Annotated in this window: 48 protein-coding genes, 1 other RNA gene and 3 pseudogenes (1 of these 52 only partly in view); 27 read left to right on the top strand and 25 right to left on the bottom strand. The window is 63.1% G+C overall.

Features of this window, described 5'->3' with window-relative positions; genetic code table 11:
* From ACQ4WN_RS00260 to ACQ4WN_RS00235, 6 genes and pseudogenes are all read left to right on the top strand, one after another.
* Nucleotides 1-765 carry the 3' portion of an amidohydrolase family protein gene (locus ACQ4WN_RS00260; RefSeq protein ID WP_436549744.1) on the top strand. It extends 510 nt beyond the left edge of the window, so 765 of the gene's 1,275 nt are visible here — the last part of the coding sequence; its start codon lies off the left edge, out of view; its stop codon occupies nucleotides 763-765.
* Between the two features lie 36 nt (nucleotides 766-801).
* Entirely contained in the window at nucleotides 802-1,320 is a 519-nt protein-coding gene (locus ACQ4WN_RS00255; RefSeq protein ID WP_436549743.1) for a GNAT family N-acetyltransferase, read from the top strand.
* Between the two features lie 8 nt (nucleotides 1,321-1,328).
* Complete coding sequence (locus ACQ4WN_RS00250) at nucleotides 1,329-1,862, top strand: GNAT family N-acetyltransferase (protein ID WP_436549742.1); 534 nt, start codon at nucleotides 1,329-1,331, stop codon at nucleotides 1,860-1,862.
* A gap of 73 nt (nucleotides 1,863-1,935) precedes the next feature.
* Nucleotides 1,936-2,139: pseudogene (locus ACQ4WN_RS00245) on the top strand (FGGY family carbohydrate kinase); the annotation flags it as partial.
* A gap of 332 nt (nucleotides 2,140-2,471) precedes the next feature.
* On the top strand, nucleotides 2,472-4,085 hold the full coding sequence (locus ACQ4WN_RS00240) for a methyl-accepting chemotaxis protein (RefSeq protein ID WP_436549741.1): 1,614 nt from the start codon (nucleotides 2,472-2,474) through the stop codon (nucleotides 4,083-4,085).
* Nucleotides 4,086-4,258: 173 nt separating this feature from the next.
* On the top strand, nucleotides 4,259-6,073 hold the full coding sequence (locus tag ACQ4WN_RS00235; protein WP_436549740.1) for a putative bifunctional diguanylate cyclase/phosphodiesterase: 1,815 nt from the start codon (nucleotides 4,259-4,261) through the stop codon (nucleotides 6,071-6,073).
* On the opposite strand, the gene ACQ4WN_RS00230 is transcribed toward ACQ4WN_RS00235, so the two are convergent.
* The 10 genes from ACQ4WN_RS00230 to ACQ4WN_RS00185 form a co-directional block, all read right to left on the bottom strand.
* Nucleotides 6,064-8,511, bottom strand: coding sequence for a TonB-dependent siderophore receptor (locus tag ACQ4WN_RS00230; RefSeq protein ID WP_436549739.1), 2,448 nt, complete (start codon nucleotides 8,509-8,511; stop codon nucleotides 6,064-6,066). The two genes, ACQ4WN_RS00235 and ACQ4WN_RS00230, sit on opposite strands and share 10 nt — an antisense overlap.
* 84 nt (nucleotides 8,512-8,595) lie before the next feature.
* Nucleotides 8,596-9,555: a FecR domain-containing protein gene (locus ACQ4WN_RS00225; RefSeq protein WP_436549738.1), complete on the bottom strand. Its 960-nt coding sequence runs from the start codon at nucleotides 9,553-9,555 to the stop codon at nucleotides 8,596-8,598.
* Nucleotides 9,552-10,094, bottom strand: a complete 543-nt coding sequence (locus ACQ4WN_RS00220) for a sigma-70 family RNA polymerase sigma factor (RefSeq protein ID WP_436549737.1) — start codon at nucleotides 10,092-10,094, stop codon at nucleotides 9,552-9,554. Before ACQ4WN_RS00220 ends, ACQ4WN_RS00225 begins: the two co-directional genes overlap by 4 nt.
* An 11-nt stretch (nucleotides 10,095-10,105) precedes the next feature.
* Nucleotides 10,106-10,459 carry a DUF3325 domain-containing protein gene (locus ACQ4WN_RS00215; RefSeq protein ID WP_436550082.1) on the bottom strand — a complete coding sequence of 118 codons (354 nt, stop codon included), beginning with the start codon at nucleotides 10,457-10,459 and terminating at the stop codon, nucleotides 10,106-10,108.
* Nucleotides 10,459-12,081, bottom strand: coding sequence for a PepSY-associated TM helix domain-containing protein (locus tag ACQ4WN_RS00210; RefSeq protein WP_436549736.1), 1,623 nt, complete (start codon nucleotides 12,079-12,081; stop codon nucleotides 10,459-10,461). The genes ACQ4WN_RS00215 and ACQ4WN_RS00210 overlap by 1 nt, the downstream gene beginning before the upstream one ends.
* Nucleotides 12,078-12,425 carry a DUF3649 domain-containing protein gene (locus tag ACQ4WN_RS00205; RefSeq protein ID WP_436549735.1) on the bottom strand — a complete coding sequence of 116 codons (348 nt, stop codon included), beginning with the start codon at nucleotides 12,423-12,425 and terminating at the stop codon, nucleotides 12,078-12,080. The genes ACQ4WN_RS00210 and ACQ4WN_RS00205 overlap by 4 nt, the downstream gene beginning before the upstream one ends.
* A gap of 2 nt (nucleotides 12,426-12,427) precedes the next feature.
* Entirely contained in the window at nucleotides 12,428-12,634 is a 207-nt protein-coding gene (locus ACQ4WN_RS00200) for a hypothetical protein (protein ID WP_436549734.1), read from the bottom strand.
* Between the two features lie 378 nt (nucleotides 12,635-13,012).
* Nucleotides 13,013-15,409, bottom strand: coding sequence for a TonB-dependent siderophore receptor (locus ACQ4WN_RS00195; protein WP_436549733.1), 2,397 nt, complete (start codon nucleotides 15,407-15,409; stop codon nucleotides 13,013-13,015).
* Between the two features lie 91 nt (nucleotides 15,410-15,500).
* A complete protein-coding gene (locus tag ACQ4WN_RS00190) occupies nucleotides 15,501-16,607 on the bottom strand; it encodes a FecR family protein (RefSeq protein WP_436549732.1) in 1,107 nt (368 codons plus the stop codon).
* Nucleotides 16,607-17,092: a sigma-70 family RNA polymerase sigma factor gene (locus ACQ4WN_RS00185; protein WP_436549731.1), complete on the bottom strand. Its 486-nt coding sequence runs from the start codon at nucleotides 17,090-17,092 to the stop codon at nucleotides 16,607-16,609. The genes ACQ4WN_RS00190 and ACQ4WN_RS00185 overlap by 1 nt, the downstream gene beginning before the upstream one ends.
* Before the next feature lie 168 nt (nucleotides 17,093-17,260).
* On the opposite strand from ACQ4WN_RS00185, the gene ACQ4WN_RS00180 reads away from it, so the two are divergent.
* On the top strand, nucleotides 17,261-18,892 hold the full coding sequence (locus ACQ4WN_RS00180; RefSeq protein WP_436549730.1) for an alpha-D-glucose phosphate-specific phosphoglucomutase: 1,632 nt from the start codon (nucleotides 17,261-17,263) through the stop codon (nucleotides 18,890-18,892).
* 50 nt (nucleotides 18,893-18,942) lie between these two features.
* On the opposite strand, the gene ACQ4WN_RS00175 is transcribed toward ACQ4WN_RS00180, so the two are convergent.
* Nucleotides 18,943-20,517: a POT-type proton-dependent oligopeptide transporter gene (locus tag ACQ4WN_RS00175; protein WP_436549729.1), complete on the bottom strand. Its 1,575-nt coding sequence runs from the start codon at nucleotides 20,515-20,517 to the stop codon at nucleotides 18,943-18,945.
* An 81-nt stretch (nucleotides 20,518-20,598) separates the two neighbouring features.
* Nucleotides 20,599-21,180 carry a GNAT family N-acetyltransferase gene (locus ACQ4WN_RS00170; RefSeq protein WP_436549728.1) on the bottom strand — a complete coding sequence of 194 codons (582 nt, stop codon included), beginning with the start codon at nucleotides 21,178-21,180 and terminating at the stop codon, nucleotides 20,599-20,601.
* Between the two features lie 99 nt (nucleotides 21,181-21,279).
* Here ACQ4WN_RS00170 and ACQ4WN_RS00165 point away from each other — a divergent pair, with 99 nt between their 5' ends.
* Nucleotides 21,280-21,834, top strand: a complete 555-nt coding sequence (locus ACQ4WN_RS00165; RefSeq protein ID WP_436549727.1) for a PadR family transcriptional regulator — start codon at nucleotides 21,280-21,282, stop codon at nucleotides 21,832-21,834.
* Entirely contained in the window at nucleotides 21,831-23,081 is a 1,251-nt protein-coding gene (locus ACQ4WN_RS00160) for an MFS transporter (protein ID WP_436549726.1), read from the top strand. The genes ACQ4WN_RS00165 and ACQ4WN_RS00160 overlap by 4 nt, the downstream gene beginning before the upstream one ends.
* 5 nt (nucleotides 23,082-23,086) lie before the next feature.
* Here ACQ4WN_RS00160 and ACQ4WN_RS00155 read toward each other — a convergent pair whose 3' ends face one another.
* The 3 genes from ACQ4WN_RS00155 to groES form a co-directional block, all read right to left on the bottom strand.
* Entirely contained in the window at nucleotides 23,087-23,599 is a 513-nt protein-coding gene (locus ACQ4WN_RS00155) for a hypothetical protein (RefSeq protein ID WP_436549725.1), read from the bottom strand.
* Between the two features lie 214 nt (nucleotides 23,600-23,813).
* Nucleotides 23,814-25,463, bottom strand: a complete 1,650-nt coding sequence (gene groL, locus ACQ4WN_RS00150; RefSeq protein WP_010400981.1) for a chaperonin GroEL — start codon at nucleotides 25,461-25,463, stop codon at nucleotides 23,814-23,816.
* A 50-nt stretch (nucleotides 25,464-25,513) separates the two neighbouring features.
* Nucleotides 25,514-25,804: a co-chaperone GroES gene (groES, locus tag ACQ4WN_RS00145; RefSeq protein ID WP_010400979.1), complete on the bottom strand. Its 291-nt coding sequence runs from the start codon at nucleotides 25,802-25,804 to the stop codon at nucleotides 25,514-25,516.
* 534 nt (nucleotides 25,805-26,338) lie between these two features.
* Here groES and ACQ4WN_RS00140 point away from each other — a divergent pair.
* The 5 genes from ACQ4WN_RS00140 to ACQ4WN_RS00120 all read left to right on the top strand — a co-directional run bounded on the left by ACQ4WN_RS00140 (nucleotide 26,339) and on the right by ACQ4WN_RS00120 (nucleotide 28,592).
* Nucleotides 26,339-27,085: a hypothetical protein gene (locus ACQ4WN_RS00140; RefSeq protein WP_436549724.1), complete on the top strand. Its 747-nt coding sequence runs from the start codon at nucleotides 26,339-26,341 to the stop codon at nucleotides 27,083-27,085.
* 129 nt (nucleotides 27,086-27,214) lie between these two features.
* Nucleotides 27,215-27,505 (top strand): DUF904 domain-containing protein, encoded by a 291-nt coding sequence (locus ACQ4WN_RS00135; protein WP_436549723.1) that lies wholly within the window; start codon nucleotides 27,215-27,217, stop codon nucleotides 27,503-27,505.
* Nucleotides 27,505-27,816, top strand: a complete 312-nt coding sequence (locus tag ACQ4WN_RS00130; protein WP_034747344.1) for a cell division protein ZapA — start codon at nucleotides 27,505-27,507, stop codon at nucleotides 27,814-27,816. The genes ACQ4WN_RS00135 and ACQ4WN_RS00130 overlap by 1 nt, the downstream gene beginning before the upstream one ends.
* A gap of 55 nt (nucleotides 27,817-27,871) precedes the next feature.
* Nucleotides 27,872-28,049: non-coding RNA, 6S RNA (gene ssrS, locus ACQ4WN_RS00125), on the top strand.
* A 78-nt stretch (nucleotides 28,050-28,127) separates the two neighbouring features.
* Complete coding sequence (locus ACQ4WN_RS00120) at nucleotides 28,128-28,592, top strand: EVE domain-containing protein (RefSeq protein WP_436549722.1); 465 nt, start codon at nucleotides 28,128-28,130, stop codon at nucleotides 28,590-28,592.
* A gap of 9 nt (nucleotides 28,593-28,601) precedes the next feature.
* Here the strand turns inward: ACQ4WN_RS00120 and lgt are convergent, their stop codons facing one another.
* Nucleotides 28,602-29,432: a prolipoprotein diacylglyceryl transferase gene (gene lgt / locus ACQ4WN_RS00115; protein ID WP_436549721.1), complete on the bottom strand. Its 831-nt coding sequence runs from the start codon at nucleotides 29,430-29,432 to the stop codon at nucleotides 28,602-28,604.
* 79 nt (nucleotides 29,433-29,511) lie between these two features.
* Nucleotides 29,512-30,423 (bottom strand): LysR family transcriptional regulator, encoded by a 912-nt coding sequence (locus tag ACQ4WN_RS00110; protein WP_436549720.1) that lies wholly within the window; start codon nucleotides 30,421-30,423, stop codon nucleotides 29,512-29,514.
* Nucleotides 30,424-30,597: 174 nt separating this feature from the next.
* Here ACQ4WN_RS00110 and ilvD point away from each other — a divergent pair, with 174 nt between their 5' ends.
* The 3 genes and pseudogenes from ilvD to ACQ4WN_RS00095 form a co-directional block, all read left to right on the top strand.
* Nucleotides 30,598-32,463 (top strand): dihydroxy-acid dehydratase, encoded by a 1,866-nt coding sequence (gene ilvD / locus ACQ4WN_RS00105; protein WP_436549719.1) that lies wholly within the window; start codon nucleotides 30,598-30,600, stop codon nucleotides 32,461-32,463.
* 220 nt (nucleotides 32,464-32,683) lie between these two features.
* A complete protein-coding gene (locus tag ACQ4WN_RS00100) occupies nucleotides 32,684-32,995 on the top strand; it encodes a c-type cytochrome (protein ID WP_071075742.1) in 312 nt (103 codons plus the stop codon).
* Between the two features lie 149 nt (nucleotides 32,996-33,144).
* Nucleotides 33,145-33,312 (top strand): annotated as a pseudogene (locus ACQ4WN_RS00095) (LysR family transcriptional regulator); the annotation flags it as partial.
* Here the strand turns inward: ACQ4WN_RS00095 and ACQ4WN_RS00090 are convergent.
* Entirely contained in the window at nucleotides 33,305-34,447 is a 1,143-nt protein-coding gene (locus ACQ4WN_RS00090; protein WP_436549718.1) for a branched-chain amino acid ABC transporter substrate-binding protein, read from the bottom strand. The pseudogene ACQ4WN_RS00095 and the gene ACQ4WN_RS00090 overlap by 8 nt on opposite strands.
* A 12-nt stretch (nucleotides 34,448-34,459) precedes the next feature.
* On the opposite strand from ACQ4WN_RS00090, the gene ACQ4WN_RS00085 reads away from it, so the two are divergent.
* Nucleotides 34,460-34,663 carry a hypothetical protein gene (locus ACQ4WN_RS00085; RefSeq protein WP_436549717.1) on the top strand — a complete coding sequence of 68 codons (204 nt, stop codon included), beginning with the start codon at nucleotides 34,460-34,462 and terminating at the stop codon, nucleotides 34,661-34,663.
* Between the two features lie 97 nt (nucleotides 34,664-34,760).
* Here ACQ4WN_RS00085 and ACQ4WN_RS00080 read toward each other — a convergent pair whose 3' ends face one another.
* From ACQ4WN_RS00080 to folD, 4 genes are all read right to left on the bottom strand, one after another.
* Complete coding sequence (locus ACQ4WN_RS00080; protein ID WP_436549716.1) at nucleotides 34,761-35,111, bottom strand: DUF2486 family protein; 351 nt, start codon at nucleotides 35,109-35,111, stop codon at nucleotides 34,761-34,763.
* Complete coding sequence (locus ACQ4WN_RS00075) at nucleotides 35,108-35,533, bottom strand: DNA polymerase III subunit chi (protein ID WP_436550081.1); 426 nt, start codon at nucleotides 35,531-35,533, stop codon at nucleotides 35,108-35,110. The genes ACQ4WN_RS00080 and ACQ4WN_RS00075 overlap by 4 nt, the downstream gene beginning before the upstream one ends.
* A 20-nt stretch (nucleotides 35,534-35,553) precedes the next feature.
* The gene (locus ACQ4WN_RS00070) at nucleotides 35,554-37,623 is read right to left on the bottom strand and encodes a M3 family metallopeptidase (RefSeq protein WP_436549715.1); all 2,070 of its coding nucleotides are present in this window, start codon (nucleotides 37,621-37,623) and stop codon (nucleotides 35,554-35,556) included.
* A gap of 127 nt (nucleotides 37,624-37,750) precedes the next feature.
* The gene (gene folD / locus ACQ4WN_RS00065; protein WP_436549714.1) at nucleotides 37,751-38,596 is read right to left on the bottom strand and encodes a bifunctional methylenetetrahydrofolate dehydrogenase/methenyltetrahydrofolate cyclohydrolase FolD; all 846 of its coding nucleotides are present in this window, start codon (nucleotides 38,594-38,596) and stop codon (nucleotides 37,751-37,753) included.
* A gap of 661 nt (nucleotides 38,597-39,257) precedes the next feature.
* Here folD and aceE point away from each other — a divergent pair.
* The 4 genes from aceE (at nucleotide 39,258) to ACQ4WN_RS00045 (ending at nucleotide 47,103) form a co-directional block, all read left to right on the top strand.
* Entirely contained in the window at nucleotides 39,258-41,954 is a 2,697-nt protein-coding gene (aceE, locus tag ACQ4WN_RS00060; RefSeq protein ID WP_436549713.1) for a pyruvate dehydrogenase (acetyl-transferring), homodimeric type, read from the top strand.
* A 94-nt stretch (nucleotides 41,955-42,048) separates the two neighbouring features.
* On the top strand, nucleotides 42,049-43,701 hold the full coding sequence (aceF, locus tag ACQ4WN_RS00055; RefSeq protein ID WP_436549712.1) for a dihydrolipoyllysine-residue acetyltransferase: 1,653 nt from the start codon (nucleotides 42,049-42,051) through the stop codon (nucleotides 43,699-43,701).
* A 10-nt stretch (nucleotides 43,702-43,711) separates the two neighbouring features.
* Nucleotides 43,712-45,505, top strand: coding sequence for a dihydrolipoyl dehydrogenase (lpdA, locus tag ACQ4WN_RS00050; RefSeq protein ID WP_436549711.1), 1,794 nt, complete (start codon nucleotides 43,712-43,714; stop codon nucleotides 45,503-45,505).
* Nucleotides 45,506-45,972: 467 nt separating this feature from the next.
* Nucleotides 45,973-47,103 carry a hypothetical protein gene (locus tag ACQ4WN_RS00045; protein ID WP_436549710.1) on the top strand — a complete coding sequence of 377 codons (1,131 nt, stop codon included), beginning with the start codon at nucleotides 45,973-45,975 and terminating at the stop codon, nucleotides 47,101-47,103.
* Between the two features lie 8 nt (nucleotides 47,104-47,111).
* On the opposite strand, the gene ACQ4WN_RS00040 is transcribed toward ACQ4WN_RS00045, so the two are convergent.
* The gene (locus ACQ4WN_RS00040) at nucleotides 47,112-47,831 is read right to left on the bottom strand and encodes a TetR/AcrR family transcriptional regulator (RefSeq protein WP_436549709.1); all 720 of its coding nucleotides are present in this window, start codon (nucleotides 47,829-47,831) and stop codon (nucleotides 47,112-47,114) included.
* A 144-nt stretch (nucleotides 47,832-47,975) separates the two neighbouring features.
* Here ACQ4WN_RS00040 and ACQ4WN_RS00035 point away from each other — a divergent pair, with 144 nt between their 5' ends.
* The 3 genes from ACQ4WN_RS00035 to ACQ4WN_RS00025 are packed head-to-tail and all read left to right on the top strand — an operon-like array spanning nucleotide 47,976 to nucleotide 52,293.
* The gene (locus tag ACQ4WN_RS00035; protein WP_436549708.1) at nucleotides 47,976-49,184 is read left to right on the top strand and encodes an HlyD family secretion protein; all 1,209 of its coding nucleotides are present in this window, start codon (nucleotides 47,976-47,978) and stop codon (nucleotides 49,182-49,184) included.
* 6 nt (nucleotides 49,185-49,190) lie between these two features.
* A complete protein-coding gene (locus tag ACQ4WN_RS00030) occupies nucleotides 49,191-50,789 on the top strand; it encodes a DHA2 family efflux MFS transporter permease subunit (protein ID WP_436549707.1) in 1,599 nt (532 codons plus the stop codon).
* A 40-nt stretch (nucleotides 50,790-50,829) separates the two neighbouring features.
* Entirely contained in the window at nucleotides 50,830-52,293 is a 1,464-nt protein-coding gene (locus tag ACQ4WN_RS00025) for an efflux transporter outer membrane subunit (RefSeq protein ID WP_436549706.1), read from the top strand.
* 25 nt (nucleotides 52,294-52,318) lie between these two features.
* Here the strand turns inward: ACQ4WN_RS00025 and ACQ4WN_RS00020 are convergent, their stop codons facing one another.
* On the bottom strand, nucleotides 52,319-53,236 hold the full coding sequence (locus ACQ4WN_RS00020) for a LysR substrate-binding domain-containing protein (RefSeq protein ID WP_436549705.1): 918 nt from the start codon (nucleotides 53,234-53,236) through the stop codon (nucleotides 52,319-52,321).
* A 114-nt stretch (nucleotides 53,237-53,350) separates the two neighbouring features.
* Here ACQ4WN_RS00020 and ACQ4WN_RS00015 point away from each other — a divergent pair, with 114 nt between their 5' ends.
* Both ACQ4WN_RS00015 and ACQ4WN_RS00010 read left to right on the top strand, forming a co-directional pair.
* Complete coding sequence (locus ACQ4WN_RS00015; protein ID WP_436549704.1) at nucleotides 53,351-53,950, top strand: short chain dehydrogenase; 600 nt, start codon at nucleotides 53,351-53,353, stop codon at nucleotides 53,948-53,950.
* Nucleotides 53,951-54,058: 108 nt separating this feature from the next.
* A complete protein-coding gene (locus tag ACQ4WN_RS00010) occupies nucleotides 54,059-55,786 on the top strand; it encodes a dipeptidyl-peptidase 3 family protein (RefSeq protein WP_436549703.1) in 1,728 nt (575 codons plus the stop codon).
* A gap of 59 nt (nucleotides 55,787-55,845) precedes the next feature.
* Here ACQ4WN_RS00010 and ACQ4WN_RS00005 read toward each other — a convergent pair.
* Nucleotides 55,846-55,989: pseudogene (locus ACQ4WN_RS00005) on the bottom strand (IS1595 family transposase); the annotation flags it as partial.

Genomic DNA, 55,989 nt, shown 5'->3' with positions numbered 1-55,989 from the left:
GGCGTGGACGTGGTGGGCGGCATCCCGCATTTCGAGCGCACCATGGCCGACGGTGCCGAATCCGTGCGCCTGCTGTGTGAATTCGCCTGCGAGCGTGGCCTGATGGTGGATATGCATTGCGACGAGTCGGACGACCCGCTGTCGCGCCACATCGAAACGCTGGCCTTCCACAGCCAGCGCCTTGGCATGCAGGGCAGGGTGACGGGCTCGCACCTGACGTCCATGCATTCGATGGACAATTATTATGTGAGCAAGCTCCTGCCACTGATCCGCGAGGCGGGCGTGGCGGCCATCGCCAACCCCCTCATCAACATCACCTTGCAGGCGCGCCACGATACGTATCCGAAGCGGCGCGGCATGACGCGCGTGCCCGAGATGCTGGCCGCCGGCATTCCCGTCGCCTTTGGCCACGATTGCGTGATGGACCCGTGGTACAGCCTCGGTTCGGGCGACATGCTGGAAGTGGCGCACATGGGACTGCACGTGGCGCAGATGACGGGGCAGCAAGCGATGCACGAGTGCTTTTTGGCCGTCACGGAAACGCCGGCAGCCATCCTGGGCCTCGATGGCTATGGCATCGCGCCCGGCTGCCATGCGGACTTGCTGATCCTCGATTGCAGCTCGACGGTGGAAGCGCTGCGCCTGCGCGCCGCGCGGCGCCTGGTGCTGCCGCGCGGGAAAATCATCAGCGAGGCGCCGCGCGCCAGTGCGCGCCTGCACCTGCCGGGCCGGCCCGAGACGGTCAATTTCCGCCTGGGGCGCTGATACAATCTGCCATCACTTGTTATCGGGAGCACCGCCTTGAAAGAAATTGATATTCGCCCGGCCGATGAAGCCGATTTCGACGCCATGTGGGCCATCTTTCAGGTCCTGGTGGCCGCTGGCGACACCTATACCTTCCCCGCCGATACCTCGCGCGAAGACTGCCACGCCTACTGGTTCGGCCCTGGCGTGCAAAGCTATGTCGCCGTGATGGGCACGGAGCGCCTGCTGGGCATGTACAAGCTGGTGGCGAACCAGCCGGGCCATGGATCGCACGTGGCCAATGCATCGTTCATGGTCGATCCCGCCGCGCAGGGCGTGGGCGTGGGGCGCCTGCTGGGCGTGCACTGCATGGAAGAAGCGCGCCGCGCCGGCTATCTGGCGATGCAGTTCAACTTCGTCGTCAGCACCAACCTGGCCGCCGTCACCCTGTGGAAAAAGCTGGGCTTTAGCGTCGTCGCTACCCTGCCGCTGGCCTACCGCCACGCGCAGCTCGGCTATGTCGACGCTTACGTGATGTACCAGCTGCTGAGCGACCCGATGCAGTGGCCGGCATGAGCGGCGCCGTGACAGAATCGATGATCGTCATCGAGACGCCCCGCCTGCGCCTGCGCACCTTCACGCCCGAGGACGCGCCGTTCTACCTGGCGCTGATCAATGAGCCATCGTGGATCGCCAATATCGGCGACCGCAGCATCCATACCGTGGATGCGGCGCGCGCGGCGCTGGAAGCCGGTCCGATAGCGCAGTTCCGCGAGCATGGCTATTGCTTTTACATTACGGAGCGCCGCAGCGACGGCGTGGCCATGGGCATGGGCGGCATGATACGCCGCGACAGCCTGCCCGGCCCCGACATCGGCTACGCCATGCTGCCCGCCTACTGGGGCCAGGGTTATGCTTACGAGGCTGCCGCCGCCGTGGTGCGGCATGCCCGGCACACGCTGCGCATCCCCACCCTGTACGGCATCACCTCGCCGCAGAACCAGGCGTCGATCAATTTGCTCAATAAACTGGGCTTGCGCTTCGAGCGCTTCTCGCGCCTGCCGCCGACGGGCAAGGATACCAATATTTATCGCCAGGATTTTCGCCAGCATGGTTGAACGCGCTGGCCGGCGCGTATCGGCAAGGTGTGAAAAAGCAGGCGGAAAGGCGTGCTGCTGGCGGCGCCGGGCGACGGAACAGCATCCCGAAGACTGGTGGCACGCCACGCTGGACGTCATCGCGGCCATCCGCGCCGCGCAGCCGGTGGCGTTTTCCGGCTTGCGCGGCATCGCGCTGTCGGGCCAGATGCATGGCGCCACCCTGCTCGACAAGCAGCCGCACGTGCTGCGCGCGACCATCCTGTGGAACGACACGCGCGCGTTTGCAGAATGCCTCGCGCAGCCGTTTCTGGGCGCAGTTGTGCGCAAATGCCTCCGGCTTGAACGTGCTGCGGCACGACCATGGCGTGGCTGGCGGTACCCTGGGTGCCTGGCGCGCTAGCGCTGCCGACAAGATTGCCGGCCCGACCATGCTGCGAGCCCGGCAATATGGCCAGACAGTCAACCTTACCGTGTAATTTGTTGTTTCTATGTTGAAAGCGTTTCTCTAGCGAAAGCGTCACTTGGTTTTTCAGGGAGCACGCTGCATGATTTCCCCATTTGGTGAGAATTGGATAGTTTTTGGCAGCGCCGTTGTTGCCTTCCTGTTCTTGTCGTTGGGAGAAACACATGCAACTTGCAAATTTGAAAATATCCGTACGCCTGGGTCTGTTGGGCGCCTTCTTCTTTCTTGCGCTGGTATTCGTTGGCGCGCGCGGCTGGAGCGCGCTCGACGCCGCCAGCGCGCGCGGTGCGGATGCCATGCAGCGCTCCGTGGCCCTCACGGAAGCGGTCGACGCGGCGCGCAGCGCGCAGGTGGAATTCAAGATCCAGGTGCAGGAATGGAAAAACATCCTGCTGCGCGGTGGCGATGCTGCCGCCTTCCAGCGCTACCGCGAAGCGTTTGTCGCCAGCGGCGCGAAGACGCGCAAGGAACTGGCCGGCCTGCAAACGATGATGGCAGCGTTGAAACTCGATACGGCGCCCGTGGCACAAGCCATGCAGGCGCACGATGCGCTGGGGGTGAGCTACCTGGCGGCGCTGCAAAAATATGACGGCGCGCGCGCTGACAGCGCGCAGGCCGTCGATGCGCTGGTCAAGGGCATCGACCGCGAACCGACGCGCCAGATCGACGCCATCGTCGCCACTATCGGCAAGCAGTCGCATAGCCTGATGGCGCAGATGAAGGAACAGGACGCCGCCGCGCACCGCAGCGCCAGCATCGCCATGCTGGCCACCGTGCTGCTGACCCTGGTCGTCGGCAGCGTCACCGTGTGGTGGCTGATCCGCAGCATCACGGTGCCGCTGGGCGCGGCCGTGGGCATCGCCCAGCAAGTGGCGGCCGGCGACTTGCGCGCCGTGGTGGCCGACAGCGGCCGCGATGAAATCGGCGACCTGCTGCGTGCCTTGAAGGCGATGAGCGGCAACCTGGCCGACATCGTCGGACGGGTACGGGCCGGCACGGACTCCATCGCCACGGCGTCGGGCGAAATTGCCAGCGGTAACATGGACCTGTCTTCGCGCACGGAGGAGCAGGCCAGCTCGCTGGAAGAAACGGCCGCCTCGATGATCGAGCTGACCTCCACCGTGCGGCAGAATAACGACAATGCGGACCAGGCGCGCCAGCTGGCAGGCGGCGCGTCCGACGTGGCGCAGCGGGGCGGCGAGGCCGTGGCGCAGGTGGTGCAGACCATGAGCCATATCAATGCTTCGTCGAAGCGCATCGTCGACATCATCGCCGTCATCGACGGCATCGCCTTCCAGACGAATATCCTGGCCCTGAATGCGGCCGTGGAAGCGGCGCGCGCGGGCGAGCAGGGACGCGGCTTTGCCGTCGTGGCCACCGAAGTGCGCAGCCTGGCGCACAGGTCGGCTGCGGCGGCCATGGAAATCAAGCAGTTGATCGGCGAATCCGTGCGCACGGTGGAAGAGGGCAGCGTGCTGGCCGGCCAGGCGGGGCGCACGATGGATGACGTGGTCAGCAGTGTGCAGCGCGTGAACGCCATCATCGGCGAGATCGCCGTGGCCAGCGTGGAACAGCGCGATGGCATCGAGCAGATCAGCATCGCTATCAGCCAGATGGATGGCGTGACGCAGCAGAATGCGGCCCTGGTGGAGCAGGCTGCTGCCGCCGCGGACGCGCTGCAGCAGCAGGCAGCCAGCCTGGCCGACGCCGTCAGCATCTTCAAGCTGCATGCCGTGCCCGGCGTGGCCGCGCCGGCCCGGAGGCTGTCGCTGACCTGACGCAGGCTCGCCCCGCCCCGCGCCGCTTGATGCCAGTCAAGCGGCGCCCGATCAGGCAAAAAGTACGGCGAAATTCTTATACTATTTCCTTTCCGCATGGATCTGCGCCCGGCCGCATGGCGCGCGTTGCAAAGGAAAACCATGTTCTTCACTTTCCGCCTGCCGGGTGACGCATGATGGCGCTGCTGCTGGCGCTGAGCCTTGGCCTGGCCGTGATGCTGAGCGTTTTGCTGGCCTGCCAGTGGCATGCGGCGCGCATGTGGCGCATGCGCCATGCGACGGGCGTGGTGCTGACGGCGGCGCAGGCGCAGTGCATGGCAGATGCGTTGGCGCTGCTGCACGCATTGCCGGCGGCCGTCGTCGGCACCGATCACGATGGCGTGGTGCAGTACCTGAATCCCCGCGCCAGCGCCATGGGTGGGCTGCGGGGTGACGATGGTCTGGGCCTGCCCGTGACGCAGCTGTTGCCGCTGTTCCATGACGGCACGCCCATCGATGCGGCGCGCCAGGTGCGCGACTGCGTGGCGCGGCAGGAAGTGCTGGAGGTGGCGCGCGGCGCCGTGCTGCTGCGCCATCTCGACGGCAAGCGCATCGACGTGCAGTACAGCTGCGCTCCGCTGGCGCAGGGCGGTGCGGTGCTGCTGCTGCACGATGTATCGGCCCGCCGGCGCGCCGAGCAGCAGCTGGAATTCATCGCCCACCACGATGGCCTGACGGGGCTGCCGAACCGGCTGCATTTCCAGATCCGCTTCGAGCACGGCATCGCCTACGCGCGCCGCCACCAGGGCTTGCTGGCCGTGCTGTTCGTCGACATCGACCGCTTCAAATCCATCAACGACAGCCTGGGGCACGACGTGGGCGACCAGGTGCTGACGGAGTTCGCGCGCCGGTTGCAGCAGTGCGTGCGCAAGGTCGATACGGTGGCGCGCCAGGGCGGCGATGAATTCATCATCCTGCTGACGGAACTGCGCACGGCGCACGATGCCGAGCGGGTGGCCGAAAAAATCGTCGGCGCCATCGCAGCCCCCTTCGTCATCGGCGAATACAGCCTGTCGGTGGCGGCCAGCGTGGGCGTGGCCCTGTACCCGGACGATGACGACGACGTCAATGCGCTGATCGAAAAGGCCGACCTGGCCATGTACGCGGCCAAGCGCCACGCGCCGGGCACTTGTTTGCGCTACGCCGCGCGCATGCAGACGCAGTCGTATTCGCGCACCATCCTCGAGACGGCCCTGCGCCATGCGCTCGAACGCAAGGAATTCGCCCTGTTCTATCAGCCGCGCATGAACCTGACGACGCGCACGATCACGGGCGTAAAGGCGCTGCTGCGCTGGAAGCACCCGGAACTGGGACTGATGATGCCGCTCGATTTTTTGCCGGTGCTGGAAGAAAGCGCGCTGATCCTGCCGGTGGGCGCCTGGGTGCTGGCCACGGCGGTGGAACAGGCGCGCAGCTGGATCGCGCAGGGGCAGATGCTGACGGTGTCCGTCAGCCTGTCGGCGCGCCAGTTCTACCAGCGCGATATCGCGCGCAATTTCGCCGCCGCGCTGGAGGCGGCCGGCGTGCCGGGCCACTGCATCGAGCTGGAAATCGCCGCCGGCATCCTGATCGACCGCAGCCAGAACTGCGAACTGATACTGCGCCAGTTCCGCCAGCTGGGCATGGCGATTGCCATCAGCGATTTCGGCACGGGCGATGCTTCGCTCAATTACCTGAAACGCTTTCCAACGGATGCCGTGAAGATCGAAAAGTGCTTCGTCGACGACCTGGGCAAGCCGGATGGCGACAGCGCCATGGTGCGCGCCATCGTGGCGATGGCACGCACGCTCGGACTGCGCACCATCGCCGGCGGCGTGGAAAGCGGCGAGCAGCTGGAACTGCTGGCCGAGATGGGTTGCGACGAGGCGTTTGGTTACTACCTGGGTCGCGCCATGGCGCCCGAGGGCATCGAGGTGCTGCTCAAAAGTAGTGAGGCCATTCAGAACTGATAGCGCAGCGACAGCATGGCGTTGCGCGGATCGCCGTAGTAGCCGCCCAGGCCCGTCGAGTAATACTTTTTGTCGAAGACGTTATTCACGTTCAGGGTCGCCAGCAGCTGCGCACTGACCTGGTACTGCGCCATCAGTCCCGCCACCGCATACGCCTTTTGCGTGAAGCGTTCGCCATTCGGCCCGCGGTCATCCATGTAGATATTGCTCTGCCAGTTCACGCCGCCGCCCAGCACCAGGCCAGGCACTCCCTGCGCCAGGCGCCAGGTACTCCACAGCTTGGCCATGCCCTGCGGCTGGCTGGTCTGGATGCGCGCGCCAGCCGCGTTGCGGATGCGGCTATAGGCATAGCTGGCCGTCAGTTGCCAGTCGTGGCGCAGCTGGCCCGAGACTTCCGCTTCGACGCCGCGCGTGGTGGCGCCCTTGACCGTGTGGTAGGCGTAGGAACCGCCGCCCGTGCCGATGATCCAGACATTGCCCGGGTCGGCTTCAGCCAGGTTTTCCTGCTTCAGCTGAAAGATGGCGGCGCTGGTGGTGAGCTTGCCGCCGAAGAATTCGCCCTTCGCACCCACTTCGTAGTTCTTGCCTTCCAGCGGCGCCAGGAAGCGGCTGTTGACGTCGCGCTGGCTTTGCGGCGTGAAGATGCTGGTGTAGCTGGCGTAGGCCGACCAGTGCCGGCCCAGGTCGTAGACGAGGCCCGCATACGGCGTGATCTTGCCGTTTTCGCGCATCGCGTCGTACAGGTCCGTGTCGTTGACATAATCGCTGCGGATGTCGCGCTTCCAGTACGACAGGCGCGCACCAAAAATCACCGACAGCGCGTCCGTCGGGCGCAGGCGCAGCGTCGAATACAGGCCGCTTTCCCGTTCCTTGTCGTACGAGCTGCCCAGGCGCGTGCCACTGTAGTCGGGCACCGGCATATCGCCATTCCAGGCGTGGATATCCGGCACCGTATAGTCATAGCCATCGAGGCGCCAGCCTGGATAAATGGGGCTGTTCGTCTTGAGTTCAGAGGCGCTCACTCCCAGTACCAGTTCGTGCTTGCGGCCGAAGGCCTGGAACGGGCCGCTGACATAGGCGTCGAGCGAAGTCTGTTGCGGCTTGCTGTGCCAGTTGGCCAGCCACAGCTGCATGCCGCCACCCGTCACGCGGTCAGGGTAGCCGTTGCCGGAAAAGCCCTGCAAGGCGTCGTACTGGTTGCTGCTGCGGCTGACGGCCACCTTGGCGATCCAGTCGTTGTCGAAGTAGTGGTCGAGCGTGGCGAACAGCATGCTCTGTTCGCGCTCGTACGTGCTCCATGCGGCCGTGCCGTTCATCGAGCGGGGGAAGCGCGTCTGCGCGCCGTCGGCATAGAACATGGGGAAGTCGCGGCCCGCGCCTTTCAGCTTTTCCTTCTGGTAGTTAATGCCGGCGCTGAGCACTGTCGATGGCGTCAGGTCCGCTTCGACGATGGTGTACAGCACGTCTTTTTTTTGCTGGTAGCGGTCGATGAACGAGCGCTGGTCTTCATGCGCGGCGACGATGCGCGCGCGCACTTTGCCGTCCGCCGTCAAGGGCGTCGAGACATCGCCTTCGATGCGGTAGCGGTCCCATGATCCCATCTGCGCGCCGGCCGTGGCGGCAAAGCTGTGCCCCGGGCGCTTGCGCACCAGGTTGACGGCGGCCGACGGGCTGCCCGTGCCGCTGATCAGGCCCGTCGCGCCGCGGATGATCTCGACGCGGTCGTAGATGGCCATGTCGTAGGTGCGCGCTTCCAGGTTCTTGCTGGTCGGGATGCCATCGAACATGTAGGACGTTACTTCAAATCCCCGTGAAAACACCTGGTCGTATTCGCGCGTGCTTGACGAATGGTCAACCGTGATGCCGGGTGCCTGCAGCAGCACGTCTTGCAATGTGCGCAAACCTTGGTCGTCGATCTGCTGGCGCGTGATGACGCTGACGGCTTGCGGCGTTTCGCGCAGCGACAGGTTCAAACGCGTGGCGCTGGTCAGGCCCGCGTAGCCGCGCTTGCCTTCCGTGGTGCCGTCGCGCAGCGCGCTGGAGCTGACGGCCACTTCGTCCAGTGTGGCGGCAATCGGCGCGGCAGGTGAGGCTGCGCCGGCCTTGCGCAGCACGTAGCTGCGTTCCCCGCTGGGCAGTGCATCGAGGCCCGTGCCTGCCAGCAAACGGGCCAGTGCCTGCGGCACCGTGTAGCTGCCGTTCAGCCCCGGCGTGCGCACGCCCTGCAGCAATTCTGCCGCCGCGCCCACGCTCACTTTGGCTTCGATGGCAAAGCTGGCAATGGCGGCGGACAGCTCGCCGGCCGGCACGTTAAAGACTGTTTGCGCGGCGGCCGGCGCGGTGGCATCGGTTGCCATGGCCGGCGCCTGCGCCAGCGACAGCAGGAACACAGCGCTGCCGATGGCGCGCGCGAGGGGAGTCAAACGGGGTCGGTGCATGGTCTGGCCTTTCTGGTGGAGTGTCATTGCAAAATGTCGTTGCAATACACAGGACAGGCCGTGGTGAAAAAAAGGGCCAGCTTTTCACGCATATTTTTTACGGGCCGCGATGGTGACCCAGTATTGGGTGCGGTACTGCACATCGACGGGCAGCATGCGCGCCAGGCTTTCCAGCACGGCGTCCGTGTCGTCGAGCTGGAAGGCGCCCGACAGGCGCAAGCCCGCCACTTGCGGCTCCACGCGCAGCAGGCCGGCGCGGTAGCGTGACAATTCGGCAGCGAAGGCATCGAGGCGCATGTCCTGCGCCGCCAGCATACCGTGCGCCCACGCATCGGCTTGCAGTGGCGCTGGCATGGGCAGGCCGGCGTGGCTGGCGTCGAAGCGGCTTTGCTGGTCCTTTGCAACCGTGCGGACGGTGGCTGAAGGCGCGCGCGGCGTGATTTCCACCGCGTGTTCGAGCACCGTCACGCGGCTGCTGTCGTCGTCGACGCGCACGGTGAAGCGCGTGCCCAGCGCGCGGATGCGGCCATGGCAGGTGGCGACGATGAAGGGGCGGCTGGCGGCGTGGTCGGGGCGCGTCTGTATCAGTACTTCGCCGCGGCGCAGCGTCAGCAAACGTTCATCGGCGCCATACGCCAGGTCGACGGCGCTGTCCGTGTTGAGCACCAGCGTGCCGCCATCGGGCAGGGATACCTCGCGCCGTTCACCCACGCCGCTGCGGTAGTCGGCCAGCATCTCGTGGCGCACCAGCAGCCAGGCGGCGGGCGCCGCCATCAGCGCCAGCAGCACTTGCATGGCCACGCGGCGCTGCGGCCGGTGCAGTACGGGCACGGCCAGCGAGGGCGGCAGCAGGCCGGCCGTCTGGCTCACTTGCTGTACCCTGTGCCAGGCACGCGTGTGTTCCGGGTCGAGCGCGCGCCAGTGGGCCGACGCCGCCAGGTCATCCGCTGTGGCCTGGCCCGACTGCTCCAGCAAATACCATTCGACCGCCTGGCGCGCCACCTTGCGCGATAGCGGAGGATATAGCGGAGCAGCGGCGCTCATGCCGGCAGGTCCGGCGCCAGCAGCACGCATTCGGTCAGCGCTTCGGCCATGTAGCGCTTCACGGAGCGCTCGCCGATGCCCAGTTGCGCGGCGATGTCCGCATACGCATGGCCTTCGATCTGCGCCATGATGAAGACGGCGCGTACCTTTGGTTTCAGGCCGTCGAGCATGGCATCGACCGCTTGCAGCGCCTGCAGGATTTGCGCGCGCTGCTCGGTCGATGGTACATGCTGTTCGGGCAGGGCTGCCAGGGCGTCCAGCCATGCGCGTTCCAGCGACTGGCGGCGCAAGTGGTTGATCAGCAGATGTCTGGCGATTGTTGCCAGATAGGCCTTCGGTGCGCGCAGGGCCGGCGTTTGCGGCTGCAATGGCGCGCCGGCCAGCAGGCGCGCGAAGGTATCCTGCATCAAATCGGCCGCCTCGGCAGCATTGCCCAGGCGCCGCTGCAGCCAGTGCACCAGCCAGCCGTGATGCGCGCGGTAATGCTTTTCCAGCTGCGTGGGCAGCAGGGGGGAGGGCGCAAACGGACGGTCCGGCATGGCCACGATGGTTACAGCACTGCCAGCGCGATGGTAGCCAGCACGGCCGCGCCGCCGATGACGCGCGCCAGGCGCATGGCCTGGTGGGGCGCGTAGGGCAGCAGCCAGATCAGCAGCAAGCCGCAGCCCGTCAGGCTGCCGACCCAGTAGACCAGGCCATAGCCGCCGCCGGCGATGTGCATGGCCCAGGCCAGTGCGGCTGCCAGCGCCAGCCAGCCCGCCCACTGCAAACGACGGCGCAGCGGTGCCGGTGGTTCGGCGCCGCGTCCGTGCAGGTCCGCGTAGTGGCGGTCCATGGCCAGGCACAGCGACGACAGGCCCGCATAGCACAGGGCAAAGACGAGGAAATTGGCCAGCAGCTCCATCACGCGGCCTCCATCGTCGTTGCCGGCCTGGCGGCGGGTGTGGTTTTGGCCGCCTTCACGGGCAGCGGTTTCAATTTGAACGCCGCATACGCGAGGCCCAGGCCCAGCACTAGCACCACCAGGTCGAAGGCTGCCACCGCCACGGGGCCGCGGCCCAGGAACAGGGTCACGCCCAGGTGCGACCCGGTGGTGAAGACGTTCAGCAAGGGCAGCGATGCCAACAGGAAGGCAGCGGCGGCCAGCTGCATGCGCCACATGGCGCGCGATGGGCGTAGCTGGGCGATGAGCGCGGCCAGGGCCCAGGCGCCGAAGAAGCAGGCGATTTCCTCTTTCGGCCGGTCTTCCATCGTCACCGACAGCAGGCGATTGGCCCAGAAGTAGGCGCCAAAGGCGATCGGGATGCCGGCGATGGCGCCGATGTTGAGCGCCTCGACCAGGCGCAGGCCGACGCTGGCGCGCTTGCCGGCGGCCAGCGCCTTGGCTTGTTTCTGGCGCGTCTTGACGGCCCACAGCAGGGCGCCCGTGGCGACCATGGCGCAGCCGGCCAGGCCGGACAGGAAGAACAGGGCGCGCAGCAGCGGTCCGCCGAAATGCGCGATGTGCAGGCCGACCATGACGCCGTGCGTGGCGGCCGCGCCGGGCAGCGCGTCGCCATCCGTGGACAGCAGCTTGCCGGAAACGCCATCGAATTGCATCGACGGCTGCTTCGACGACAGGTCTCGTCCGCCAGCACGCGTCAGCGAAATGGTGGCGTTGGCGTCGCCCGGATGATTGACGGAGATGCGCTCGACCTTGCCGCCCCAGTGCTGTTCCGCCTGGCGCACGAGGGGCGCCAGCGGCGTCAGTGGCGCAGCCACGCCGGCCGGCTTGCTGTCGCCCGAGCGGCCGGGAAACGCTTCGGCAAAGAAGGCGTCCTGGTCGCCCTTGTAGGCGGCCGTGGCGCCGGACGGCATGTACAGGAACATCAGGGTGACCAGGCCCGTGTAGGTGATCATGATGTGGTAGGGCAGGGCCAGCACGGCCGTCACGTTGTGCGCGTCGAGCCACGAGCGCTGGCCTTTTTTCGGCCGGAAGGTAAACAGGTCCTTGAAGATGCGCTTGTGCGTGACGATGCCGCTGATGATGGAGACGAACATGAACATGGCGCAGAAACCCACGATCCAGCGGCCCCAGATGGCCGACATGTAGTGCAGGTCGAAATGCAGGCGGTAGAGGAATTCGCCGCCCCGCGTGTCGCGTGGCTTCGACAGCACCTCGCCCGTGGCCGGGTCGGCTTTTTCGCTATGAAAATTGCCGCGCCGCCCGCGTTTCTTTTCACCGGGTTGCGACGGTTTGCTCCAGCCCAGCTGCGTGGCGGGGCTGCGCTCGCCGGGAAGGCCGATGAACCAGCGCGTGGCGCCCGTGGCCCGCTCCTGCATGGCTTTTTGCGCGACAGTGGCCGCTTCCTCGGTGCTCACCCGGCTGGCGGCGGCGCCATGCAGCTCGGGTTGCATCCACAGTGTGATTTCATTGCGGTAGTAGCTGGCCGTGCCGGCGCAAAACACCAGCAGCAAGATCCAGCAGACGAGCAGGCCGGACCAGGTGTGCAGCCATGCCATCGACTGGCGGAAACCTTCTTTCATGCGAGACTCCAGGATAGTGCGTCCATCGACTGCAGGATGGCGGCGATGACGGCGGCGGGAATCAACAGGCCCAGCCAGGCGCGCAGGGCGCTGCGCGTGGCGAACACCCACATCACGGCGCAGGTGTAGATGGCAAACGACAGCAGGGTGGCTGTCATGACGGCTTCGGAACGGTCCATGGGCAGGCTCACCGACAGCAGCATGGTGACCAGCGCGGCCAGCACGTAGCCGCCAGCGATGGCCGCCACGCTGCGCGAAGCCACGCCTAGGCGGTACACCGCGCCGGCGGAGAGCCGCAGGCGCGGCATTTTTTCAGTGATGTCAGTATTGGCAGGCGCTTGCATGGTCAGTCGTGATCCTTGCTTGGTGGCAGGGCCGTCTTGTCCGTGTGCTGCACTTCCAGTACATAGCTGCCCTTCAGGATGAACGCGCTGGCCGCCTTGCCGTCCTGCTGCAGCCAGATCTGGTGCGCGCTGGCGCTGCCGCAGGCGATGGCTGCGCCCAGCAGGGCGGTGGCGAGGGCGCCGAGGCGCGCGATGGAAGCGATGTGCATGGTGTATGCCTTAGTTTGTGGTGAGAAACGTAGTTATCGCAGCGGTGCAAAGTACTGGACAGCGGCGGCGGCAGCGCCGGCCAGCGAAAGTGCTCGCGCCATGAAACTACTTTTTTCCTGATTCATATGGGAAGGCTTGCTTGGCGGGGATGCCTGGCTGGCGCAGCGTGTCATCCAGCTGCGCATCAGCCATGCCGTTCTGGCCGGTCGATGGCAGGCGGCACATGCGGGATGCAGACTCCCAACGGAATCCAAATGTGAATGAGAACTATTCTTATTATAGTGCGGGGTTGCGAGACATGCAAGAGTACGATGTTGTAAACGAAGACGGCCGCCCCATTGCTGGCGGCGGCCGTGCGTGCGCAGGAACGCGGGCGTTTACAACTGTCCGCGCAGGGTCAGCATGGCGTTGCGCGGTTCGCCATAGAAGTTGGAACCATAAGCGGCCCACACGCGCGTGTAGTATTTCTTGTCGAACAGATTGTTTACCGTCAGCGACAGCTCCAGCTTGGGACTGAGGCGGTAGCCAGCCTGCAAGCCCACCGTGGTGACAGGGCCCTGCTCGAATTTCACGGGCCCGTTCAAGCGGTACATGCTGCTGACGCTACGCAAGCCGCCGCCCACGCTGATCTTATCGAGCGCGCCGGCCAGCCGGTAATTGGTCCACACGTTGACATTGTGGCGCGGCGCGATGAAGGTGTACAGCTGGGCCTTCTGGTCGTCGCTGCCTTCGAGGGTGCGCGTGCTGGTGTAGGAATAGCCGCTCGTGATGTTCCAGCCAGGCAGGGGGCTGCCGCTCAGTTCGGCTTCCATGCCCTGGCTGCGCATCTTGCCCGCGCCGATGGAAAACAGCGGGTTGGCCGGATCGGGCATCACGCGATTTTCATCTTCCATGCGGAACAGGGCCGCATGCGCGTTGACATTCTTGTCGAACAGTTCCGCCTTCAGGCCCAGCTCGAACTGCTGGCCCGTGCGTGGCTTCAGGGTTTGGCCGGCAGCGTCCGTGGTGGACTGGGGCGTGAAGATGCGCGTGTAGCTGCCGTAGGCCGACACTTGCTTGTCGAGCTCGTAGACCAGGCCCGCGTACGGCGTGAACTTGGCCTTGATGGTGTTGCTGACATCGGTGAACTGATTGAAATAGGCATTGTGATTGACGGTGTGGTTGTCCCAATGCGTCAGGCGCCCGCCTAGGTTGACGGCCAGGCGGTCCGTCGCTTGCAGGCGGGTGCGTGCATACAGGCCGAACTGCTTGGTGCGGTTGTCGTTGCCGTTGGAAAAAGTGTAGCTGGGCTGCGCGATATTATTGTCAGGATGAACAATATTGATCGGCGCATTGTCTCCGCCGCCATACTGGAAAATCTTGTGCACCTGGCGGTAGTCGGCGCCCACGATCAGGTCGTGGCTGCGGCCAAACGCCTGGAAGGGCGTGGCCAGCCAGGCATCGAGCCCCTGCGTCTTCCAGTGGCTGCGGTAGTTCCAGCTGACCAGGCAACTGTCTCCCGTGACAGGATCGGCCGAACAGTCGGACCAGCCGAAATGGCGCGACGGTTCATCCTGCTCACGAAACAGGGCGCTTACCTTGAACTGGCCACCGTTGTCCAGTTTATGCTCGAGTTCGGCAAAGTACTCGGTGACCTTTTCCGTGATGTGGTTCCAGGCCGGATCGAGATAGGTGGAGCGGGGCACGTCGAGCAGGCGCCCGTCTTCATACGCGGGCAGGCCGAAGGCGGGACGGCCCTTGTATTCCTGGTATGTGACGCCGCCCGTCAGCACGGTGCCCGGCGCCAGGTCGACGGCAACGGTGCCGTACAACAGCGGTTTTTCTGCATACACGTGGTCGACGAAGGAGCGCCGGTGCTCATAGGCGGCCACCAGGCGGCCGCGCACTGTGCCGTCGGCGCTCAGGGGGCCCGTGACGTCCGCTTCCGCGTAGTAGCGGTCCCAGGAACCGGCGCTGAGCACGCCGCTGGCAGCGAAGGTGTCGCGCGCGCGCTTGCGCACCAGGTTGATGGTGCCGCCCGGGTCGCCCGCTCCCTGGAACAGGCCGGCAGGGCCGCGCAACACTTCCACACGGTCATAGATGGCCAGGCCGAAGCCGGCCGACAGGTCGTTGCCCGTGCTGGCCGGCGTCATCACGCCATCGACTTGCACCGCGTCGAGCGCATAGCCGCGCGAATAAAAGTTGCCGTGGTTGCCGCCCGTGCTGCTCGCTTCGACGGTGATACCCGTCACGCCGCGCATGGCGTCGTCCAGGCTCAGCAAATTCTGGTCGTTCAGTTGCTGGCGCGTCAGCACGGAGACGGACTGGGGAATCTCGCGCAGGCTTTGCCGGCCCTTGCCGATGCTCACCGCTTGCGCCGCGTACGACTTGGTCAGCTCGGTATCGATCGTCGCCTCCTGGCGCGCACTGACGGTAATTTCCGCCAGGGTCGCCACCTTGCCCGTAGCGGCAGGCGCCGGACGGATGATGACGCTGTTGCCGTCGATGCTGGCGGCCAGGCCGCTGCCAGCCAGCAGGCGGTCCAGGCTGTCGGCCACGCTCAGCGTGCCGCTGACGGCCGGTGCCGTCTTGCCAGCCACGAGTTCCGGTGCGAACAGCAGTTGCAGATTGGCTTGCCGCGCCAGCTCATTCAGGGCTTGTCCGAGCGGCTGGGCGGCAATGGACAGTTTGACGGTGGGCGCCGTTTGCGCCTGTGCCAGGGAAATGCTGCCCAGGGCCAGCATGGCGGCCAGGGCGAAGGGGGCGGGTGTCAGATTGAGGCGGGGGGACCACATGTTGCATTTCTCCAGGTTAATTTGTTGTCGATTAACTTGGTAGACGCGGCAGCGGGCAAAACCCTCACCTGCGAATGCGACTTATTTTCATTTATTTTTCTGAGAGGTGCATGGCTGGCGCTTGCGCAGGTGCTTTCGGCGCCATGCGGATCTCGTTGGCGCCGCCGCTGCGCACGATCTGCACGGACAGCAGCTGCGGCAGGGCGGCGGCAAAGCGGTCGAGCTGGGTCAGGCTGAAACTGCCGCCGATGCGCAGTTGCGCCACGGCGGGATCGTGCACGACCAGACCCGTGTCGCCGTAGCGCTCGAATTCGGCCAGCGCCGCGCCCAGCGGCACATTGTCGAAGGTGACACGGCCGTCGCGCCAGGGCGCCACGCTGTCCGGCGCCAGGCTGGCAACGTCGGACAGGCGGCCGCTGGCGTCGGCGCTGACGCCCTGGCCGGCCGTTAGCGCGACCTGCTGCTGCCGCGCGCCCGCCACGCGCACATGGCCATGCTGCACGGCCACGCGCAGCCTGCCGTCGTGTTCGAGCGTGTTGCGCACGGAGAACTGCGTGCCCACCACCGTCACTGTCAAAGGACCGCTCAGCACATCGAAAGGCTGGCCCTGCTTCGATTGCACCTGGAACAGCGCTTCGCCGTGCGCCAGACGCACTTCGCGGCGCTGGCGATACAGGGTGACGTGCAATTGCGTGGCCGTATCGAGCTGCACCTTGCTGCCGTCGGGCAGGGCGACGGCCAGGCGCTGGCCCCGCATGGTGGCGTACGACTGGCTGAACACGGCTTGCTGCTGCCACCACTGATAGCCGCCCGCGCCCACGCTCAGTAGCAGCATGGCGGCGGCCGCATACGGCAGAACGCGCAGGGAGCGCAGAAGCGGGCGGCGGGGAAATGGCGCTGGCGCTGCCTGTGGCACTGCCCAGCGGGCGGCCACCTGTGCGGGAATTGTGCGCGCGGCGCGGTGCGTATCCTTTAGTTGCGCATACGCTTGCGCGTGCTGCGCATCGGCTGCCAGCCAGGCGGCAAACTCGGCCTGTTGCTGCGCATCAAGGTTGCCGCGCCGGCTGAACCAGGTGGCGGCCGCCAGCGCCACGCCATCTTGCGTGGCGGCAAAGTCGGCGTATTCGCGCCAGTCCGCCTGTTCCTGGGCAGAGGGGCCGAAATCGTGGCAAGGCGGGTGGGCGGTCATGGACGGCATTATGCGCATTCCCGCAGAGAACGCAACTGCGCCTGGCAACTGAGCATGCCGCGCGCGATATGTTTTTCCACCATGCTCACGGAAATGCCCATGCGCGCGGCGATCTGTGCGTGCGGCAATTCCTCGAACACGTGCAGCACGAAGGCATCGCGGCAGCGGGGCGGCAGGGCGTCGATGGCGGCCACGCAGGCTTGCCAGTCCTGGCTGCTTTCGAGCGCCTGCTCCGGCTGCAAATGGCGCGGCGCGGCCGGATGCGCCGTATCGGGCAAGGCATCGAGCGCTTCGTGCCGGCGCAGGGCGGCGCGCCGGTGCTGGTCGATCAGCAGGTTGCGCGCCGTGTGGTACAGCAGCGCGCGCGGTTCGCGCACGGCCGCTTCGCCCAGCACGCGCGCATAGCTTTCCTGCACCAGGTCGGCAGCAGCCTCGCGGTTGCGCAAGCTGCGCCAGCAAAAGTTCAACAGTTCTTGGTAATAGCGTGCAACCACGGCGTCCGATGTATGAGTCCGCAGCCAGGAATGCCGCATATGAGAATGATTCTCATTATAAGGCATGCCGGGATGCAGCGCTAAGCGGCTTGGCGCACCGTGGCAGGCGTACAACGCTTTGCCGCTCACCTGGCATGCGTTAGCATCGGAAGTTGATAGGGAGGCAAGATGGCTATTCAAATTATCAATACGGCGCCGATGGCTGGCCAGCGGCCCGGCACGTCAGGTTTGCGCAAGAAGGTGGCGGTCTTCAGCGCACCGCAATACCTGGAAAACTTCGTGCAGAGCGTTTTTGACACGCTCGGCGATTGCCGCGGCCAGACCCTGGTGCTGGGCGGCGATGGCCGCTTTTATAACCGCGCGGCCATCCAGACGGTGCTGCGCATGGCGGCTGCGCACGGCTATGCGCGCGTGCTGCTGGGGCAGGGCGGCATCCTGTCGACGCCGGCCGTCAGCTGCGTGATCCGCAAGCATGGCGCCAGCGGCGGCATCATCCTGTCGGCCAGCCATAATCCCGGCGGGCCCGATGGCGATTTCGGCATCAAGTACAACATCGCCAATGGCGGCCCGGCGCCCGAAAAGGTCACCGAAGCCATCTATGCCCGCACGCAAGGCATCGTCGAATACCGCATCAGCGATGCTGCCGACATCGACCTCGACACCCTCGGATTGGCGCGCATCGAGCAAATGACGGTCGAGGTGATCGACCCCGTCGGCGACTACGCGGAGCTGATGCAGCAGTTGTTCGACTTCGACGCCATCCGCGCCCTGTTCGCGGGGGGATTGCGCATCTGCTTTGACGGCATGCACGCCGTTTCCGGCCCGTATGCGACGGCCATCCTGGAAGGCATGCTGGGTGCGCCGAAGGGCAGCGTCATCAACGGCGTACCTTTGGCCGACTTCGGCGGCGGCCATCCCGACCCGAACCCCGTCAACGCGCAAGAGTTGATCGCCATCATGGCCGCTGAGGATGCCCCCGACTTCGGCGCCGCCTCGGACGGCGACGGCGACCGCAACATGATCGTCGGGCGGCGCTTCGACGTCACGCCGTCGGACAGCCTGGCGATTTTGGCCGCGAATGCCACGCTGGCGCCCGGCTACCGCGCCGGCTTGAAGGGCATCGCCCGTTCCATGCCCACGTCGGGCGCGGCCGACCGGGTCGCCGCCGCGCTGGGCATCCCGTGCTACGAGACGCCGACGGGCTGGAAGTTCTTTGGCACCCTGCTCGACGCCGGCATGGCCACCTTGTGTGGCGAGGAAAGCTATGGCACGGGTTCGAACCACGTGCGCGAAAAGGATGGCCTGTGGGCCGTGCTGTTCTGGCTCAACCTGCTGGCAGAGAAAAAACAATCGGTGGAAGACATCGTGCGCGCGCACTGGGCCACCTATGGTCGCCATTATTATTCGCGCCACGATTACGAAGACATCGACAGCGCTGGCGCGCAGCAGCTGATGGACGCCGTGCGCGGCCAGCTGGCCGCCTTGCCGGGCCAGGCAGTCAATGGCTATACGGTGGCGCTGGCCGACGATTTCAGCTACACCGACCCCGTCGACGGTTCCGTGGCAACGCAGCAGGGCATCCGCATCATCATGACGGATGGCGCGCGCATCGTGCTGCGCCTGTCCGGCACGGGCACCGAAGGCGCCACCCTGCGCCTCTACCTGGAGCGCTATGAAGCCGATCCCGCGCAGCATGACATTCCGACCCAGCAAGCGCTGGCGGGACTGATCGCGGTGGCGCAGCAGCTGGCGCAGATCCGCGCGCGCACGGGGCGCGACGCGCCGACGGTGACGACGTAAAAAAAGGCGCCCGAGGGCGCCCTTTTTCATTGCGACAGATTAAACAGGCATCAGGCTTTTGCCGGGATGACCGCCTGGCGGTAGTTGTCCACCATCTTGTAGCGCCTTGCATACAGGCCGAAAGCCAGCATGGCGACGGCGGCAAAGGCGGCGAAGAAGAACATCTGGAAGGCTGTCACGCTGATGCCGCTCTCGGCGATCTTGCCGATCACACCTTCGTTCATGACGCTGCGGTTGACGATCAGCACCCACAGGTTGCCCACCGTGGTCGACAGATTCCAGAAGCTCATGATGGCGCCCTTCATCGAGACGGGCGCCTGGCTGTACGCAAACTCCAGGCCCGTCGCCGAGACCAGCACTTCGCCGAATGTCAGCAAGGCGTATGGCAGAATTTGCCACATGATGGAGACGGCGTTGCCGCTGTCAAGCGCCAGCTGCAAGAGGCCGATGACGATCCAGGCCAGCGAGGAAAAGCCGATGCCGGCCGTCATGCGGCGCAGGGCCGTCGCTTCCAGGCCGAAGCGGTTCAGCATCGGGTACAGCACCAGGTTGTTGAACGGGATCAAGAGCATCACCAGCATCGGGTTCAGCGCCTGCATCTGCGCCGGCAGGAACCAGCTTGGTTTTTCCATGGTGTTCGCCTGCACGATCCACGTCGAAGCTTTCTGGTCGAACAGCGAGAAGAACGGCGTGACGAGGGCGAAGATGACGAGGATGCGCAGCACGGCACGCACGCCTTCGACGGCTTCGTCAGGATGGATGCCGCGGGCGCGTTCCAGCTGCATGGCTGTGCCGATGCTGCCGAAGGCCAGCAGCAAGACCAGCGCCGTACATGCCGCAATCACGAAGCCCCATTCGGGAATGCTGTAGAACGCATACAGGGCGCCGATCACGCCGACGTAGGCCACATACAGGCCCGGACGCGAACCGCCATCGACGCGCGCCAGCAGTGCGGTGCGGGCCACGCGGGTGAACGAGTCGGGATTCGGCGGCGCCGGTGGCACGTGCACGTATTTCTTGGCGCCCATCCAGAAGACGATGGTGGCGGCCAGCATCATCAGGCCGGGAATGCCGAAGGCGATCGATGGGCCGAAGTCGCGCAGGAACATCGGCATCAGCAGCGACGCGAAGAAGGAGCCGAAGTTGATGATCCAGTAAAACAGGTCGAACACCAGCTTGGCCTTGTGCTTGTTGGTCTGGTCGAACTGGTCGCCAACAAACGAGGCCACCAGCGGCTTGATGCCGCCGGAACCGAAGGCGATCAGGAACAGGCCGAAATAGAAGCCGTTGACGCTGTTCTCAAACAGGGCCAGGCAGGCATGGCCGGCGCAATACACGAGGCTGAGCCAGAAGATGGTGTTGTACTTGCCGAAGAAGCGGTCGGCCAGCCAGCCGCCCAGCAGCGGGAAGAAATACACGCCGATGACGAAGGTGTGGAAGACGTGCTTGGCTTCGCCCGTGCGCTGGTCGATCGGGATCATCAACAGCAAGGTGCTGATGAGGAATGGCGTCAGGATGTTGCGCATGCCATAAAAGCTGAAGCGTTCGCAGCCTTCGTTGGCAATGATGTACGGTATTTGCCGGGGCATCTTGCCCGTGGCGGTTTGTGTCTCGGCCGATGACATTGGCTCTCCCCAAGTTTTTTTTGTAAGCCGCGATGCTAAGGCCTGCCGCGTTTGCTTGCAACAGGAAAAACGGCCTGTCCGCTATTTCGCAGGGATTTGTAAGGTATTGATTTTCATAAAGACATTACTTTCGGCACTTGGGCTTGCACTTGCACTGGCACTTGCACGCGCGGGGCGGGGCAGCAGCAGTTGCAATTGCAGCATGCCCTCCGATGCGGGCCTGTCCGCCAGGGTAAAACCGCAGCCCAGGTACAGGCTCAATGCCGGGTGGTTGTCCTGCGCCACGGCCAGGCGCACGCAGCCCAGTTCGGGTATGGCGCAGGCATGGGCGATGGCGGCCTGCACCAGCTGCCGTCCCGCGCCGCGTCCACGCGCCTGCGGCGCCACATACACGCCCCACAGGCTGGCTTTGTCATGCACGACGGCGATCGGTTCGCGGCGCAGGCCGGCAATGGCGATCAACTGTTCCCCATTGAAAGCGCCAAATATTATTTGGTGCGAGGTGGCGCGCAAGCGCTGGGCGATCTGTGCCAGCGGCAAGCTGCTTTCCGCTGCGTGCGTGGTGCAGAAGGCGGCGGGCAGTTCGGCGATGCCGTCCAGGCGCAGCGCGCGGTAGGCGCTGGCGTCATCTGGCGTGAGGGGGCGGACAGTGGTGGCAGGCATGTGGGCGAGTATCGACCTTCGCTGCCGGAAAGTAAACCTTGCCTTGCGGTGATTTCAAACATAAGATATATCTTATTGCGATATATCTTAAGGAATGCCATGTCTCTCTTTCATTGCGGCACGCACCCGCTGCGCGCGGCAGCCCACAGCCTGGGCGATACGCCGGGCGCCGCTGACAGCATTGCCAACCATGCCCCCACCGCGCGCGGGCCGAAAATGTTTGACGCGGGCACCTTGCGTTACCTGGTGCTGCAATTGATCGCCGACAAGCCGCGCCACGGCTACGACATCATCAAGGCCATAGCCCAGCGCGCCGGCGGCGCGTATGCCCCGAGTCCCGGCGCCATCTATCCGCTCATGCATGGCCTGGTGGGGCACGGTTACGTGGCCGTCAGCCTCGATGGCAACAAGAAACTGCACAGCATTACGCCCGAGGGACGGGCTTTCCTGGAAGCGAACCGCGCGTATGTCGACGCGATTGCCGCCAGGGTCGATGCGCCGGCCGGTGCAAACGACGATCTGCGTCAGCTGATGCACGAACTGAAGGCAGTGGTGCTGGCGCGCGGGCGCACCGCCGAGCCCGATGCCCGCCGCCTCGATGCCGTGCGCGCCATCCTGCGCCAGGCCCGTACCGATATCGAGGCGCTGGCATGATGGCCGCATCGAAGGTCGCGCCGGTTCCCATGCTGACCCCGGCCCGCGAACGCGCGATGCTGTGGCTGCTGGCGCTCACGCAATTTACCGTCATCATGGATTTCATGGTGATGATGCCGCTGGCGCCCCAGCTGATGCAGGCGTTCGCCATCGGCCCGGCCGCCGTCTCGGGCGCCGTCTCCGCGTATGCCTGGTGCGCGGGCCTGTCCGGCTTGCTGGCGGCCACGTATATCGACCGCTTCGACCGCAAGAAGCTGCTGTTGACCATGTTTTGCCTGTTTACCGTGTCAAACCTGGCTTGCGCGCTGGCGCCGAACTTCCATGTGCTGCTGTGGTCGCGCGCGTTTGCGGGGCTGACGGGCGGCGTGCTGGGCGCCATCGTCATGGCCATCATCGGAGACGTGATTCCCGCCGAGCGGCGTGGCGCGGCCACCGGCATCGTCATGACCTCGTTTGCCATGGCGGCCGTGGGCGGCGTGCCCGTCGGCGTGGTGCTGGCCGCGCACTTTGGCTGGCCTTCGCCGTTTTTCCTGCTGGTCGTGCTGTCGCTGCTGATCTGGCTGGGTGCGGCGCGCGTGCTGCCATCGTTGACGGCGCACATGGGCGAGACTCCCACGCCGCTGCGACAGGTGCTGCCGAAGCTGCTCGCACTGTTCAGGGAGCGGCGCCACCTGGAAGCGTTTGCCTTGTCTATCGTCAACATGACGGCGGGCATGCTGGTGATTCCCTTCATTTCGCCCGTGCTGGTGGGCAATATGGGGCTGGCGCCGGCCGACGTCACCTGGGTCTACCTGGCGGGCGGCTGCGCCACGATCTTCACGGCGCGCCTGATCGGCCGCTGGGCGGACCGGGCCGGCAAGCAGCAGGTGTACCGCTGGGTAGCCCTGCTGTCGATCGCGCCGCTGCTGTTCATGACGCACCTGCCCCAGTTGTCGCTGCTGGCGCTGATGCTGGCGTTTCCGTTTTTTATGGCCCTTGTTTCGGGACGTACGATACCGCTGCAGGCATTGCTGACGACGATCCCGGAGCCGCACAAGCGCGGCGCCTTCCTCAGCGCCAATTCAGCCCTGCAAAGTCTGGGCAGCGGCCTCGGTGCCTGGCTGGGAGGCCTGACCCTGCAGACGGACGCGGCCGGCCATATCAGCGGCTATGGCATGAATGGCTGGCTGGCGGCGGGTTTGTCGCTATGGACGGTGTGGTGGGTGGCGCGCGTGCGCGGCGCGGCGCCGCAGGGGGCGCCGGCGTAGGGGAATTACTGCGTGGCGATGCGCTGCATGGGCGCGCTTTCCTTGCGCCATTGTTCCAGGCTCATCAGGTCACCGTTGACGATGTCGTCAACGAGGATGCGCTTGCCATCGGGCGACACGACAAAGCTTTCCCAGCGGTGGGCCGCGTCCGGCGTGTTTTCGAAAAAGCTCAGCTGATAGTAAGCGACGCCATCGACGAGGCGCGTCTCGGGCGACGTTTCCATCACGGCGCCATGGGCGCGGCCGCCGGTAGCCTTTTCGATATGCGCCGACCATGCCTTGATTTCCGGCAATGCCATCAGCGCATCGACGGCGCGGGCGTTCTGCTCCTGCGCCGCCGATTGGCTGCTCGCGGCAGGGGGATTGCCAGCGTGCGGCGCGGACTGCTGGTGCAGATAGAAAGCGACTAGCCCGGCGGCCAGCAAGCCGGCCAGGATGCCGGCGATGATGGTGGTTTTGGAAGAAGAGGCGCGTGGCAGCATGATGGTGGCGTGAGAAAGAAGGACGATGGCGGCCATGCTAAAGCAAAACGCGCAGGTGGGCAATCGCCGGGCTTGCCAAATGGGCTTGCCAAACGGGTTTGCCAAAAAATCTATGGGCGAAAAAAAAGCTACCTTCCGTAGAAGATAGCTTTCGGGGCTGCCGGGCTGGGGCAAACAGCTTTTGGTCTGCCTGTCCTGTCCCGGCGTGTGCGGCCCCGCGTGCCGTCGCCTGCGCGCAGGGCCGCCGGCATTACATCATGCCGTCCATGCCGCCCATGCCGCCCATACCACCCATGCCGCCGCCCATGCCGCCGCCTGCTTTGTCGTCAGCGATTTCGCAGACCATGCAGTCGGTTGTCAGCATCAGCGAAGCGATCGAAGCGGCGTTTTGCAGCGCCGAACGGGTCACTTTGGCTGGGTCCAGGACACCCATTTCAACCATGTCGCCATACGTGCCGTTGGCAGCGTTGTAGCCGTAGTTGCCCGTGCCAGCCAGTACGGCTGCCACGACGACCGAAGCTTCTTCGCCAGCGTTTTGCACGATCATGCGCAGTGGCTCTTCCATTGCGCGCAGGACGATCTTGATACCGGCATCTTGATCAGGATTGTCGCCCTTGACCGTGATGTTGGCGCGTGCGCGCAGCAGGGCTACGCCGCCGCCAGGTACGATGCCTTCTTCCACGGCAGCGCGGGTAGCGTGCAGTGCATCTTCAACGCGGGCTTTTTTCTCTTTCATTTCGACTTCGGTGGCTGCGCCAACCTTGATCACGGCAACGCCGCCAGCCAGTTTGGCTACGCGCTCTTGCAGTTTTTCACGGTCGTAGTCCGAGGTCGCTTCTTCGATCTGTACACGCACTTGTTTCACGCGTGCTTCGATCGAGGCAGCTTCGCCGGCGCCATCGATAACGATGGTGTTTTCCTTGCCCACTTCGATGCGTTTCGCCTGGCCCAGTTCGGCCAGGGTCACTTTTTCCAGGGTCAGGCCGACTTCTTCAGCGATCACTTGGCCGCCGGTCAGGACAGCGATGTCTTCCAGCATGGCTTTGCGGCGGTCGCCGAAGCCAGGTGCTTTCACTGCGCAAGTTTTCAGGATGCCGCGGATGTTGTTCACAACCAGGGTTGCCAGCGCTTCGCCTTCGATGTCTTCTGCGATGATCAGCAGTGGACGGCCAGCTTTCGCGACTTGTTCCAGTACCGGCAGCAGGTCACGGATGTTCGAGATTTTCTTGTCGCACAGCAGGACGAATGGGCTGTCCAGTACGGCAACTTGTTTCTCTGGGTTGTTGATGAAGTATGGCGACAGGTAGCCGCGGTCGAACTGCATACCTTCAACGATATCCAGCTCGTCGTTCAGCGACTTGCCGTCTTCCACGGTGATCACGCCTTCTTTGCCGACTTTTTCCATCGCTTCAGCGATACGCTCGCCGATCGAGTAGTCCGAGTTCGCCGAGATCGCGCCAACTTGGGCGATTTCTTTGGTCGTGGTGCAAGGACGGGCGATTTTTGCCAGTTCTTCGACGGTCGCAGCAACTGCTTTGTCGATACCGCGCTTCAGGTCCATCGGGTTCATGCCAGCGGCAACGAACTTCATGCCTTCGCGTACGATGGCTTGTGCCAGCACGGTCGCGGTGGTGGTGCCGTCGCCGGCGTTGTCGCTGGTGCGGGAAGCAACTTCCTTGACCATTTGCGCGCCCATGTTCATGAGCTTGTCTTTGAGTTCAACTTCTTTCGCTACCGACACACCATCCTTGGTGACGGTAGGGGCGCCGAACGAGCGCTCCAGGACGACGTTGCGGCCTTTCGGGCCCAGCGTTACTTTGACTGCGTTGGCGAGGATATTGACGCCTTCGACCATCTTGGCGCGCGCTGCGTCGCCGAATACTACTTCTTTAGCTGCCATGTTCAATTCTCCTGAGTTTCGGGATGTATCTGTCTACAACGTGGAAACAATTACTTGACGACGATCGCCATGATGTCTTCTTCGCGCATGACCAGCAGCTCATCGCCGTCAACTTTGACGGTTTGGCCGGCGTACTTGCCGAACAGGACGCGGTCGCCCACTTTGACATCCAGAGGACGGACTTTGCCGTCGTCGAGAATCTTGCCATTGCCTACGGCAAGGACTTCGCCTTGATCCGGTTTTTCAGCAGCTGCATCAGGAATGATGAGGCCGGACGCAGTTTTGGTTTCCTGGTCGAGGCGTTTGACGATGACGCGATCGTTCAATGGGCGCAGATTCATACAAAACTCCTTAAAGTTCAATGGATAAGTGTTGCTAAATGAATACATGCCTGGCACAGCGCCAGACGTGCTTTCAGTGACCGCCGTTGAAAGCAGCCCGCAACGGTCAAGCAAACCCCAGGTCATCCTGTCCTTGCCTGTATCCGGCAGTGGTGCATCGCGGCGTCGCCCGCCGCGTAGCGTTCCCTGCAGTGGTCTGGCAAGCACCATCAGTCCTGATGATTGCTACGAAAGAGTTTGTTAGCACTCTCTACTAACGAGTGCTAATTATAGGGACGGTATGGGTCAACTTCAAGGGCTTATTCAAGAGGAACATATAGATAGATGCTGAGCAGAGCCTGCATCTGCACAGGGTTTGCGCCAGCACAAGCCGCGTTCCCGGGCGTCAGCAACAGCAGCGACTCTAGCATGCCGTCCGGAAGGTGGGCGTTCCTGTACGCGCAGGAAACAGAGATTTACTATGGAATTTGATAAGATGATTGTAATTGCATATCAAGATCGCCACACATCACTACTTGCACCAGAAAGAACACCATGCCATTCCCGCTTTCCCATCCCGTCCTGCGCCTGCTGGGCGCCACCGTCATCGGCCTCGCCTGCCTGGGCAGTGCCGCCGCGCAAACACCCACCATTGTCGATGAAATCACCGTGGCGACCCTGACGCCGCTGGAAAAGAAGATGCTGCTCAACGATTTGTTCAACGACTTGAACAAGGACGACGACGACCAGGAAGCGCACGTATGGGACAACGGCGGCGACAGTGGCGTGCTGGTGAAAGTCACGTATAACTTCAGCAACTCCGGCATGACGGAGCATAGTCTGAAGGCGCACCTCTGCCGCGACCTGAAATTCGTCGTCACGGCGGACGGCAAATCGCAGGATCTGAGCCGGCGCACCTGTTCGCAGAGCAGCGGCAAGTGGGATGTGCAGGGCAAGGACCCGGCGCCCGTCGTGTATCCGCCTTTTTTGTCGGATGTCACCATCGCCAAGCTGAATGCGAAGGAACAGAAAGCACTGCTGACGGCCGCCGTGCGTACCTTGAAAGATGAAGAGGATGGCAAGACGCGCCAGTGGAGCAACAAGGGCTTGGGCAATGCTGCCCCGTTGGCAGTGCGCCTGACGCCCTCGCGGACGGACGCCAAACCTGGCAGCTACAGCCGTACTTGCCGCGACTTGACGATGGTGCTTGACGGCAAGGGCGGGCAACAGACGCTGACGCGCCGTTCTTGCGAAAACCGCTATGGCGGACTCGATATCGAAGCCGATTACGTCGACGAGTAAAACACGGCCATCGCGGCGCTGGCAGACGCGCGCACTTGGCGAAAAGCATCGGAAAAAGCGTGTATTTTCCGCCAACTGCCCTGCATTGATGTAAATATGTGTGACAGCGGCGTGATTCGATTGACGCCCATGGAGCGTCCGCCCTATAGTGGCGGGATGATTTCCGAATTCAACGAATTATCCGACAAAATAGGCCTGCTGGCCGAAATGACCCATGCGCTGCGCCGTGAAAACGCGCAATTGCGCAAGGACAATGCCGCGCTGTCCGCCGAGAACGCCCTGTATGTGCAACGCATGCGCGAGGCGCAGGAGCGGGTGGAAGCGTTGCTGGAAAAAATTCCCGAACTGGTGCAAGCTGGCCTGGAGCAAGCCGCTTCGGAAGCGGGCACCTATATTGCCGAGAACGAGAAGGAAGCGTAATGCCGCGTGTCGATGTCAATATCATGGGCCAGTCCTACAGCATGGTGTGCCGCGACGGTGAAGAGCGCGCACTGCGCGAAGCGGCAATCTATCTCGATAGCAAAATGAAAGCCATCCGCGACGCGGGCAAGGTCAAGGGCAATGACCGCATCGCCGTGCTGGCCGCTCTGGGCGTGGCCGCAGAATTCCTCTCCGTGAAGTCGCCGCAAGGTCCGCTGTCGGAATTGACGATACTGGAAGTGAAGCAAAAAATCTCGGCCATGCACACGGTCCTCGATAGTGCATTGACGCCCCAGGAAAACCTTTTTTAAGCGGACACGGTACGATTTGTCTTTGCGATGCGCGACCAAAAGGAGTAAACTTGGGTCTACCCTGCGGTGTTCGCGATTGCCATATATTCCTTGAACCATTTATGCGCATCGGTTGCGAATTTTGTTTGATGGGAGTGAGCGTCGCTCGTTCGACGAACCCGAAATTGAACTAACGTGACCACCTTGAACCGTTTGGTTCGGGATGCCGGCATAGCGGCACAGGCGGGGCCCAATTTGCATTACCACTGAAAACGGTTGCCGCATCATGCGCAACCGTTTTTTTACGTCTGTCGCTTTGATACGGAGTCTAGATGAAACAATATTGGCTGATGAAATCCGAACCCGATGAAGTGAGCATCGACGACCTGATGGCAGCGCCGCAGCACACCATGCCCTGGTTCGGCGTGCGCAACTACCAGGCGCGCAACTTCATGCGCGATGGCATGCAGCCGGGCGATGGCGTGCTGTTTTATCACTCGAGCTGCCCGCAGCCGGGCGTGGCGGGCGTGGCCGAAGTGGCCAGGGGCGCGTATCCCGATCACAGCCAGTTTGAAGAGGGTGGCAAGTATTTCGATGCCAAGGCCACCCCTGAACAGCCGCGCTGGATCAGCGTCGACGTGCGCGGCCTGAAGAAGACGGCGCTGCTGCCCCTGTCCGAGATGCGACAGATGCCGGAGCTGGAAGACATGCTGCTGTTGAAAAAGGGCAGCCGTTTGTCCATCACGCCCGTGACGCCGGCGCAATGGAAAGTGATTACAGGCAGGTTGAAGGCCTAGGGCGGCCGATCAGGCGTCCGCCGGGCGCGCCTTGGTGGGCGGCGTGCCCATCACCTGGCTTGTATACGCCCACACCAGCAGCGCGATGGCACCGACGATCATCGGCAGCGACAGCATCTGGCCCGACGTGATCGGCACGCCCAGCCACACGACTTCCCAGTCCGGCGTGCGGAAGTATTCCGTGAAGAAACGCGCGCAGCCGTACAGCAAAGTGAACATGGCGCCCACGGCGATGCGCGGGCGCTGCTTGCGCGCATACAGCCACAGGATGATGAAGACCAAAATGCCGTCGATCAGCATCTGGTAGAGGGGCGACGGGTGCACGGGATACGGAATGCCTGGCCACTGCATGGCCCACGGCAGGGTTTCCGGGGCGATGCGGCCCGGCAGTTCGGCATTGATGAAGTTGCCCAGGCGGCCCGCGGCATAACCGAGCGGCACCAGCGGGGCGATGAAGTCGAGCACGTCGAACAGGTTGCGGCCCGCCTTGCGGCTCCACAGATACATGGCCAGGATGACGCCGAGGAAGCCGCCATGGAAGGACATGCCGCCATGCCACACCATGAAGATTTCGAGCGGATTGTGCATGAAGTATTCAGGGCGGTAGAACAGCACTTCGCCCAGGCGCCCGCCGATCACCACGCCCAGCATGCCGTAGAACAGCATGTCATCGAGGTCTTCCTTCTTCCAGCCCAGCACGGCGATATGCGGCTGCTTGATGCGCACGCGGCCCAGGATAATGAACAGGGCGAAGGCCAGCACGTACATCAGGCCGTACCAGTGCACGGCGAGCGGGCCGATCTGGATGGCAATCGGGTCGGGCATCGGGTGGTTCAGCATGGGGTTTCTTTCTTTGTTTAAAGCTAAGGTTGCGTAGTATGGCGGCGCCAGCGGTTTTTTGCCTTAGCGGCCACTTAATTTAATCGGCGGTCGCGCTGATCTGCTTGCGCAGCAGCGCCAAAAAGCCTTGCAGCACGGTGGACGGGTTGTCGCGGCGCCAGGCCAGGCCCGTTTCCACCAGGGGCGTGGCGTCCTGCAGCGGCCTGTATTCTACGCCCGGGCGCATCAGATTCGATACCGATTGTGGCACAAGCGCGATACCCATGCCAGCCGAGACGAGGCTGACGATGGTTTGCATCTGGATCGCTTCCTGGCCGATCTGCGGCGTGATGCCGGCCGCGCGGAACACGCCCAGGATCGCGTCGTGCAGGGCGGGCGATATCGCGCGCGGGAAGATGATCAAAGGCAGGGGCGGCAAGTCGCGCAGGCGCACCGGTCCCGGCGTATTTAATATGTCGAGGCCGGACGGCGCGGCCAGCATCAGCGGTTCGGTCAGCACGGGCAGGTAATCGAGCTCCCCCTTCGCCTTCTCGGGCAGGGGCGGAATCAACAGGCCCGCATCCGTGCGCCCGGCCAGCAATTCATCGAGTTGCAAGTCGGAGGTGGCTTCCTGCAGGGCGATCTGCACTTGCGGATAGGCCGTCTGATAAGCGCGCAGCAAGGGCGGCAGCACGCTGTAGTCGGCCGACGAAACGAAGGCTAGGCTCAAGCGTCCCGCTTCGCCCTGCGCGGCCCGCCGCACCAGCGCGGGCAGATCGAGCGCCTGCGCCAGCAGCCGGCGCGCCTCGGGTAGCAGGGCGCTGCCTGCCGGCGTCAGCTGCACTTCGCGGCGCGTGCGCACGAACAGGGGCGCGCCCAGCAACTCTTCCAGGGCCATGATGGTTTGCGACAGGGGCGGCTGCGTCATGTGCAGGCGCGCGGCGGCGCGGCCGAAGTGCAATTCCTCGGCGACGGTGACGAAATAGCGCAACTGGCGCAGTTCGAGATTCATATGCGTTTCCATGTGGAATAAGTTCTGTGATATGTAAAACGACTCACAGACACGTGCATCATATATTTGACAGTGGGGCGCGCGCAAGGCAATCTGACGTACCCCCACTGCATGCAGGGTTTTGTTGAAAATCCGCGCAGTCAGGCATTTTTCATTTCTCGGAAGGTCCCCATCATGCCGCAATACCGCTCCCGCACCACCACCCACGGCCGCAACATGGCTGGCGCCCGCGCCCTGTGGCGCGCCACCGGCATGAAGGATGGCGATTTCGACAAGCCGATCATCGCCGTCGTCAACTCATTTACGCAGTTCGTGCCCGGTCACGTGCACCTGAAAGACCTGGGGCAGATGGTGGCGCGCGAAATCGAGGCGGCCGGCGGCGTGGCCAAGGAATTCAACACCATCGCCGTCGATGACGGCATCGCCATGGGCCACGGCGGCATGCTGTATTCGCTGCCCTCGCGCGACCTGATCGCCGACTCCGTCGAATACATGGTCAATGCCCACTGCGCCGACGCCATGGTGTGTATCTCGAACTGCGACAAGATCACGCCGGGCATGCTGATGGCAGCCATGCGCATCAACATCCCCGTCGTGTTTATTTCCGGTGGGCCGATGGAAGCGGGCAAGGTCGTCAAGGTGGTCAACGGCACGCAGAAGATCATCAAGCTGGACCTGGTCGACGCCATGATCAAGGCGGGCGACAGCAGCGTTTCCGACGCCGACGTGGCGGAAATCGAGCGTTCGGCCTGTCCGACCTGCGGTTCCTGCTCCGGCATGTTTACGGCCAATTCGATGAATTGCCTGACCGAAGCGCTGGGCCTGGCCCTGCCCGGCAACGGCACCATCCTGGCCACGCACTCGGATCGCCAGCAACTGTTCCTGCGCGCGGGCCGCCTGATCGTCGAACTGGCCAAGCGCCACTATGAACAGGACGATTACTCGGTGCTGCCACGCTCCATCGCCACCAAGGCCGCATTTGAAAATGCGATGGCGCTCGACGTCTCCATGGGCGGCTCGACGAATACCGTGCTGCATTTGCTGGCAGCCGCGCACGAGGCGGAAGTGGAATTCACCATGGCCGACATTGACCGCATTTCGCGCAAGGTGCCCTGCCTGTGCAAGGTGGCGCCGATGACGGACAAATACCATATCGAAGACGTGCACCGGGCGGGCGGCATCGTGGGCATCCTGGGCGAACTGGCGCGTGCCGGCTTGCTCAACACCACCCTGCCGACCATCCACGCGCCGACCCTGGCCGACGCTATCGCGCAAAACGACATCATGTGCACCGATAATCCGGCCGTGCATGAACTGTTCCGCGCCGCCCCGGGCGGCGTGCCGACGCAGACGGCGTTCTCGCAATCGGAGCGTTTCGCTGCCGTCGACACGGACCGCAGCACGGGCTGCATCCGCGACAAGGCCCACGCGTATTCGCAGGATGGCGGCCTGGCGGTCCTGTACGGCAACCTGGCCGAAAAGGGCTGCATCGTCAAGACGGCCGGCGTGGATGAAAGCATTTTGAAATTCTCGGGCAAGGCGCGCGTGTTCGAAAGCCAGGACGCGGCCGTGGCGGCGATCCTGGAAGATACCGTGCATGAAGGCGATGTCGTCATCATCCGCTACGAGGGCCCGAAAGGCGGCCCCGGCATGCAGGAAATGCTGTATCCGACCTCGTACATCAAATCGAAGGGCCTGGGCAAGGCGTGCGCGTTGTTCACGGACGGGCGCTTCTCGGGCGGTTCCTCTGGCCTGGTGATCGGCCACGCGTCGCCGGAAGCGGCCGAAGGGGGCGCCATTGGCCTGGTGGAAGAGGGCGATTTCATCGACATCGACATCCCCGAGCGCACGATCAATCTGCGCGTGACGGATGCCCAGCTGGCCGCGCGCCGCGCCGCCATGGAAGCGAAGGGCGATGCGGCCTGGCTGCCCGTCAACCGTGAGCGCTACGTGTCGCAGGCGCTGCAGGCCTATGCTGCGCTGACGACGTCGGCTGACCGCGGCGCCGTGCGTGATCTGTCGCAGCTGAAGAAACGCTGATTTGTTGCATAAGTGCGACGGCCGGCCCCGTTTGACCGCGCGCGGCCGCCTGTCGTTACATCGCCTTACAAACAACATGGTCAGGCGTGCGCAGATGGGGCAGAATATGAATGCCTCCTGACTATATTGCGTTACTACATTGAAACGCTTGATCTGGGCTCGTGGTGCATCTGCGGAAACACAGTAAAATGCCGCAGGAAGTAACTTTGGAGAAAAGACAATGAAACGTTTTATGTTGGTGAGTGTATTGACCGTATCGGCTCTGGCATCGCAAGCAGCGTTGGCCAATCCGGACCTGGCGAAAGCAAAAAACTGCATGGCTTGCCACGCGGTGAGCACGAAACTGGTGGGTCCTGCGTATAAAGACGTGGCGGCCAAGTATGCCGGCCAAAAAGACGCGGAAGCCAAGCTCGTGGCGAAAGTCATGAAGGGCGGTTCGGGCACCTGGGGCGCGATCCCGATGCCAGCCAACCCGCAAGTGAGCGATGCGGAAGCCCATACCCTGGTTAAATGGGTACTGGCACAGAAATAATCTGTGCCGCAGTACATATAATCAACGCGCCGGCAATCCTGGCGCGTTTTTTTTGCCCCGGGCTTTGCTTGCCGCTCATATGCATGCTGCGGTATGCCATGCAGTACAGTCCCATGTCTTCCAGCGTTACCCTCAGCGCTTGGTCCGGCGGCGTATGCGCTTCCTGCCTTGCGGCGCTGCCGCAAGCGTTTTCGCTGCCCATGGAAACCTGGGTCGCCATGCATGAAGACTTGCGCGGCAGCCTGCGCTGCCGCGCCACCTTCGACGCGCTGGCCGAAGGTTTACGCGATGACGTTGCCAGCCAACCGCTTACTTGATCACTTCCATCTTGGTCTTCTTGCCGTCCCGATAGGTGAACAAGGTCAGCGCGCCATCCTTGATGTCGCCGTTGGCATCGAACGAGATGGGGCCCGTCACGCCCTGGTAGTGCACCTTGGCCAGGAATGGCAGGTAGACGGACGGTTTCGACGATTTCGCGTCGGCCATGGCGGTGGCCATGGTCATCACGGCATCGTAGACGTATGGCGCGTACAGCTGCACTTCCATATTGTATTTCTGCTTGTAGCGGGCGCGGAAATCGTCCATGCCTTTTTGCAGCGCGCCCGTCACGCCGCCCGCTTCCGCGCAGGTGACCATGTCTTCGCCCACGGCGTCGCCCGCCAGCTTGCCAAGTGGTTCTGTGCACAGGCCATCGCCGCCCATGAACTTGGCCTTGATGCCCAGCGCCTTCATCTGGCGCAGCATGGGGCCGCCCACGGAATCCATGCCGCCAAAGAAGATCAGGTCGGGATTTTTCGACTTGATGCTGGTCAGGATGGCATTGAAGTCGGTGGCGTTGGCATTGGTAAATTCCTTGCCGACGATTTGCACGCCAGGCGCCGCCTTCTTGGCGCCCTTGACGAACTGTTCCGCCACGCCCTGGCCGTATGCCGTGCGGTCATCGATGACGGCGATTTTCTTCGCTTGCAGCTTGCCCACGGCATAAGAGCCCAAAGTCCCCCCCAGCTTGTTGTCATTGGCCACCACGCGGAAGGCCGTGTTGAATTTTTGCTGGGTGTACGTCGGGTTGGTGGCCGCAGGGGAGATTTGAGGAATACCGGCATTGAAGTAAATGCGCGAGGCGGGAATCGTCGTGCCCGAGTTCAGGTGGCCGACCACGCCGTTGACCTTGGCGTCGACCAGCTTTTGCGCCACGGCCGTGCCCTGCTTCGGATCGGCTGCGTCATCTTCGGGTACCAGCACGAATTTGACGGCTTTGCCGTCGATCTTGAAGCCTTTGGCGTTCAAATCCTCGATGGCCATCTTGGCCGCGTTCTCGTTATCCTTGCCCAGGTGGGAGCTGGCGCCAGAGACCGGGGCGACGTGGCCTATCTTGATGATTTCCTGCGCGCCCGCATGACCGGCAAAAGCGAGGGCGAGGGCGAGAGGAAGGACTTTGGTCTTGAGCAGCATAAACATTCTCCAATGGATAAAGATACGGCGGCGTCTCGTGAAACCGCTTCGAATGGCGGTACGTGTGAAGAAAGGTACAACAAAAAACAGGCGGCGCAAAGCCGCTTTTGGGGCTTTTTGCATTTTGTCGCAACAATCACCAAAGTGAGGCGCAATGCACCGATTTCGCAGGCGCGAGCGCACCAAAGAATGGCGCTGGAAGAGGGAAGGGTGTAAGAAAATCTGCGTTCTTCTACCCCAAAACAACATCCGGGGTCGGACCCTGAGGGTCTGACCCCAGCCGTACGCCGTTGGGGGCAAAGTGACGAGATTACTACGCAGGCGGATGCAAGTGCCCCAGCTCATGGCTCACCGCGTGGGCCACGATCTGTTCCAGCGATTGCTGCAAATCTTCGCGCAGGGCGCCGCGCATGCCGATCAGGGCGTTTTGCAGGGCCGTCTGCAAGACGTGGGCGATGCGCTCTTCCAGCAGATGGTCTATCTTGCCTTGCACCTGATGCAGGATGCGCTGTGTCAGCCGCTGTTCGATGGCGTCCCAGTCGGGCTGCACGACGCCCGGTGGCAACTCGACAGCAGGCTCGACTGATATGGCGGGCTCAACTTCCGGCCCCAGCAGCACCTCCGTCAGCAAGGGAATACCCTGGTCGAATGGCTGCTGGCTCATGCTTTACCTGCCACGAAGTGCGTGGGCTGCACGTCTTGCTGGCGGTAATGCAGGAAGCGCTGGCGGCCTGCCTGCGCATCTTGCTCATCCATGGAGACGATCTCGAAGACGCGCTGGAACTGCGCGTAGTTGACAGGCGGCAACTGCGACAGGTTGACGAGGATGTCGTGGTGCGGCAGCTCGGCCATTTCGTCATCGGTCAGGATGATGGGCGTTTGCGCCGCCAGCGGGTCGCCGGCCAGCACGTGCGGCAGGAAATCCGTGGCGGAAATGGTCCACATGGCGCGGTTCAAGGCGTCGAGCTGGGCGCTGTCGGCCGCCAGCACGACGACCTTGTTGCCAGCCATATAGGCCTTGCGCGCCAGACGGCAGGCGTAGGCCAGCTTGTCCGGCACGTTGCTGTGAAAATCGACGCGGTTCATGGTGCTGCTCATATCACCCTTCAGGCTGCCATGCCGCTGTGGCGCAGCAGGGCGTCGATCGATGGTTCACGGCCGCGGAAGGCCGTAAACGATTCCAGCGCGGGGCGCGAGCCACCGACGGACAGGATTTCTTGCAGGTAACGCTTGCCTGCCGCGGTGGTGGCGGCCGGGCCCAGCGCCTTGGCTTCTTCAAACGCCGCATAGGCGTCGGCGGACAGCACCTCGGCCCATTTGTAGCTATAGTAGCCAGCCGCATAGCCGCCGGCAAAGATATGCCCGAAGGCATTCTGGAAACGGTTGAACGGGGGCGGGATGAGCAGCGAAAACTTGGCGCGCACGCCGTCGATCAGTTGCTGCACGCTCTGGCCCGTGCTGGCATCGTAGTCATAGTGCAAATGCATGTCGAGCAAGGAAAATTCCACCTGGCGCAGGGTCTGCAAGCCGGACTGGAAATTCTTGGCTGCCAGCATCTTGTCGTACAGCGCGCGCGGCAGCGGCTCGCCCGTGACGGCATGCGCCGTCATGTGTTCGAGCACTTCCCATTCCCAGCAGAAGTTTTCCATGAATTGCGATGGCAGTTCCACGGCATCCCATTCGACACCGGCAATGCCCGACACGCCCAGTTCGTCGACGACGGTGAGCATATGGTGCAGGCCGTGGCCGAATTCGTGGAACAGGGTGATGACTTCATCGTGGGTAAACAATGCCGGCTGCACCTTGCCGTCGACCTCGGCCGGCTGTGTGAAATTGCAGGTCAGATAGGCGATCGGCGTTTGCACTTGGCTACCGTCGGCACGGCGGCCGCGCGCGTCGTCCATCCAGGCGCCGCCGCTCTTGCCGGCGCGCGCATACAGGTCCAGGTAGAACTGGCCGACCAGTTTGCCGTCGCGCTCGATGCGGTAAAAGCGCACGTCAGGATGCCAGACGGGTGCGGTATCCAGTTTGATGTCGACGGCAAACAGGTTCTGGATCTGGCGGAACAGGCCGTCGATCACCTTGTGTTCAGGGAAATATTGCTTCACTTCCTGGGCCGAGAACGCATAGCGGCGTTCCTGCAGTTTTTCGGAGGCGTACGGCACGTCCCACGCTTGCAGCTCGTCTATGCCCAGTTCTTCCCGCGCGAATTGTTTCAGTTCTGCCAGATCTTTCTCGGCGAACGGGCGCGCGCGCTTGGCCAGGTCTTCCAGGAAAGCGATGACTTGCGCGGGCGAGGTGGCCATCTTGGAGACCAGCGATACTTCGGCGAAATTGGCGTAGCCGAGCAGTTTTGCCTCTTCGTCGCGCAGCCGCAACAAGGTGACGATGTTGTGCGTATTGTCCCAGTCCTCTTTTTTGCTGAAGACCTCGCCCTGGTCCGAGGCCTTGGTGGCGTTGGCGCGGTAGATGGTTTCGCGCAGCGCGCGATTGTCGGCAAATTGCAGGATCGGGTAGTAGGACGGGAAGTGCAGCGAGAATTCGTACCCTTGCTTGCCGGCCTTTTCAGCGGCGGCGCGCGCGGCAGCCTTCACGTCGTCGGGCAAGCCGGCCAGCTCGTTTTCATTGTCGACCAGCAACTTGTAGTCATTGGTGGCGTCGAGCACGTTTTCGGAAAAACGCGTGGAGACGGCCGCATGTTCTTCCTGGATGGCGCCAAAGCGTTCTTTCTTGTCCTCTGGCAACTCGGCGCCGCCCAGGCGGAAGTCGCGCATGGCATTCTCGGCGATGCGCCGGCGCGCCGGCGACAGGCTGGCGAAAGCGGGGCTGGCCTGCAATTGCTTGTATTTGCCGAAGAGGATTTCGTTCTGGCTAAGTTCGGTCCAGAATTCCGTCACCTTGGGCTGGTTGGCATTGTAGGCGGCGCGCAGCTCGGGCGTATCGATCACGCTGTTGAGGTGGTTGACGATGCTCCAGGCGCGGCCCAGGGTTTCAGCGATCTGGTCCTGGGGCGCGACGAAGTTTTCCCAGCTCACTTCTTCCATCGGCGCTTCCAGCTGCGCCACGGTGGCGCGCGCCTGTGCCAGCAGGGTATCGATGGCAGGCGTGACATGCTCGTGCGTGATCGCGTCGAAGCGTGGCAGGCCGGAAAAATCAAGCAGGGGATTGGTATTCATCGTCGGTTCGTCCATTCTGTCTTTATATCTTCAGGCGGCAACGCCGCCTGCATACTGGAGCGCCTGAAAAACATTCCTGGCGAGGCACTGCAACGCCGCCAGGGGCATTTTCTCAGGTGCTCCTCTTTTAAATACGTTCTGCGGCTTCGACGGTATTCATCAATAACATGGTGATCGTCATCGGGCCAACACCACCCGGCACGGGCGTGATGTGGGAGGCGACTTCTTGCACACCGGCAAAATCCACGTCACCGCACAGCTTGCCGTTGTCGTCGCGGTTCATACCCACATCGATAACGATGGCGCCCGGCTTGACCATGTCGGCTGTCAGGGTGTTGCGGCGGCCGACGGCGGCCACGACGACGTCGGCCTGACGCGTGTACAGGCCCAGGTCCGGGGTTGCGCTATGGCAGATGGTGACGGTAGCGTTCGCTTGCAAGAGCAGCAGGGCCATCGGCTTGCCGACGGTGTTGCTGCGGCCGATGACGACGGCGTGCTTGCCGCGCAAGTCCACGCCCGTGCTTTCGATCAATTTCATGCAGCCATACGGCGTGCAAGGGCGGAAGCCCGGCAAGCCCGTCATCAGTTCGCCCGCGCTCAGGACGGAATAGCCATCCACGTCTTTCGTCGTGGCAATCGCTTCGATGACCTTGTGCGGGTTGATGTGCTTGGGCAAGGGCATTTGCACGAGGATGCCGTGGATGGCCGGGTCGGTATTCAGGCTGGCGATGCGTGCCAGCAAGTCCGCTTCGGACAGGTCCGCTTCATATTTTTCCAGCACCGAGTGAAAACCCACGTCGCCGCACGCCTTGACCTTGTTGCGGACATACACCTGGCTCGCCGGGTCTTCGCCGACGAGTATCACGGCCAGGCCGGGCTGGATGCCCTTGGCCGTGAGGGCGGCGGCGCGCGTGGCGATTTCGCTGCGCAGTTTTTGGGAAAGGGCGATTCCGTCGATCAGTTGTGCTGGCATGGTAGGGAGGCTGTGTGGGAGGGAAAAGACAGATTATAAAGCCGGGCGGCGCAAAGGGGCGGTTTTGGCGCCAATGCCGTAACGTTAAAAAGCGGGCCACAGACGCGGGCCTGAGAAAATGCCGATGGCGGCGTTGCAGCTCCTTGCCGTACTGGCGTACTGTCTGTGTCGCCGCGCCTTGCCCTCGACATTTTTCAGGCCCGCCTGGCCCGGCATAAAAGCGGGCCAGAGACGCGGGCCTGAGAAAATGCCGATGGCGGCGTTGCAGCTCCTTGCCGTACTGGCGTACTGTCTGCGTCGCTGCGCCTTGCCCTCGACATTTTTCAGTCCCGCTTGGCCCGGTATGCCTGTGCGGACGACTGGGGCGTTAATGCGTTTTGCTGGTGTGCTGGTGGCCTAGGGAGCGCAAGGGCCTGCGGTTTTTTTGGCGCCGTTTTTGGCACTTTGATCACCCTAATTTCCGGGCAGAATTTGCGGCAGTGCAGCATAAATTTCATAGTGTGATTTCACAATACGAAATGCTATATCGTAATTTGAAAAATAGTAAATACGCTGTTAGAATCCCCACACTAAACCGACTTAATAGTAAATAATCAGCGAAATACCGTCCGACAGCGATCCGGAAAATCGGGGTGGGGCGTTCACAAAGGAGACTCAACAGATGTCAGCTCAACTGAACCAGGTAACGACACAGATCGGCACCGACCCGGATATGCAGGAAACCAAGGAGTGGCTGGACGCGCTCGAAGCCGTTCTGGAAAATGAAGGTCCGGAACGCGCGCATTACCTGATGGAGCGCATGGTTGACCTGGCCCGCCGCCGTGGCGCCCAGATCCCGTTCTCCAGCACCACCGCCTACGTCAATACCATCCCCACCAAGCAAGAAGCACACTGTCCCGGCAATCTGGAATACGAAGAGCGCCTGCGCTCGTGGATGCGCTGGAACGCCATGGCCATGGTGGTCAAGGCCAACCGCGCCGACGGCGACCTGGGTGGCCACTTGTCCTCGTTCGCTTCGCTGGCGAACATGCTGGGCATCGGTTTCAACCACTTCTGGCATGCGCCAACGGCCGACCACGGCGGCGACCTGCTGTATATCCAGGGCCACTCCTCGCCAGGCGTCTACGCGCGCGCCTTCCTTGAAGGCCGCCTCTCCGAAGAGCAAATGCTGAACTTCCGCAAGGAAGTCGACGGCAAGGGCCTGTCTTCGTACCCGCATCCTAAATTGATGCCTGACTTCTGGCAGTTCCCGACCGTGTCGATGGGCCTGGGCCCGCACATGGCGATCTACCAGGCGCGCTTCCTGAAATACCTGCACGCGCGCGGCATCGCGAAAACCGACAACCGCAAGATCTGGGCCTTCTGCGGCGATGGCGAGATGGACGAGCCGGAATCCCTGGGCGCGATCGGCCTGGCCGCACGCGACATGCTCGACAACCTGGTCATCGTGGTCAACTGCAACCTGCAGCGCCTGGACGGCCCTGTGCGCGGCAATACCAAGATCATCCAGGAACTGGAAGGCGAATTCCGTGGCGCAGGCTGGAACGTCGTCAAAGTCATCTGGGGCCCGGGCTGGGACGCCCTGCTGGCGCAGGACAAGGAAGGCATCCTGCAACGCGTGATGATGGAAACCGTCGACGGCGAATACCAGAACTACAAGGCCAAAGATGGCGCCTACGTGCGCAAGCATTTCTTCGGCAAGCATCCGAAGCTGCTGGAAATGGTTGCCAACATGACCGATGACGACATCTGGCGCCTGACCCGTGGTGGCCACGATCCGCACAAGATCTACGCGGCATTCAAGATCGCCCAGGAACACAAGGGCCAGCCGACCGTCCTGCTGGTGAAAACCATCAAGGGCTACGGCATGGGCAAGTCGGGCGAAGCGCGCAACACGGCGCACCAGACGAAAAAACTCGACGACGAAGCGATTCGCGAAATGCGCGACCGCTTCTCGCTGCCTATCCCTGACGACAAGCTGGCCGACATCCCGTTCTTCAAGCCAGCCGACGATGCGCCGGAAATGGTCTACCTGCACGAGCGCCGCAAGGCCCTGGGCGGCTACCTGCCGCAGCGCCGCCAGAAATCGGAAGAAACCCTGCCGGTGCCTGGCCTGGACGCGTTCAAGAACGTGCTGGAAGCCACGCCTGAAGGCCGCGAAATCTCGACTACGCAAGCGTTCGTGCGCGTCATTTCGACCCTGCTGAAAGACCCGAACCTGGGCCAGCGCGTGGTGCCTATCCTGGTCGATGAATCGCGTACCTTCGGCATGGAAGGCCTGTTCCGCCAGATCGGCATCTACAACCCGAAAGGCCAGTTGTACGAGCCGGTCGACAAAGACCAGGTCATGTACTACCGCGAAGACAAGGCTGGCCAGATCCTGCAAGAGGGTATCAACGAAGCGGGCGGCATGAGCTCGTGGATCGCTGCGGCGACGTCGTATTCGACCAACGACCGCATCATGATCCCGTTCTACACCTTCTATTCGATGTTCGGCTTCCAGCGCATCGGCGACCAGGTATGGGCTTCGGCCGACATGCGCGCCCGTGGCTTCCTGATGGGCGGCACGGCTGGCCGTACGACCCTGAACGGCGAAGGCTTGCAGCACGAAGATGGCCACAGCCATATCTTCGCCGCGACCATCCCGACCTGCATGCCGTACGATCCGACCTTCAGCCATGAAGTCGCCGTCATCATCCAGGACGGCCTGCGCCGCATGATCGCCAACCAGGAAGATGTGTTCTACTACATCACGATCATGAACGAGAACTACGCCCAGCCAGGCATCAAGCCAGGCCAGGAAGAAGGCATCCTGAAAGGCATGTACAAGCTGCAGGAAGGCCAGGCTGACGCCAAGCTGCTCGTACAACTGATCGGTTGCGGCACCATCCTGCGCGAATCGATCTTCGCCGCCGAATTGCTGCAAAACGACTGGGGCGTGGCTGCAGACGTGTGGTCGGCGCCGTCGCTGACCCTGGTGGCCCGCGATGGCCAGGATGCCGAGCGCTGGAACATGGTCAACCCGTCGAAAGCGCAGCGCGTGCCGTACGTGACGTCGCTGATGCAGGACACGGATGGCCCGATCGTCGCCACGACCGATTACATGCGCGCGTTTGCAGAACAGATCCGCGCCTTCATGCCGAAGGGCCGCACTTACAAAGTGTTGGGCACCGATGGCTTTGGCCGCTCGGACAGCCGCGCCAAGCTGCGCGAGTTCTTCGAAGTGAACCGTTATTATGTCACCGTGGCCGCGTTGAAATCGCTGGCTGACGAAGGCAAGATCGACGTGTCGGTGGTGGAGCAGGCGATCGCCAAGTACGGCATCGACGCGAACAAACCGAATCCGGTGACCCAGTAATCGTTGTGCGGACCCGATGATGCCAGGGCGGTGCGAAAGTGCCGCCCTGGCGTGTGTGCGGGTCCATCTGACAAATAAAATAACGGAGCAAGCTATGAGCATTGTGGAAGTCAAAGTCCCGGATATCGGCGATTTCAAGGAAGTCGAGATCATTGAACTGATGGTCAAGCCAGGCGATACGGTCAAGGTCGACCAGTCCCTGATCACGGTCGAATCGGACAAGGCCAGCATGGAAATTCCATCGAGCCACGCCGGTGTCGTCAAGGAATTGAAAGTCAACGTGGGCGACAAGATCGCCGAAGGTTCGCTGGTCCTGCTGCTGGAAGTGGCGGACGACGCATCGGCGCCTGCGCCTGCAGCTGCCGCCGCTGCGCCTGCACCGGCAGCCGCGCCAGTTGCTGAAGCGGCACCTGCCGCCGCCCCTGCGCCAGCCGCCGGCGGTCTGGTCGACGTGACCGTGCCCGATATCGGCGACTTCAAGGAAGTCGAAGTCATCGAACTGATGGTCAAGGTGGGCGATGCGATCAAGGTCGACCAGTCGCTGCTGACGGTCGAATCGGACAAGGCCAGCATGGAAATTCCATCGAGCCACGCCGGTATCGTGAAAGAATTGAAAGTCAAGGTTGGCGACAAGGTTGCCAAGGGTTCGCTGGTACTGGTCGTGGAAACGACCGGTGGCGCTGCTGCTCCTGCTGCTGCCCCTGCCGCCGCTCCTGCACCGGCCGCGCAAGCTGCTGCCGCGCCAGCCGCCGCCGTCGCTTCGGCACCGGTCGCCGCTGCTGCCCCTGCCGCCGCACCTGCCGCAAATGGCAAGCTGGCGCACGCGTCGCCATCGATCCGCAAGTTTGCGCGCGAACTGGGCGTGGACCTGGCCCGCGTGGGCGGTTCCGGTCCGAAGGGCCGCATCACCCAGGAAGACGTGCAGAACTTCGTCAAGGGCGTGATGTCGGGCGCCGTCGCCGCGCCAAATGCACCGGTCGCCAAAGCCGGTTCGGGCGTGGGCCTGGACCTGCTGCCATGGCCGTCGCTGGACTTCAGCAAATTCGGCACGACCGAATTGCTGCCGCTGTCGCGCATCAAGAAAATCTCGGGCCCGAATCTGCACCGCAACTGGGTCATGATCCCGCACGTCACGCAATTCGACGAAGCGGACGTGACGGACCTGGAAGCGTTCCGCGTCGACACCAACGCGGCCAATGCGAAGAACAAGGATGCGGCCAAGCTGACCATGCTGGCCTTCGTCATCAAGGCGTCCGTTGCCGCGCTGAAGAAATTCCCCGCGTTTAACGCGTCGCTCGACGCCAAGGGTGAGAACCTGATCCTCAAGCAGTACTACAACATCGGCTTCGCGGCCGACACGCCGAATGGCCTGGTGGTACCGGTGATCAAGGGCGCGGACCAGAAATCGGTCTCGCAGATCGCCCGCGAAATGACGGAACTGTCGCTGCAGGCGCGCGAAGGCAAGCTGAAACCGGCCGACATGCAGGGCGCCAGCTTCACGATCTCGTCCCTGGGCGGCATCGGCGGGACGCACTTCACGCCTATCGTGAATGCGCCGGAAGTGGCGATTCTGGGTCTGTCGAAAGCCTCGATCAAGCCGGTATGGGATGGCAAGGCCTTCCAGCCACGCTTGATGATGGGCACCTCGCTGTCCTACGACCACCGCGTGGTCGATGGCGCGATGGGCGCGCGATTCTCCGTGTACCTCGGCGAAGTCCTGGCCGACATGCGCAAAATTCTGCTGTAAGGAGCGATTGATGAGCACAGTAGAGGTAAAAGTACCGAATATCGGCGACTTCAAGGAAGTCGAAGTCATCGAACTGATGGTCAAGGTGGGCGACACCATCAAGGTGGACCAGTCCCTGATCACGGTCGAATCGGACAAGGCCAGCATGGAAATTCCTTCGACCCATGCGGGTGTCGTCAAGGAAATCAAGGTCAAGGTTGGCGACAAGATCGCCGAAGGCAGCGCGCTGCTGGTGGTGGAAGCGTCTGAAGGCGCGGCAGCTGCTGCGCCGGCGGCTGCTCCTGCTCCTGCTCCTGCGCCAGCGGCCGCAGCTCCGGCAGCCGCCCCTGCGGCGGCACCAGTTGCCGCCGCCATCCCGGCCGGCAATTACAGCGGCCAGGTCGACATCGACGTCGACATGATGGTATTGGGCGGCGGTCCTGGCGGTTATTCGGCGGCGTTCCGCGCGGCCGATCTGGGCATGTCGACGGTCATCGTCGAGCGCTACGCCACCCTGGGCGGCGTGTGCCTGAACGTGGGCTGCATCCCGTCGAAGGCGCTGCTGCACGTCGCCTCCGTCATCGATGAAACGGCGCACATGTCCAACACGGGCGTGACGTTTGCCAAGCCGACGATCGATATCGACCAGGTACGCAAGTACAAGGAAGGTGTCATCTCGAACATGACGGGCGGCCTGGCTGGCATGGCCAAGGCGCGCAAGACGCAAGTCGTCACCGGCGTGGGCCAGTTCCTCAGCGCGAACCACATCGAAGTGACGGCGGCTGACGGCTCTAAAAAGGTCGTGCAGTTCAAGCAAGCCATCATCGCCGCCGGCTCGTCCGTGGTGAAGCTGCCGTTCGTGCCGGAAGACCCGCGCATCGTCGATTCGACGGGCGCGCTGGAATTGCGCCAGATCCCGAAACGCATGCTGGTCATCGGCGGCGGCATCATCGGCCTGGAAATGGCGACTGTATACTCCACGTTTGGCGCGCGCATCGACGTGGTCGAAATGATGGATGGCCTGATGCAGGGCGCCGACCGCGACGCCGTCAAGGTGTGGCAGAAGTTCAATGAAAAACGCTTCGACAACATCATGACCAAGACCAAGACGGTGGCCGTCGAGGCACTGCCGGAAGGCATCAAGGTCACGTTCGAAGCGGCTGAAGCGGGTGCCACGGCGCCGGCGCCGCAAATCTACGACCTGGTGCTCGTCGCCGTGGGCCGTAGCCCGAACGGCAAGAAGCTGGCTGCTGACAAGGCCGGCGTGCAGGTCACGGACCGTGGTTTCATCAACGTCGACAGCCAGATGCGCACCAACGTACCGAATATCTTCGCCATCGGCGACCTGGTGGGCCAGCCGATGCTGGCGCACAAGGCCGTGCATGAAGCCCACGTGGCAGCGGAAGCTGCCGCCGGCCAGAAGTCGCACTTCGACGTCAAGGTGATTCCATCGGTCGCCTATACGGACCCGGAAGTGGCATGGGCCGGCATCACGGAAGACGAAGCGAAAGCCAAGGGCATCAAGGTCGAGAAGGGCCACTTCCCTTGGGCAGCTTCCGGCCGCGCCGTGGCCAATGGCCGTGCCGAAGGCTTCACCAAGCTGCTGTTCGATGCAGAAACGCATCGCATCATCGGCGGCACCATCGTCGGCACGCATGCGGGCGATATGATTGGCGAAATCGCCCTGGCCATCGAAATGGGCTGCGACGGCACCGACATCGGCAAGACCATCCACCCGCACCCGACCCTGGGCGAGTCGATCGGCATGGCCGCTGAAGTGTACGAAGGCGTGTGCACGGACTTGCCGCCACCGCGCAAGCGCTGATAAAGAGTTAACTTTCAGTACTAAAAAAACCGGGACGTGTTCCCGGTTTTTTTATTTCGCCTGGTCTTGGCAGCGTAAACCGCAGATGGGGTGTGGCGTATCCATCGCATGTGAATATTGGTGAGTATTGCCGTATGGAAAAAGTGGCAGAATGGAGGTCTGTAACCATGTTTTGCTTTTGCTGCAACAGAAGCGTGTGATTTTTCCTGGAATGTTGCCAGTGTGTGGGTCGGTCAAGTTCCGCTCTACTAAGAGCCTGTCCCGGTAGATGAATATGCCCCCTGCTGGCGCCCCTCGGAAGCGGGGGCTGCGTTGATCGTCTTCGCGTGGCTCGCTACGCGTCTTCCGCACGCCTTGTCCGCGCTCCTGATGAACGACCAGCAGAAGACGCTCCCTACTGGGATAGGCCCTGAGAAAGTTTTGCAACAATGAAAAAGTTTACCGCCCTTCATATTGCCGATGTTCGTATGCGTCGGGCTGATGAGCAAGAGCAAGCCGTGATGCTGCATGCCTTGTACCAGGATGTGGCTGCTATCCTGGCGGCGGGCAAGCAGATCGATGCGATTTTCTTCACAGGCCAGCTGGTGGCGCTGGACGCCTGTGCCGGCACGACGCCCCTGTATGTCTACGAATATTTCCTGCGTCCCTTGTTGCAGGCGGCCAGCTTGCCCGGTGCGCGTTTCTACCTGGTGCCGGGCAGCCGCGTGCAGGGTGTCGCGGCTGCGGCGCTGGGCAATGCTGGCTTCAGTTTTTTCTCCGCCGATGAGCACGCCAGTGCCGAGCAGCGCGCGCACTACAAGAATATCCACGCCGTGTTCCACGGCCACCAGCATACGGGTGACGCCAGTTCGCTGATGAAGTCGCTAGGCATCCTGTTCAAGAGCAATCCCGGCAGCCTGTACGGTGCGCATGGCCAGATGGCGGCATTTTCCGTGCTCGAGTTCGGCATGGGCGTGGCCGATGGCGACGCGCCAGGCGCGCAGTGGAAGGTCTCCCTGCGCGAGTTCGACCAAGTGAGCAAGAACTTCGCCCTGTCGGTGCTGTACACGCCGAATGGCCAGGAAACGGGGCAGATGGATGCCGAGTATGTGTTTGCCACCTTGCTGCCGCAGCTGGCAGGCGAACGCGCCTATTTCGATGGCTTGCTGGGCAAGGTGGGCGCGCAGCAGCGTGAGGATGCTGGCGTGGCTGCCGATACGCGCGAATTCCTGATCGAGCTGGCGTTCGTGATGTTCGAAGCCAAGACCCTGTTCCTCGGCGAAGGGGAACTGCAGCGTTTTGCCAGCGACTATTGCGGCGTGAAGGGCCGGAACATGCCGGCAAGCGACTGGCTGGCACCGCTGTATGCGCATGGCTTGCTGCTGCTGGCCGATGGCCAGGTGGCGTTTGCCTTCGATTACTTCCGCACCTACTTCCTGGCGCAGCGCTTTGAAACCTCGTTCGACCTGATGCGCTATGGCCCGGAACGTCACGATGGAAGTGAGTCTTCACTTAGTCTTGATGACCCGTCCGCCGCCCAGCCTTTCCTGCGTGCGCTGGGCTTGAACGATGAGCGTGCCGCAGCGACGATGCAGGAAGAGGGCGGCTGCCAGGGCTGAATCGCGCGTCAGGCCGCGAGCGGCTGGCGCAGGGTGCCGTGCAGGAACAGGTCGAGACTGACTGCCACCTTGGCGCGCAATTGCGCCACATCCGGTTGCGCCTGTGGCGGAAACAGCAGGCGCGACATCTGGTCCCCCAGCAGGCAGTTGAGCAGGTGCAGCGCCAGGATGGAGGGCGTCAACTCCGCGCGAAACAGGGGCGCGATGTCGGGACGGCTGAAAAACTTGGTCAGCATCTCGCGCGTCTGTCCCGGTCCCACCTTGTAAAACGTTTCCGCCAGCTCCGGATGCGTGGCCGCTTCGGCCACCACCATGCGATTCAGGCGGATGGCAGCGGGCATGGTGACGAGTTGCACGAACAGCAGGCCGAACTCGCCCAGGATGGCGGGCAGGGGCCGCATATCCGTTTCCAGCGCCGGCATGGTCGAGAAGTAGGCGGCGCGGCGCAATTCCACCACGGCATTGAACAAGCCCGACTTGCCGCCAAATTTCACATAAATCGTGCGCACGGCCACATGGGCTTCGCGGGCGATCATTTCCAGGCTCACCTTCCCATACCCTTTTTCCAGAAACAGGCAGCCCGCCGTGTGCAGCAGGTTTTCCATGCGCGCTTCCATGTCGGCCGCGCGCGGGCGGCCGGCAGGCTTGCCGCAGCAGGAAAGCTCCTGGGCGGCGGCGTCGGATTCTGTATCGGTGGGCAAGGTATCGCTGAGGCCGGGATCGGACATGGTCTGGGTCTCTTTTTAAGGTGGAAGGTAAGTGATGGCTCACACTGTAGTGCAAATTAAAATGAAATGCAATCGTTTCATTTCTTGACTTTGGTTTTTCTTTGCCCAATAATGAACCTATATCATTTCATTTTCGGAGCGAGTATGTCCAACCAGCCAGGTCAAGCAGAGCACAAGGTGCTGAGCGCCGTCCCACCCGCGGCCCCTGCCGCCCCTTCCGCGCCCGCCGCTTCCGCCAGCTCCGCACCACCTAACAACCGCGTAAAAATCATCGCCGGCCTGATCGTCCTCGTCGCGCTGGGCGCCGGCGCGCGCATGTGGTACCGCAGCCACTATTTCGTGGAAACAGAAAATGCTTATGTGTCCGGCCACGTGCATCCCGTCTCGGCGCGCATTTCCGGCGTCGTCACCAAGGTTTTCATCGATGACAATCAAATGGTGAAAGAGGGCGACGTGATCGCCGAACTCGATCCGTTCGACCAGCGCGTGAAAACCGAGCAGATCGCCGCGCAGATCGCCAGCGCCGAGCAGCAAGTGCTGCAAGCCGACGCGCAGATCGCGCAAGTGCAGGCGCAGGCCAGTGCCGCCCAGGCGCAAGTGGCGCAAGCCGATGCGCAACTGCTGCGCGCGAAACAGGATGCCGAGCGTTATGGCCAGCTGTACACGAGCCAGATGAAAGCCGTCTCGAAAGCGGAACTGGACGCCGCCAACGCAGCCCGCTCCAGCGCCGTGGCCGACCTGGCCGCCCGCCGCGACAGCGCTTCCGCCGCGAAGGCGCAGATCGGTGCGGCGCAAGCTGCGCGCGACGTGGCCAAGGCCCAGGTGGCCGTGCTGCGCGTGCAATTGAAGGACGCGGAACAGCAACTGCAATACAACCGCGTCCTGGCCCCCGTCGCCGGCCGCATCGGCAAGCGTAATGTGGAAACAGGCATGCGCGTGCAGCCTGGCCAGCAATTGACGGCCATCGTGCAGGATAACGTCTGGGTCACCGCCAACTTCAAGGAAACCCAATTGGCCGACCTGCACCGCGGACAGAGCGTGCACGTGACCATCGACGCCATGCCGGGCAAGAAACTGGTGGGCACGGTCGACAGCTTCGCGCCTGCCTCGGGCGCGCAATTCGCCCTGCTGCCGGCCGATAACGCCACCGGTAACTTCACCAAGATCGTGCAGCGCGTGCCCGTGAAAATCGTCTTCCAGCCGGAAGACATCAAGGCCATGAATGGCCGCCTGGTGCCGGGCATGTCGGTGATCGCCGAAGTGGAAGTGAACCAGCCCAATGCGGATCAGGACAAGGCGCCGCGCCACGCCGCCGCACCAGCTGCTCCCGCCGCGCAGAGCGCCGCCCGCTAAGTTTCCATGAGCAGCCCTTCCAATACACCGGCGGCATCGCCGGCGTTTCCCGTGATCAGCGAGAAAGTCTCCGGGCGCACCTGGCTGGCGGTCGCCGCCGGCATGCTGGGTGCCTTCATGGCGGTGCTCGACATCCAGATCACCAACTCCTCGCTCAAGGATATCCTTGGCTCGCTGTCGGCCACCCAGGAAGAGGGCTCGTGGATTTCCACGGCTTACCTGGTGGCGGAAATTATCGTCATTCCCCTCACCGCGCTGCTGGCGCGCGTGTTCGGCTTGCGCACCTACATGATCGGCACCACCGCTTTCTTCCTGCTGTTCTCCACCCTGTGCGGCACGGCCTGGAACCTGGAAAGCATGATTGTCTTCCGCATGCTGCAAGGGTTCACCGGCGGCGCCCTGATCCCCATGGCGTTCACCCTGGTGATGCTCAAGCTGCCGCCGTCGAAGCGCGCCGTCGGCATGGCCATCTTTGGCTTGACGGCTACCCTGGCGCCGGCCATGGGCCCGACCCTGGGCGGCTATCTCTCCGAGCTGTATGGCTGGCCTTCGATTTTCTACATCAACTGGGTGCCGGGCGTGCTGCTGATCGCCGGCATGATCTATGGCCTGGACAAGGAGCCGATGAAGCTGGAGATGTTCTGGAAAGCCGACTGGCTGGGCATCTTCTTCATGGCCCTGGGCCTGGGTTGCCTGACTATCTTCCTGGAAGAGGGCAATTCGAAGGACTGGTTCGACTCGGGCTTCATCATCGCCTTTGCGGCACTGGCCCTGACGGGCATCCTGGGCTGGGTCGTCACCAGCGCCACGCGCGCCGAACCGTTCGTCAACCTGGCCCTGTACGGCCAGCGCAATTTTCTGGTCGCCACCGTGCTGTCGGCCGTGACGGGCATGGGCCTGTATGGCTCGGCCTTTTTGCTGCCCCTGTTCCTGGGCCAGATCGCCGGCTATTCGCCGATGCAGATCGGTGAAGTCATCATGTGGGTGGGCTTGCCGCAGCTGTTCATCATGCCCTTCGTCGCCAAGCTGTCGTCGGTGGTGGATAACCGCATCCTGTGCTCGTTCGGCCTGCTGCTGTTTGGCGGCTCGTGCATGATGAATGCCTACATGGACGCTTCCACCGGCTACGACCAGCTGCTATGGTCGCAGGTGGTGCGCGCGCTGGGCCAGCCCTTCGTCATGCTGACCCTGTCGAACTTCGCCATGAAGGGCATCGCGCCGAAGGACATGCCGTCCGCTTCGAGCCTGTTCAATATGACGCGCAACCTGGGCGGCTCGATCGGCATCGCCCTGCTGGCGACGGCCCTGAGCACCCGCGAGCATTTCCACTCGCAACGCCTGGGTGAAGCGATCAATGCGTATTCCAGCGCCACGCAGCTGCGCATCGACCAGCTGACGTCCTCGTTCATGGCCAAGGGTTATGACGCTGTCACGGCCGGCAACCAGGCCTTGCAGGCGATCGACGGCATCGTGCGCCGCGAAGCGTACGTGATGGCCTACAACGATGGTTTCTTCCTGATCGGCGCCATCCTGCTGGTCTGTATCGTGCCCCTGTGGCTGGCCGACAAACTCAAAGCCCCCGGTGGCGGTGGCGGCGGTCATTGACCGCCGACGCAAGCCCTTAAAGAACAAGAAGGTATACACCATGCAAACAGTATTGACGAAAATCGCGCTGGCCGCTTCCCTTGCCGTAGCGCTGTCCGCCTGCGGTACCGTGGGCCAGGATTTCACTGCCCCGGCGAATGTGGCCGGCATCGACAACGGCGTTTTCCGCCACGGCGCTGCCGCAGCGGATGCCGCGCAGCTGCCCAAGGCGTGGTGGAGCATTTATGGCGACGCTACCCTGGACCGCCTGGAGCAAAGCGCGCTGCAGGACAATCCCAGCGTGAAAGCGGCGGGTGAGCGCCTGCTGCAGGCACTGGCGCAAAGCGGCACGGCGCGTGCCAACCAGGGCCCGAGCGTCAACGTCAGCACCGGCATCTCAAATTCGCGCACTTCGGCCAACACCTCGCAGGGTCTGGCCCTGGGCAACCGCTCCATCAGCGGCAATAATTTTTCCGTGGGCGGCTCGCTGTCGTATGAAGTCGACTTGCTGGGCCGCGTGAAACGCATGGTCGAAGCGGCTGACTCGCAGGCGCTGGCCGCGCAGGCAGACCGTGACGGCGTGCTGCTGATGCTGTCGGCACAAGTGGCCAGCAATTACTGGCAGCTGCGCGGGCTGGACGCGGAAATGGCCATCCTGAATGGCGCCTTGGACACGCGCCGCGAGTCGGCGCAGCTGGTCGAGGCGCGTTTCAATGCGGGACTGACGAATGAGCTGGACCTGGCGCGCGCGAAAGTCGAACTGTCGAACGCCCAGGCCGACCTGCATGAAGTCAAGCGCCAGCGCAACCAGCTGGAAAACAGCCTGGCTACCCTGACGGGCAAGCCGCCGTCGGCGCTGCAATTGCCGGTGGCGGCTGAACCTTCCAGCTTGCCGCTGCCCCCCGCCATTCCCGTCGGCTTGCCGGCCAGCCTGCTGGCGCACCGCCCGGACCTGGTCTCCAGCGTGGCGAGCCTGCGCGCGGCGAACGCGCAAGTGGGCGTGGCCGAAGGCGCGTTTTACCCGTCGCTGCAATTGACGGGCAATTTCGGCTACGCCTCGGAAAAGCTGCGCGACCTGGCGCAGGGCGGTTCGCGCCAGTTCAGCTTTGGCCCTCTGGCCCTGTCCCTGCCGATCTTCGACGGTGGCCGCAACCAGGCCAACCTGGATTTGAGCAAGGCGCGCTATGCGGAAGCTGTGGCGAACCATGAAACGAAATTGCTGACGGCTTTGCGCGAAGTGGAAGACGCGCTGTCCGACGTGGAGCAGCGCCAGTTGCAGGGCGACGCACAGGCCCTGTCGCAAGCCGCCGCTGCGCGCGCCTATCTGGTGGCGCGCACGCGCTACGAGCGCGGTATCTCGACCTACCTGGACGTCACCGATGCACAGCGCAGCTCGCTGGCAGCGGACCGCGCCGCCGTGCAGATCAAGACCCAGCGTTTGCTGGCGACGGTCGCCGTGGCCCGTTCCCTGGGCGCCGGTTGGAAACCGGACGGCGAACTGGCGAAGCTGGCGAAGGCCAACTAAGTACGAGGTGAACTAGGTACGACGGTTACGTGAGCGTGGCCGGCGGCGGTGTCGCCGCTGGCCCGTAGCGTTCCAGCAGAAAATCGATGAAGGTCGTCAGCTTGGGCGTGGGCTGGCGGTCGCGCGCATACACGAGGTGCATGGGGCGCGGCGCCGGCACATAGTCGGCCAGCAGCGGCACCAGCCTGCCGGCGGCGATATCGCTGGCCATCAGGATTTCCGCCTGCATGACGATGCCAAAGCCGTGCAGGGCCGCCACACGCAATGCCTGCCCATTGTTCGAGCGGAAGCGGCTCTCGCGCACGGGGCTGCCATCGTCGTCGCCGCTCCTGGCCAGGCGCCAGCGCACATGGCGCGTCCACTGCATGAAATCCAGGCACTCGTGGCGCGCCAGGTCGGCCGGCGTGCGCGGCATGCCATGTTTGGCCAGGTAGGCGGGCGCGGCGCAAATCACCATCGCATACGGCCGCAGCGCGCGCGCCACCATGGCGGAATCTTCCAGCTTGCCGATGCGGATGGCCGCATCAAACCCTTCTTCCACCAGGTCTACCGTCCTGTCGTTCAGGTTCAATTCCAGGCTTACTTCCGGATACGCATCGAGGTAGTCCGCCAGCAGCGGCGCGATGCACTCGCTGCCGAACGACACGGGCGCCGTGATTTTCAGCTTGCCGCGCGGCGCCGTGCGCATGGCTTCCGCGCCACGTTCGGCCGCATGGATGCTGGCCAGGATCTGGCGGCACTGCTCCACATACTGCTGGCCGATTTCCGTCAGGCTTTGCCGGCGCGTGGTGCGCGCCAGCAGCCGCGCGCCCAGCCGCTCTTCGAGCTGCCTGATGTGCTTGCCCACCATCACGGGTGAAATCTGGAACGCCTCGGCGGCGGCCGTGAAACTGCCCGCATCGACGACGGCGACAAAAATCTCCATGCTGCGCAATTTATCCATGGGCACCTTGATTGCAAATTGTGAGTTAGTAATCTTGTAAATTCTAGCGTATTTATTCCTTTTTGGAAGCGGCGCATACTGGCTCCATCGTTCAACCCCAGACAAGGAAGCAGCATGAAAATCGTCATCATCGGTGCCAGCGGCACCATCGGCGCGGCCGTCGCGGCACAACTGGCGCAACGCCATGAAATCATCGAAGTGGGTAGCCGCAGCGGCACGCATCAGGCCGACATGGGCGACATCGCGCAAGTGCGCGCCCTGTTCAAGCGCATCGGCAAGGTCGACGCCGTCATCGTCACGGCCGGCAAGCTGCATTTCGGCCCGCTGGCCGAATTTACTCCCGAGCAATTCCAGCTAGGCCTGGACAGCAAGCTGATGGGCCAGGTGAACGTGGCGCTGGTGGCGCAGGAATATCTGAACGATGGTGGCTCGATCACCCTGACCAGCGGCATCGTGGCCGAGCAGCCTATCCGCTTCGGCGCGGCCGCCAGCATGACGAATGCAGCCGTGGAAGGCTTCGTGCGGGGCGCTGCCATCGAACTGGCACGCGGCGTGCGCATCAATGCCGTCAGCCCCACGGTGCTGGCCGAATCGCTGGAAGCGTATGGTCCCTACTTCTACGGCTTCGAGCCGGCCGCCGCCAGCCGCGTGGCCCTGGCTTATAGCCGCAGCGTGGAAGGGGCGCAGACGGGGCAGGTGTACAAGGTCTGGTAAGCGGCTTGCCATGCCATGGGGCAGGTGGGACAATCGCAGACTGAGCAAGAAAGCGGTAGCGCGCCATCCGCGCCAGCCGCTTCTGAGAAAAATCTTACCGAGACCCCCATGAAAAAACTCCTGATTCCCCTGCTGATGGCCGCTGCCGTCGGCAGCGCCTGTGCCGCAACGCCAGCCACCCCCGCAACAGCGCAACAACTGACCACCATGAGCGCCCGTTACGCGCCCGTCGCGCTGAGCGCCGATACGTCCCACCTGTCTGCGGGCGACCGCCAGGCCATCGCCAAGCTGGTCGAAGCGGCCAAGCTGGTCGACGTGCTGCAACTGCGCCAGCGCTGGTCCGGCAATGAAGCGCTGTGGACGGCCTTGAAGAAGGACAAATCAACGCTGGGCCAGGCGCGCCTGAACTATTTCTGGATCAACAAGGGGCCATGGTCGGTGCTCGACGCGCACGCCTCGTTCATGCCGGCCAGCTATGCGGGCATCGCCATTCCCGCGCACAAGCCGGAAGCGGGTAATTTCTATCCGCAGGGCGCCACCAAGGCCAGCCTGGAAGCGTGGATGAACGGCTTGCCAGCGGACGACAAGCAGCAGGCGCAATGGTTTTTCACGACGATTCGCGCGGGCAAGGATGGCAAATACCAGACTGTCAAATACTCGGACGAGTACAAGGTGGAACTGAAACAACTGGCCAGGCTGCTCGACGAGGCGGCTGCCGCCACGGACAACGCATCGCTGAAAAAATTCCTCACCCTGCGCGCCAAGGCTTTCCTCGACAATGACTATCTGCCGTCCGACTTCGCCTGGATGGATCTCGACTCGCCCGTCGACATCACCATCGGCCCGTATGAAACATATAACGACGAGCTGTTCGGCTACAAGGCCGCGTTCGAAGCCTATGTGAACATCCGCGACCAGGAGGAAACGCAAAAGCTCAATTTCTTCGCCAAGCACATGCAGGAGCTGGAAGACAACCTGCCGCTCGACGCCCGGTACCGCAACCCGAAAGTGGGCGCGCTGGCGCCGATGGTGGTGGTCAACCAGGTATATGGCGCCGGCGACGGCAACATGGCAGTGCAGACGGCCGCGTACAACCTGCCCAACGACGAGCGCATCATCAGCGCGCGCGGCTCCAAGCGCGTGATGCTGAAAAACGTGCAGGAAGCCAAGTTCAAGGCTACCCTGACGCCGATCTCGAAACTGGTGCTGACAGCCGATGCGCAGCAGGACGTCGACTTCAATTCCTTCTTCACGCACATCCTCGCGCATGAAATCATGCATGGCCTGGGCCCGCACGCCACCGTCGTCGACGGCAAGCCCTCCACGCCGCGCCAGGACTTGAAGGAAGCGTACTCCACCATTGAGGAAGCCAAGGCCGATATCACGGGCCTGTTCGCGCTGCGCTACATGATGGACAAGGGGCAACTCAACGATACCCTGGGCCAGGGCGAGGCGGCCGAGCGCAAGCTGTACAACACTTTCCTCGCCTCCGGTTTCCGCACCCTGCATTTCGGCCTGACGGATTCGCATGCGCGCGGCATGGCCATCCAGATGAATTACATCCTCGACAAGGGCGGTTTTGTTTCCCTGGGCGACGGCAAGTTTGGCGTTGATTTTGGCAAGATCAAACAGGCCGTGATCGACCTGGACCGTGAATTCTTGACCATCGAGGCGACGGGCGATTATGCGCGCGCGCAAGCGTTGATGAGCAAGTACGTGGTGATCCGTCCTGAAGTGCAAGTGGCGCTCGACAAGATGAAAGCCGTGCCGAACGATATCCGTCCGGAATTCGTCACGGCCCGCGCGCTGGACAAGGCAATGACTGCGAAGAAATAAATCCGATCTTGACGATTGTCAGTGTGAAAAGCCGGTGCTGCTGCACCGGTTTTTTTTGGCTATGTCACCGTAAGGTGTGGGAACTCTCCCATGGTTGCCTTCAACAATGTTTGTGGGGAGCGGATGCGTCCGGCGTCGAGTATCCAGCGCCACCCCAGATAATTCGGCAGGTAATGGCTGGCTACCCCGTGGAATATGCGTAG

Source organism: Janthinobacterium pasteuri (assembly GCF_051380775.1).
Taxonomy (GTDB): Bacteria; Pseudomonadota; Gammaproteobacteria; order Burkholderiales; family Burkholderiaceae_D; genus Janthinobacterium.
This window is presented reverse-complemented; position numbering and strand designations above follow the sequence as displayed.

Excerpts from the sequence above, each read along its gene's own strand:
- ACQ4WN_RS00160 (WP_436549726.1), top strand. The coding sequence starts at position 21,831 with ATGATGGCCGCATCGAAGGTCGCGCCGGTTCCCATGCTGACCCCGGCC.
- ACQ4WN_RS00045 (WP_436549710.1), top strand. The coding sequence starts at position 45,973 with ATGCGTCGGGCTGATGAGCAAGAGCAAGCCGTGATGCTGCATGCCTTG.
- lgt (WP_436549721.1), bottom strand. The coding sequence starts at position 29,432 with ATGCTGAACCACCCGATGCCCGACCCGATTGCCATCCAGATCGGCCCG.
- ACQ4WN_RS00025 (WP_436549706.1), top strand. The coding sequence starts at position 50,830 with ATGCAAACAGTATTGACGAAAATCGCGCTGGCCGCTTCCCTTGCCGTA.
- ACQ4WN_RS00210 (WP_436549736.1), bottom strand. The coding sequence starts at position 12,081 with ATGAAAGAAGGTTTCCGCCAGTCGATGGCATGGCTGCACACCTGGTCC.
- ACQ4WN_RS00205 (WP_436549735.1), bottom strand. The coding sequence starts at position 12,425 with ATGCAAGCGCCTGCCAATACTGACATCACTGAAAAAATGCCGCGCCTG.
- ACQ4WN_RS00075 (WP_436550081.1), bottom strand. The coding sequence starts at position 35,533 with ATGAACCGCGTCGATTTTCACAGCAACGTGCCGGACAAGCTGGCCTAC.
- ACQ4WN_RS00035 (WP_436549708.1), top strand. The coding sequence starts at position 47,976 with ATGTCCAACCAGCCAGGTCAAGCAGAGCACAAGGTGCTGAGCGCCGTC.
- aceE (WP_436549713.1), top strand. The coding sequence starts at position 39,258 with ATGTCAGCTCAACTGAACCAGGTAACGACACAGATCGGCACCGACCCG.
- ACQ4WN_RS00100 (WP_071075742.1), top strand. The coding sequence starts at position 32,684 with ATGAAACGTTTTATGTTGGTGAGTGTATTGACCGTATCGGCTCTGGCA.
- ACQ4WN_RS00070 (WP_436549715.1), bottom strand. The coding sequence starts at position 37,623 with ATGAATACCAATCCCCTGCTTGATTTTTCCGGCCTGCCACGCTTCGAC.
- ACQ4WN_RS00085 (WP_436549717.1), top strand. The coding sequence starts at position 34,460 with ATGGATAAAGATACGGCGGCGTCTCGTGAAACCGCTTCGAATGGCGGT.
- ACQ4WN_RS00080 (WP_436549716.1), bottom strand. The coding sequence starts at position 35,111 with ATGAGCCAGCAGCCATTCGACCAGGGTATTCCCTTGCTGACGGAGGTG.
- ACQ4WN_RS00190 (WP_436549732.1), bottom strand. The coding sequence starts at position 16,607 with ATGCCGTCCATGACCGCCCACCCGCCTTGCCACGATTTCGGCCCCTCT.
- ACQ4WN_RS00155 (WP_436549725.1), bottom strand. The coding sequence starts at position 23,599 with ATGGCCGCCATCGTCCTTCTTTCTCACGCCACCATCATGCTGCCACGC.
- ACQ4WN_RS00165 (WP_436549727.1), top strand. The coding sequence starts at position 21,280 with ATGTCTCTCTTTCATTGCGGCACGCACCCGCTGCGCGCGGCAGCCCAC.
- ACQ4WN_RS00090 (WP_436549718.1), bottom strand. The coding sequence starts at position 34,447 with ATGCTGCTCAAGACCAAAGTCCTTCCTCTCGCCCTCGCCCTCGCTTTT.
- ACQ4WN_RS00015 (WP_436549704.1), top strand. The coding sequence starts at position 53,351 with ATGAAAATCGTCATCATCGGTGCCAGCGGCACCATCGGCGCGGCCGTC.
- ACQ4WN_RS00020 (WP_436549705.1), bottom strand. The coding sequence starts at position 53,236 with ATGGATAAATTGCGCAGCATGGAGATTTTTGTCGCCGTCGTCGATGCG.
- ACQ4WN_RS00225 (WP_436549738.1), bottom strand. The coding sequence starts at position 9,555 with ATGAGCGCCGCTGCTCCGCTATATCCTCCGCTATCGCGCAAGGTGGCG.
- ACQ4WN_RS00135 (WP_436549723.1), top strand. The coding sequence starts at position 27,215 with ATGGAGCGTCCGCCCTATAGTGGCGGGATGATTTCCGAATTCAACGAA.
- ilvD (WP_436549719.1), top strand. The coding sequence starts at position 30,598 with ATGCCGCAATACCGCTCCCGCACCACCACCCACGGCCGCAACATGGCT.
- ACQ4WN_RS00030 (WP_436549707.1), top strand. The coding sequence starts at position 49,191 with ATGAGCAGCCCTTCCAATACACCGGCGGCATCGCCGGCGTTTCCCGTG.
- ACQ4WN_RS00240 (WP_436549741.1), top strand. The coding sequence starts at position 2,472 with ATGCAACTTGCAAATTTGAAAATATCCGTACGCCTGGGTCTGTTGGGC.
- lpdA (WP_436549711.1), top strand. The coding sequence starts at position 43,712 with ATGAGCACAGTAGAGGTAAAAGTACCGAATATCGGCGACTTCAAGGAA.
- ACQ4WN_RS00170 (WP_436549728.1), bottom strand. The coding sequence starts at position 21,180 with ATGCCTGCCACCACTGTCCGCCCCCTCACGCCAGATGACGCCAGCGCC.
- ACQ4WN_RS00120 (WP_436549722.1), top strand. The coding sequence starts at position 28,128 with ATGAAACAATATTGGCTGATGAAATCCGAACCCGATGAAGTGAGCATC.
- ACQ4WN_RS00140 (WP_436549724.1), top strand. The coding sequence starts at position 26,339 with ATGCCATTCCCGCTTTCCCATCCCGTCCTGCGCCTGCTGGGCGCCACC.
- aceF (WP_436549712.1), top strand. The coding sequence starts at position 42,049 with ATGAGCATTGTGGAAGTCAAAGTCCCGGATATCGGCGATTTCAAGGAA.
- ACQ4WN_RS00230 (WP_436549739.1), bottom strand. The coding sequence starts at position 8,511 with ATGCACCGACCCCGTTTGACTCCCCTCGCGCGCGCCATCGGCAGCGCT.
- ACQ4WN_RS00195 (WP_436549733.1), bottom strand. The coding sequence starts at position 15,409 with ATGTGGTCCCCCCGCCTCAATCTGACACCCGCCCCCTTCGCCCTGGCC.
- ACQ4WN_RS00110 (WP_436549720.1), bottom strand. The coding sequence starts at position 30,423 with ATGAATCTCGAACTGCGCCAGTTGCGCTATTTCGTCACCGTCGCCGAG.
- folD (WP_436549714.1), bottom strand. The coding sequence starts at position 38,596 with ATGCCAGCACAACTGATCGACGGAATCGCCCTTTCCCAAAAACTGCGC.
- ACQ4WN_RS00215 (WP_436550082.1), bottom strand. The coding sequence starts at position 10,459 with ATGGAGCTGCTGGCCAATTTCCTCGTCTTTGCCCTGTGCTATGCGGGC.
- groES (WP_010400979.1), bottom strand. The coding sequence starts at position 25,804 with ATGAATCTGCGCCCATTGAACGATCGCGTCATCGTCAAACGCCTCGAC.
- ACQ4WN_RS00010 (WP_436549703.1), top strand. The coding sequence starts at position 54,059 with ATGAAAAAACTCCTGATTCCCCTGCTGATGGCCGCTGCCGTCGGCAGC.
- ACQ4WN_RS00235 (WP_436549740.1), top strand. The coding sequence starts at position 4,259 with ATGATGGCGCTGCTGCTGGCGCTGAGCCTTGGCCTGGCCGTGATGCTG.
- groL (WP_010400981.1), bottom strand. The coding sequence starts at position 25,463 with ATGGCAGCTAAAGAAGTAGTATTCGGCGACGCAGCGCGCGCCAAGATG.
- ACQ4WN_RS00040 (WP_436549709.1), bottom strand. The coding sequence starts at position 47,831 with ATGTCCGATCCCGGCCTCAGCGATACCTTGCCCACCGATACAGAATCC.
- ACQ4WN_RS00180 (WP_436549730.1), top strand. The coding sequence starts at position 17,261 with ATGGCTATTCAAATTATCAATACGGCGCCGATGGCTGGCCAGCGGCCC.
- ACQ4WN_RS00130 (WP_034747344.1), top strand. The coding sequence starts at position 27,505 with ATGCCGCGTGTCGATGTCAATATCATGGGCCAGTCCTACAGCATGGTG.
- ACQ4WN_RS00175 (WP_436549729.1), bottom strand. The coding sequence starts at position 20,517 with ATGTCATCGGCCGAGACACAAACCGCCACGGGCAAGATGCCCCGGCAA.
- ACQ4WN_RS00200 (WP_436549734.1), bottom strand. The coding sequence starts at position 12,634 with ATGCACATCGCTTCCATCGCGCGCCTCGGCGCCCTCGCCACCGCCCTG.
- ACQ4WN_RS00220 (WP_436549737.1), bottom strand. The coding sequence starts at position 10,094 with ATGCCGGACCGTCCGTTTGCGCCCTCCCCCCTGCTGCCCACGCAGCTG.